The organism is Streptosporangium sp. NPDC001559, assembly GCF_042893955.1.
Classification (GTDB): Bacteria; Actinomycetota; Actinomycetes; order Streptosporangiales; family Streptosporangiaceae; genus Streptosporangium.
This window is the reverse complement of record NZ_JBIAVG010000007.1, coordinates 1-55530: the sequence shown is the minus strand read 5'-3', so window position 1 is coordinate 55530 and position 55530 is coordinate 1. Positions and strand designations below refer to the sequence as shown.

Genomic DNA, 55530 nt, shown 5'->3' with positions numbered 1-55530 from the left:
GGCGACCGAGGCCTCCGACCACGAGGCCCTGGCACGGCTGACCGACACGCCGGTGCCGGCCGAGCCGTCCCATCCGGTGCGGGTGCCACTGCGCACGTGGTACGCAGCAGACCTTCCCCGCCCGGTCGAGCAGCGCTGGCCCGCGTGGAAGGCCGAGTCCCAGGTCTGAACGGCCCGCCGTCGCTCAGAGGCCGTCGCCGGAGCCGGTGAAGGATCCGTGGAACGGATCCTCGTTCCACGGGGTCACGGGTGCCCGACGACGAGCTTGAGGGAGCCGAGGAACTCGGGCTGCTCACGCAGGTGGCCGAAGCGCTCGTCCCAGGCGCCGCTTTCGAGGTCGCTCCGCAGCCGATCGACGGCACGGCCCTGGACCGCGTCGTCGACGAAACCCCACGCCGACTGCGAAGCCCGGACCTCGGCGTCGAGGAAGCTCTCGGGGCGGGCGTAGTAGGCCTCGGCGAAGCCGTCGACGCAGTCGATCGGGACCGCGACCGGCAGCACCTCGGCACGGCTCCCGATGTGGGCGGCGATCAGGTCGATCGGCGGGAAACGCCGGTGTTCCACGGCGATGATCTCGGGGGAGTACTCGGCGAGCCAGTACAGGTCGAGAAGGTCGCGATCGAAGGTCAGGACGACGACCGGGCCCCGGCTGACCCGGCGCAGCTCGCGCAGGCCCTGCTCGAGATCGCTCCACTGGTGGACGGTGACGGTGGCCATGGCCGCGTCGAAGGCGCCGTCGTCGAAGGGCAGCCGCTCGGCCGCGGCGTTCACCGCGGGGGCCAGGTGACGGGGCCGCTGGGCACGCATCATGGCCGACGGCTCGACCGCCACGACGTGCCGGTCCAGCGGCTCGTAGGAGCCGGCGCCCGCGCCGACGTTGACGACGGTCCTGGCCTGCCCGAGCGCGGCGTGGACGTGGGCGGCGATGCGGGGGTCCGTACGGCGCTGCCCGGCGTAGCCGTGGCCGTGACGCTCGTAGTCGAAGTCCCCGGCGGGAATGACGGTCAAGAGGCCTCCTGTGAGGAGCGAGTGACGACGTCCCGAACAGAGCGCGGACCCTGACACGCCTCGGGAGGCGGCTCCGCCACATGACGACCGGTGCCAGGCGCTCTCTTCGAGGAGCATCGCATCCGCCGCCCCGCCGCCGCACGGCGGCCCCGGAGAATTCCTCATTCAACCAAATGATTGACTATCATGATCCACATGACCTCATCGAGGAAGCCCTCCCCGGACGAGCGCGCGCGGACGGCGGAGGAGACACGGGAACGCCTCCTCGCCGCGGCCGTCGCCGAGTTCGGCGCCAAGGGCTACGCCGGAGCCCGTACGGCGTGCATCGCCGCGCGGGCCGGGGTCAACCAGCAACTCATCTCCTACCACTTCGGCGGCAAGCAGGGGCTGCTCGACGAGCTCCGGCGCCGGAGGGAGGAGATCCAGGCGACGATCGTCCCGCCCGGGGCCTCGTTCGCCGGACGGATCCGCGCCTACCTCGACGCGACGTTCGACCGGCCCGACTGGGCCAGGTTCGTGGCCTGGCAGGCGCTGGGCGACTGCCCGTTCGCCGACGCCGAGGAGGAACGGCTGCGGGCGGAACAGCAGCGGGAGAAGACGGTCGCGGCGGTGGCCGAGGCCAGAAGACGGCAGGAGAACGGTGAGATCCGCACCGGGATCGACCCGGCGTTCGCGCTTCTGGCCGCCTACGCGATCACGCTCGCGCCCGTCACGATGCCGCAGCTCGTCGAGGACATCCTCGGTGGCGACCCGCTGTCACCGGAGACCCGGCGGATCCTGCGCACCCAGCTCGTCAGGCTGCTCACCGATGAGCGGACCGAGGAAGATGAATAGGAGAACCCACACGATGGTCACCGTTGTCTTCGGCGCCAGGGGAAGTGTCGGCCGCCACGTCGCCGCGGGTCTCGCCGCGCTGGACGTTCCGGTCCGGCTGACGAGCAGAACCCCGGACGACTCCCACGTGGCGGCGGATCTGGACGCGCCGCACACCCTGCCCGCCGCGCTGGAGGGCGCCTCGCAGGTCTTCCTCTACGCCAGGTCCGAGGGCGTCGACGGATTCGTGACGGCCGCGCGTTCTGCCGGGGTGCGGCACGTGGTGCTGCTCTCCTCCGCCGCGGTCGTGCACCCCGGCTCCGCCCACAACCCGATAGCGCGCGAGCACCGGGCCGTGGAGTCCGCCCTTGAGGAGTCCGGGATCTCGTGGACCTTCGTCCGCCCGGGGATGTTCGCGACCAACACCCGCTGGTGGTGGACGGAGCCGATCAAGAAGGGGGAGGCCGTGCGGCTGCCGTACCCGGACTCGCTGATCGCCCCGGTCGGCGAACGGGACATGGCGGCGGTCGCGGTGCTGGCGCTGACCGAGCGGGGCCACGGGCAGCAGGCCTACACGCTGTACGGCCCGCAGGCGCTCACCCTGCGCGAACAGGTCGGGCACATCGGCGCGGCCATCGGCAGGGAGATCCCGATCGAGGTGGTGACGCCCGAGGAGGCGCGGGCCGATCTGAGCAGGAAGATCCCCCAGATGGGGGTCGAGGCGATCATGCGTTCATGGGAGGCGGGCACCAGGGCCGTCCCGGAGACCTCGATCATCGTCGAGAGACTCACCGGGAAGCCCGCCCAGACGTTCGCCGAGTGGGCCCGGGAGCACGCCGACGACTTCCGTCCTTGACGGGGCCGGTGGAGTGGGGCGCCGGTCGCGGTGTGAACGTCCTCGGCGCCGGCGGCCATGGACCGGTTCTGTGAGCCGTTGTTCACTGAGCGCACCGGCCTCACGAGAGGAACAGCGATGCACTGGACGCGAATGGCGCCGATCGCCGCGTTGAGCGTGGCGGCAGCGATTCCGGCTACACCGGCGGGAGCCGTCCCCGGCCCGCCCCCGGCCGGGGCCTCCGGCGCCCTGGCCTACCCCACCGCCAACGTGTGGGTCAGCCCCACAAGCTGGAGCGGTGACTGTTCACACGGGCACACCTTCACCTTCACCGGCCAGATCTCGGTGCTGCTCACCCCGGAAACGGTCCGTTACCGCTGGATCCGCAGCGACAACGCCTCCGCCCCGATACAGGAGGTGTACTTCGGTCTCGGCCAGACGACCAGGTCGGTCAGCACGACCTGGCTGATCGGCGCGCCGGGTACCCACTCGGAGGCGATCGAGATCCTCTCCCCCACCCACTCCTATTCCAACTGGGCGTCCTTCAACCTGCAGTGCACGAGCACGCCCAGGTGACACCTCACTGAGAAGACGTCCCGGCTGGGATCGGCGGACGGCGGCCACTACGGTTGGAGCGCGAGACCCCCGTACGTCCGATCCCGCTGGAGGTCGCCATGGCTCGCACCGGACAGCAACGGCTGGCGCGGCGACTGGGACCGGCCGACGCGGTGGTCGTCGGCCTGGGGTCGATGATCGGCGCGGGTGTCTTCGCCGCCTTCGCCCCTGCGGCGCGGGCGGCCGGGGCCGGGCTGCTGCTCGGGCTCGCGATCGCCGCGGTGATCGCCTACTGCAACGCGATCTCCTCTGCCCGGCTGGCCGCCCGCTACCCCGCCTCCGGCGGCACCTACGTCTACGGCCGCCTGCGGCTGGGGGACTTCTGGGGGTACCTGGCCGGGTGGAGCTTCGTGGTGGGCAAGACGGCCTCGTGCGCGGCGATGGCGCTGACCGTCGGCCTCTACGTGTGGCCGGAGCAGGCACACGCGGTAGCGGTCGCGGCCGTGGTGGCGCTCACCACGGTCAACTACACGGGGATGCACAAGACCATGTGGCTGACCAGGGCGATCGTCGCCGTGGTCGTGGCCGTGCTCGCCGCGGTCGCGGTCGCCTGCCTCACCTCGGGCGCCGCGGACGCCGCGCGTCTGGACCTCGCCTCCGACGTCACCGTCACCGGGGTGCTGCAGGCGGCGGGCCTGCTGTTCTTCGCCTTCGCCGGATACGCCCGCATCGCCACGCTGGGCGAGGAGGTCCGGGACCCGGAGCGCACCATTCCCCGGGCGATCCCGGTCGCGCTCGGCCTCGCCCTGGTCGTGTACGCGGCCGTCGCCGTCGCCGTCCTGGCCGTGCTGGGGGGTGACCGGCTCGCGGGGGCGAGCGCTCCGCTGGCCGACGCCGTACGTGCCGCCGGGCTGCCCGCCCTGGCCGGGCCGGTACGCGTGGGCGCGGCGGTCGCCGCGCTCGGCTCGCTGCTGGCGCTGATCCTGGGCATCTCACGAACCGTCCTGGCCATGGCCCGCGACCGGCACCTTCCGCACGCCCTGGCCGCCGTCCACCCGCGTTTCGCGGTGCCGCACCGCGCCGAGCTGGTCGTCGGCGCGGCCGTGGCGGTTCTGGCCGGTACGGCGGACCTGCGTGGCGCGATCGGCTTCTCCTCCTTCGGGGTGCTGGTCTACTACGCCGTCGCCAACGTCAGTGCCTGGACCCTCAGCCCGGCGCAGGGACGTCCACCACGGCCGGTGCCCCTTGTCGGCCTGGCCGGATGCCTCGTCCTCGCCTTCTCCCTGCCGCTCTCCTCGGTCGTCGCCGGTTGCGCGGTGCTGGCCGCGGGGGCCGTCGTGTACGGCCTGCGCAGAACGCTCGCCCCTCGTTCCCCGTGACTCACCGGGCGTCCTGGGGCGCGCGCCGCAGGAACGCCTCGATCCGGTCGAGCGCGCCCGCCCACGCCTCCCTGGCGAAGAAGTCACGGGTCTCCTCGGCCGGGAAGCCGGACTGGACGACGGTCATCAGGGTCTGGCCGTCGGCCTGCTCGGCGAAGGTGACCTCGACGTGCGTCGTCATGGTCGCGCCGTCGGGCGAGCTGCCGGTCACCTCCGACACCAGCCGGTTCGGACGCTCGACCACCAGGAAGGTCTGCCGCTCGCGGAACAGGTTGTCCTCGTCCGGCCCCCACACGGCGGTCTGCACGCCGCCGACGCGCAGGTCCACCTCGATCTCGACGACGCCGGGGCGCTCGTCGAGGATGGAGAACCAGATCTTCTGTTTGTCCGCGTCGGTGTAGGCGTCGAAGACCTCCTCGGGGGTGGCGGGGAGCACCCGGGTGATCCGGAGCTGGGAGGCGTCGTTCATGGCTCGGTGCCTTTCCTCAGGGTGAAATAGACGTCCAGGCCGTCCATGCGGCGTTCCCAGAGCCGCTGGTAGCGGCCGATCCAGGCCGTCACGTCGGTGAGGCGCTCCGGTCCGAGGCGGCACCGCCGTACTCTGCCGACCTTCTCGGTGGCGACCAGGCCCGCCTCTTCGAGGACCTTGACGTGTTTGGCCAGCCCGGTGACCGTGATCCCCGCGCGTTCGGCCAGCTGGGAGACCGTGGCGGGCCCCTCGCCGAGCCGGACGAGGATGTCGCGGCGCGTCCCGTCGGAGAGCGCCGCGAACACCTGGTCGAGAACCTCTCGCTGAACCATATGGTTCACCATAGCATCAGTGAACCATATGGTTCAATGTCCGCGCGGAACCGCGCCTCGTCCACCCGGGCCGGTGGTTCGCCCTCCACGGCGCCGAGCGGCGCGAGAAGCTCGACGTCGGCCCGTTCCGCCGGTGCCGTGACCACTCCAGCGGGCCGGTCACCACGGCGTCGCCGTCGGTCGTGAGGTCGCTCCCGTTTCCCGGTACGGCACGCCGGCCGTACGGCTAGGGGTTCAGCAGGTGAGCGGTCAGGTCGTACAGGCGGCGGGCGGCGTCCGGGTCGAGCGAGGACAGCGCGGGATCGAGCGGCCGGCGGCGGTCGTAGGCCAGCAGGTCGCCTCCGCCCGGCGGGTCGTCCATCAGTTCGATGATCGGCGCGATGGCCTTCTCGACCGGCTGGGCGGCGATCCTGGCCAGCAGTTTGACGGCCGCCTTGGCGGGCTGCCCAAGGCTGTCGGTGCCGCTGTCGGTGAAGCCGGGGTGGTGCAGCAGGTAGCGGACGCGGCCGTCCGGGTGGTTGGCGGCATAGGCGACGCCCAGGAGGTCCGTGGCACGCCCGCCCTGCAGCAGGGCCCTGATTCCGCCGTAGCCCCGTTGGAGTGACAGGTCGTCCCAGTGGATCCGCCCCTTGGTGACACCGACCCCGCAGACGTTCACGATCATCGGGTTCTCACCGCGTTCGAGCAGGCCGGTCAGGCCGTAGGCGAGCAGGAAGCGGCTGACGTAGTAGAGGGCGAAGGTGGCCTCGTAGCCGTCGGCGGTCTCGGTCCTCCGCGAGAAGTGACGGATCGCGGAGGACACCAGGCCGTCCAGTGCGTCGTACCGCTCCCCGACCTCCCTGATCACCCGGGCGTTCTCCGCGACCGAGGTCAGGTCGGCTCGCAGGAAGGTCGCCCGTTCCCCCGCGCCCAGCCCGGCGGCCTCTTCGAGGAAACGCCGCCCCCTGGCCGGATCGCTTCCCACAACCACCACCTGGTCACCCCGGCGTAGGAAGTGCAGGGCCAGCCCTCTCCCCATCCCATTCGTTCCCCCCGCAACCACATATGTTCGCATATTTCCCCCTTAAGTCATCGAACGCTGACTTGAAGGAACGTAGCACGGGCTCCACGTAAAATGTCAACGGTCGATGACCCAGGGAGGGGCCCGCATGCGGAAGAGGGACAGGGAGGCCACCCGGGCACGTCTGCTGGAGGCCGCCAGACTGCGTTTCGCCCGCGACGGCTACGACGCCACCAGCGTCCGTGACATCGCCGGGGACTCCGGTGTCGACGCCACCCTGATCTTCCGCTACTTCGGCTCGAAGAAGCGTCTCTTCGAGGAGGCCACCGTCGCCGACCTGGCCGCCGACCTGCTCGACGGGCCGAGCGAGGAGCTGGTCGCCCGCATGGTGCGCACGGTCGTCGATCAGGACTGGACGGAGTACGGCGGCGAGCACCCCCTGGTCGCCCTGCTGCGCTCCTCCGCCCACGAGGACACCCGGCAGCACATCCGCGAGGAGGTCTGCCACACCTACGTCGACACCCTGCGGGACCTGGCCGAGGGCGACGACGCCGAGCTGCGGGCCGAGCTGCTCAGCGCCTGGCTGGTCGGCATCGGCATCCTGCGCTCGGTAGTGGCCACCCCCGCCCTGGCCAAGGCGCGGACCGCCGACCTGGCCCCGCACGTCGCGGCCGTCGCCACGGGCCTGCTGGGCCGTCCCATGTCCGGAGCCGTGGACCGGCCGGAGGCCTGACGCGGGCTCACCACCGGTCCCGGTGCAGGACCCCCTCGCGCGGGATACGGGGAGCGGGCCCGAAATCGGTGCCGACGGTGGAGGCCGGCCGACGCCCGCCGGCGGCCAGACCCACGCACTCCTCGATCGGCCCGCGGGGCGGGCGAGACCGGCGATCGCGGCTCGCCGCGCCCGGCGAAACGGCACCGTCCGGTCCAAGGTGGCACTCGCAGGAGGCCGTTGGCATGACACCACCCAGAAACATAAGAAATGTCCACTTTTATGACCGACACGCCGAAGAAGACTGTCATATAGCCAACTTAAGACTTCTAGCGTGTTTCGAGAAAGCTGACGCATACAGGAGAAACGTCCCGTTGAAAGAGCAGGTCACCCCGGGTGGGGATTTCAAAACCCGAGCTTGATCCAGGTTCGCGAGAAAAACTCATATTTACCGAACGGTAATAACCTCCAGAACATTCTCCCGCCTCAGTCACAATGCGTAACCACACCATCTACGCCCATCGCTCGAGTTGCATCACTCCCGCCATTAATGATTAGGTCTGCTGCATGAAGGGCGTGCCAACGTGTGCGGCGGACGGAATTCGGGCCGGATTGCTTTTACGCCGGCTACAGGACCTCACCAGGTCCTGAGAACCGGCGGAACCGCCGGACCGACCAGCACCGGTCGAACGGGGAAAACGGGAGAAGGCGAAAGTTTTTCGGGTTCTCCCATGCCGTCGATTGGGGTTCTCCCTCCGCGTTGGACCGTTCTACCCCCCGGGACGGACCTGCGAAGATACGAATGACGCCGCGCGCCACCCGGGCGCCGGAGTTCCTTTGCCGCTCGATGCACCACCGTAGAAAACGCATTTTCCGCGAGAACCTAACGCGTCCGAAGAAGAGTTCGAGCCGCCATTTTCGAATTCTCATCGAGATGTAAGAGTTCTCGACGCCGGATCATTTGGAGCATCATTCGTGACGAGTTCACTTTCCGATGTCCAGAGTTCATTTCCCGAGCCGACGACCGGTGAAGACCTCTGGCACTCCGCATCGGGCCTCACCGCGGCCTTCGACCCGGGGCGTTTCCGCGAAGGCGCTCTGGACATCGTCAACCGCCTGACGGCCTATCTGGACGACCGGTCGGTCCGAGGACTCGACCTCATCGACCCGGAGGTGCTGCTCAAGGCCGCACGGGGATTGATGACCCCCGAACGGCAGCGCGTCGCCGACTTCGACGCCGACCGGGTGAAGCAGATCGTCGACCTCTACACCGAGACCGGGATCCCGGTCCACTCCCCCGGCTACATGGGGCGGCAGTTCTCCGGCGTGGTGCCGCTGGCCGGTCTCATCGACCTGGTCGGCTCGGTGGTCAACCAGCCCTCCTCCTTCTACGAGGCCGGGCAGCTCCCCAACGTCGCCGAGCGGCTCATGGCCGAGGAGCTCAACCGGTTCATCGGCTGGGACCGCGACCGGTTCGCCATGGTGACGACGTCGGGAGGCTCCCTGGCCAACCTGACCGCGCTGCTGGCCGCCCGTAACCACGCCTTCCCGCAGATCTGGACGCGCGGCGCCGGTGGCGCGCCGGGCCTGCCCGCCATCGCGATCAGCGAGGAAGCCCACTACAGCGTGACCCGGGCGGCCGGGGTGCTGGGCATCGGTGAAGGACAGATCATCCGACTGCCGGTCGACCAGGCGGGACGAATCCGCCCCGACCTGGCGGGTTCGGTGCTGGACGAGGCAAAACGACGCGGCCTGCGGCCGTTCTGCCTGGTGGCCTCGGCCGGCACCACGTCGCTCGGCGCCTTCGACCCCCTGGAGGACCTCGCCGCCCTGGCGCGCCGCCACGGGCTCTGGCTCCACGTGGACGGGGCTCACGGGGCGAGCCTGCTGCTGTCGGAACAGCACCGGGACAAGCTGCGCGGCATCGAACTGGCCGACTCCCTGACCTGGGACGCCCACAAGATGCTGTTCATGCCGGCGCCGTGCACGCTGCTGTTCTACCGGGACGGTGTGGCGGCGCGCGGGGCCTTCCAGCAGCGCGCCAGCTACGTCTTCGACGAGGAACCGGACATATACAGCGCCTACGACAGCGCGGACAAGAACTTCGAGTGCACCAAGCGCCCGATGATCATGCCGCTCTGGACGGTCTGGTCGGTCTACGGCCCGGCGCTGTTCGAGCAGAAGATCGACCGGCTGTGCGAGGTGACCCGGCAGGCGCACCGGATGATCGCCGCCGAGCCGGACTTCGCCGTGGCGCACGAGCCGGAGTCCAACATCCTGTGCTTCCGGTATCTGCCGGACGGGATGGAACCGGCGGCCGCGCACCGGTTGCAGCTGGAGATCCGCAACCGGATACGGGGCGGCGGGCGCTTCTTCATCTCCAAGGTCGACATCCAGGGGGTGGCCGCGCTGCGGGTGGTGGTGATGAACCACCTGATCGACGCCGACCACCTGGCCATGCTCATCGCCGAGATCAGGGACATCGGGCAACGGGTGCTGCGTACGAGCGCCACGGCCCGGCACGACCAGCGGAACGGGAGTCAATCATGACAATTACGGATTTTGACATCGCCGCCTCGGCACGGCTGGCGGCACAGCTGATCCCCGAGGAGGAGCTACGGCCCCGCTCGGTCGACGACGTCACCCGGCTGACGTCGTTCGCGGAGAGGCTGGACGAGTGCGGGCGGCTCACCGGCGTCCCGTACTGCGAGTCCCCGCTCGACCTGCAGAACGCGCTGGTGTTCCGCCGCCTGCAGCAGCTCGTCGGCATCAGCCTGCTCAACCCGTTGTGGCGCGAGCGACTGCACTACTTCGGCATCCGCGACGTCCCCGCCGACATGACCGAGTGGGAGCGGATCCCCCTGTCGGACAAGATCGTGCAGCGGGACATGTTCATGGGCCCGCGGGCCGGGATGGTCGTGCCGCTCGACCGGGGCGGGTTCGAGGTCGTGGCCAGCGGCGGCACCGGCGACGGCACGCCCCTGGAGATCGTGTACTCCCTGCGGGAGCTGCGCGACACCTACCGCATCTCCGGGGCGTTCATGGGCGCCTACCAGCTCAACCGCTACCTGCGCGGTCCCGCGCCGCGCTGGCTGTTCACCACCCTGGCCGACTACCAGATGTGGAGCAGCGGGACCATGGTCGGCGGCGTCCTGGCGAGCGTGCCCGGGGTCAACTACATCGGCGCGGGACCGGTCAGCGCGCCGGTGCTGGAGCACATGTTCTCCTACCCCGGCCACAAGGCCCTGATGGGCATCACCGCCGGCATCGCGCTCCTGCCCGAGCTGGGCGCGGGCCTGTCCCCGCAGGCCAGGGCCGACTTCCGGGTCGCCATGTACGGCAGCGGCTCCCTGCCGCAGCGCAAGCGTGACGAGCTGCAGGCGTTCTTCCCCAACGTGTCGATCCTCAGCTACTTCGCCGCGACCCAGGCCGAGTGCATCGGACTCCAGCTCGACCACACCTCACCCGCGCTGTCCGCCGTACCCGGCCTGCACCTGGTGGAGATCGTGGACGAGCACGGCCGCGCCGTCGCCGAGGGCGAGGAGGGCGAGCTGGTCGTCACCCGGCTGCACGCCGACGAGGCGCCGCTGCTGCGTCTCAAGCTCGGCGACCGGATGATCCGCCGTCCCGCCCTGGACGGTCCCGGGCTGCGCACCGAGAGGTTCGAGTTCGCCGGACGCACCGCCGACGTGCTGCACCTCAACGACAGCCAGTACTCGGCGACGCTGGCCTACGCGGCCCTGCGCACGCGGCTGCGCTCGGCGACCGGCGTCGACCTGGACCTGATCGCGCACGAGCTCCAGTTCCACAACCACCGTGAGGACCGGACCCTCACCCTGCTCGCGGCGGTGGACGACCCCGACGGTACGACCGCGGCCGTCGAGCGGGCCCTGGGCGCGAGCGGGACGCGACGGCTGTTCCTCCAGGCGCTGCCCGCCTCCCTGTCGCTCTTCAACGACCGGGAGGCCAACGCGGCGGCCATCGAGCAGACCGGCTACGGCTTCCGCCTGGTGTTCGTGCCGCCCGCGTCGCCGCAGATCGAACGGACCACCGTCGGCAAGACGCCCCTGGTCAGAGACCGGGGCTGAGCGCCTGGCCGTCCAGGTGCCCGAATGACACCCGACACGGGAGGACAGATGAAAGAAAAGGTCAACATCGTCGTGATGGTCGACGCCGTCGGGGCGTTGTCCGACCGGACGCTGCACAACGGCAATCTCTCGCTGATCGACGACAGTACGGCGGGGAGCCAGCACCAGGGGACCCCCGACCTCGTCACGGCGGTGGTTCCGGGACAGGTCGTCCACTGGACGCCCATCCACGTGGACGTGCAGACCCCGGTCGAGATCCAGTCCATCGAGTTCCTGTCCGGCGCGGTCGCCCCGCTCCCGGACGAAACGACCGGTCAGGCCGCGCAGCCGTACCCGGTGGAGTCCCCCGTCGTGCCCGCCGCGGGCGTCGACGCCACGGCCTCCAACGGGCACGACAACCACGACCTGCTGGTGTGGGAGGGCGTCGTGCCCTACGACATGGTGCCCGGTGTGCCCTACCGGTACCGGCTCTCCCTCAAGCTCCACGAAGGACCCAACAGCGTGCTGTACGTCGACTCACCCGCGCTGCTGCGCGTGTGAACCCTGTTCCGCGAAAGGCGGTCTCATGGCCCAGCAACACGGGATCATCGTGCTCTTCGATGTCGAGAACGCGCTGAAGACGCGCTCGCTCGACGGGAACACGTACTGGTTCGACAACATGAAGTTCATCGGTTCCACCGGAGTGGGAACCGAACAGCTTGAAACGATCGTGCCCGGCACCTACTTCCTCGACGGGTCGCAGGCGACCGAGCAGGTGCTGAACTGGCTGCCCGCGGCGCTGGGGGCGATCCCCCCGACGGTGCCGCGCAACTATCTGGCCGAACAGGAGCGCGCCGACGACCGGCGCACGCTGGAGGAGCTCGCCGCGCTCAGCGGCGAGGGCGGCGTGAGCGAGGCCGACCTCAAGCGGCTGCAGCAGCGGGTCGGCAAGCGCGCAGGCCGGCAAAGCGGGCGCGGGCTCACCGCGGCCAAGCTGCTGGACGTCACCGGTAAGACCACCACCGGCGCCGACGCCTACAACTACCCGGCCCCGGTGATCACCGACATCACCGGCCCCGCCGTCACCGAGAAGATCATCTACCCGGCCCAGTACGGGTCGCCCGACATGGTCTACGACGGCTGGTACTGGGCCGCGACCGTGGACACGAGCAGGCCCGGCGTCTACTCGTACACCGTGCACGTCCAGCTGCACGAGCTGGTCGAGCGCAACGACGAGCTGGTCTGGGAGTCCGTCGACCTGACCTGCACGTCAAGCCTGAAGATCATCAGCGATCCGAAGCGCAACGGGTTCACCGGCGCCGGACTGGGCGTGCTTCCGCTGCCGCCCGTCCCGGCCGCCGGCTGACCCGGACCGAGCCGGAACGTCTTCGAAACGGAGGAGCCGCATGCCCCCGAGAACCAGACAGTCCCAGCGCCGGCCCGCCCGGCCCGTGACGATCACCGCGGTGGTCGACCCCGTGGCCGCGCTCGCGTCGGAGAACCTGGACGACAACCTCTACCTCTACGACACCAACAGGGCCGCCGGGTCGACCGGGTTCGGCACCCCCGGGCTGCGCAGCCTGGTGCACAAGGGTGACACCCTGTTGTGGAACGTGCTCCCGCTTGAGTGCGAGACCTACGTGTCCCTCACCGACATCGAGATCGACCCGCGGATCGCCGAGCCCGTGCGGAAGGTGTACCCCGGAACCGACATCGTGTTCTGGACCGCCGAGGTCAAGCAGGACATCACCGAGCCGGTCCCCTACCGGCTCTCCTTCCTGCTCGGCACCGTCAGCACGCCGTTCACTCCGACCGCCAGGCCCGTCCTGGCCGGTCCCGCCCCAGAGGGAAGGTAAGGCCGATGACCCAGGCGTACGCGGCCACGGACTTCGCCGACCGCGGCCAGCTCAACTCCGTCCAGCTGAACGTGGTGACCCTCGTCGACATGGAGAAGGCCGCCGCGACGAAGTCCCTGGACGGCTGCCTCTACATGATGGACAACAGCGTCGGCGGCGTCGGCCAGGGTGGTGACCACCTGGAGACCATCTGCAAGCAGGGCCAGGTGATCAACTGGATCATCCGCCCGATCGACATGCACCGCCGTCCCGACGGCACCTGGCCCCCGATGCCGAAGATCAACAACCTGGTCTTCCTCGACGTCGAGAAGGGTGACGAGGACGACGTCGCCGAACGCCGGATCATGACCGAGCTGAAGGTCTACGGCGGTCCCGACCGGATGCGCGACGAGTACACCGCCGTCTACTACTACTGGGCCGGGGCGGTGATGAGCGACGCCAAGCCGGGGCTCTACCGCTACCGGTTCGTCCTGGAGCTGGAGAAGGAACACGGCACCGACAAGCTGTACCTGAACTCGGTCAACTACCCCGCCCTGCGGGTCCTGCCCGTCTGACGGCCCTCCGGGACCGTGAGACCGTGCCGGCCTCGGCCGGCACGGAGCATCGGGGGCGCGCCCTCGGCGGGAGCGCGCCCTTCGAGCCCGGGCGGACTCATCCCCAGACCGCCCGGGCGGCTCCTCCACAACGGCGTGGCGGAGCCGGAGAACCCGTTCAGAACCGCACGAGCATCGACCGCATGTGGACGATCTCGGCGGTTCTGGCCGTGGCGATCGAGGAGCGCGACGACCGGACACGAGCGCCTCGCCACCGAAAGCCCCCGGCGGCGCCCACACCGACCGTTCCCGCCCGCCGCTGTGCGGCGCATATCCGCCGTGCTTCGTGCACGCGCGCGGCGAGGAGTTCCCTGGCGCCCTTCTCGATCGGGCCGAGCCCGACCGACCCTGCGCACCGTACTGGACGTGCTGCGCGCCGGCGCGGCCTGGCGCCTGCGGGAGCGCCGTCGCCAACCGTCTGCTGACTCGACGAGGCTTGCCGGCCAAGCACCGGTTCGACTCCAACGGCTCCGTAACCTGCCGGTGGCGAGCCGTAATAACCTCTTCGCGCGCCCTCGGATGAACACGTGCCTTTCGAGAGGGACGAAACGCCTCTCCGGGCCGCGCCGAACCTGATCACACATCATCACCTTCAACGCGCCGTCCGGCTCCGTTGCGGGTGCGCATCCGTTCTTCCTTGCGCCGGCTTCCGCGCTCCTACCGTTCGATCCCGCCTGGATCCTCCTCGACCCTCCGCATGGCAAGGGCGACCAGGCCCGCGTCGTCCCGCTCCCGGCACCGGGCCGTGAGGCCGTTCCGCGTCTCCATCCGCGACTACGAGCCTTTCACGCATCGTCTTCGCCATCCCGTCGACGGTCAGCACCTCGGCGAGTACGGCGGTGGCGCCCCGCGATCCGGCCATGCGCGGGCACGAACATGATCGGCTCATGGCGGTCTCCGGTCCGCGTCCCGGCCGGATCTGGAGGCTGGCGTGCGGTTCCTGTCCGGGACAGCTCTTCCACCGTCCCGGACAGGGGCGTGACCTTGTTTTGGAGGGCGCGCTGGTCAACGCTGTGAGGGCCCGAGCGGTCGGCGGCGGACGTGAAGGGCCCCTTGTCAGGACATGCCGGGACAGGGGCCTGCCGAACAGGCCGTGACCGCGGCTTGGCGACGCGGCGCGGGAGCCGACGACACGACACGGACCAGGGCTCTCCTCTCCGCAGAGAAGACCACCTCTGGCATGACAAGGACGGTGCAATGGATTTGGATCTGTACACCGACGCCCATCCGGTGGCCGACCTCTTCGAGGGATGGCGGAGTCCGGTCTTCCCCTTGGTGGGCATGACGCTCACCGCGGCGGCTCTCCTGCGCTTCGGCGTCCCGCTGCGAGGGCTGCAACCGGGCGGGATCGCCGTTGCCGGGGTGGGGGTCCCACCGATGGTCCAGCCGGTGCGATCGGCGACCGTGGTTCACCGGCCGGATTCCGAGGCGGTGCGCCTGGTCGTGATGCGGTGCGGCTGCGTTGTAACGGATCCGCGCGGCGACGCGGTTGTCGACCTCCGGGAACCGTCCCCCCACACGAACTGGAGGCCCTGGGTCGTGTGCGCGCTCTCCGACGGGCCGTACCTGGCCCGGGGGCGCTTGGCCGTCGTCTCCTACACGCAACTCCCGCTGGGCCACGACCTGCCGGAGAGGCCGACCGCCACGGCGTTTCCCGTCGCACGGGGAGTCGGTGCCACGCCGGCCGACGCCCACCTGCGGGTCCGGCTGGACCAGGTACAGGCGTTCGTCCGCGACCATCTCTGCGACCCGGACCTCACTCCTGCCACCGTCGCCGCCGCACACCACATGTCGCTACGCTCTCTGCAGCGGCTGTTCGCGGGACGACAGACGACCGTCGCGGGTTTGATCCGTCGTCTAAGGCTCGAACGGTGCCGTCGCGACCTCGCCGACCCACGCCTGTCGGGTCGGCCCGTCCACGCCATCGCCGCACGCTGGGGGTTCTCCATACCCTCGCATTTCACCCGAGCCTTTCGCACCGCGTACGGAACGACCCCCACCGGCTACCGCGCCGCATCGCTCGCGCGGTCCCGCAGCGGTGCGACAGCCGGGAACCTTCAGAGCGGCCCGGAGGAGCCGGACGGCTCGTCCGGCGGCCTGACCACTGGAGCAGGTGGGGTCAGGCCGCCTACGGTGCCCGGGTCCGCCCCTCGTCTGACCCGGGTTTCCGGACGGTGATGCTCAGTAGTAGAGCCAGAGCTGGAACCAGCCGCCTGCGTAAGGGCCACGGCATTGCGGGTAGATGTGCGGATTATCACGCTTGATCTGCTCTGCAGCGCTGTTACAGAAAGCGCGGTTTGGATAGGAATCGCGGAAATGCCAGCTCTTGGCCGACACCTGGGACGCGGCCGGCACGACGATGGACGCGTGAGCAGCGGGGACGGCCAGGATCCCCGTCACCGCGATGGCGACCGTCGCGGCGGCTCTCCCGAACGAGCCGGCCAGAGAATTCGGAGGGATCAATTTACCTCCCGGTTTCGGGCCCCCGGTAACAGCGACCGGAGGACGTTTTCTTGCGGTCGGCTCAATTATTCTCAGGCGCAGCGGACGTTTTCTTACCGAGAGACGACAATGGATTAACCGTCAGCGCCACGTTCAACCGGGTATCGCAGGGACCCGATCCGGGCGGTACGCCTCGTCCCGGCCTTCCGGCAAGGTCGAAGGCCTTGCCGGAAGACCGAGGACGGCGACGACGAAACACGGCCCGCCTCAGCGAACGCTCGCGGACGAAGCCGGTGGAGAACGTGTACTGAGATATGGCAACGCCCGCTCGAACAGGCACCGGACGCCGGCCTGCTCCGGGTCATGCGCATGGGATCAGCCTGCGGCGGCGGGGGCGAAACGAATGATCTGCCCCTTCATGGAGGCCGAACAAGGGCGTAGTGCCAGCCGGGCCCAGGAATGTGCGTGATCGGTTTCATGAACGCCGACACAGCCGGACCGTCCGGGCACCCGCAGCCGGAAACCGTCCGCCGTGACCGGCTCCAGGACAAGGTATCTGGTGAATCCGTCGTCGTCGCAGAAGGTGTTGACCAGCCCCTCGCCCTTGTCGATTCCCATGCACCCGGCGCCGAAGACCGGATGCATCGTGACGAACTCATAGACGCCCGGCCTGCCCGATCGGGGCCGCGGAGTCACCGGGAAACCGCCTGCGCACGGCGCCTGGTAGATCAGTCCGAGGTCGCTGCCGGGCTTTTCCGCCAGGCACAGCTGCGAGGGCAACAGTTGGATGAGCTGCCTGTCCGGTCGCGGTGCGGCGACACCGTATGAACGTGCGTCGTCGGTCGCGACCCCGACGTCTGGCGTGGCGCGTGCCGCGATCCGCTCCGTGATGGTGTCGGCGCAGGTCAGCGCCAGGATTCCGGCCGAGCAGGCGGCCATTTTGAGCAACGTCAGCCGCAGGCGTGCCCTGCGCCCGCCCGCCACGTCCCTTCGGGCTGGGAACTCATCGGGCCCGGCGTCGGCCGGCGTCCGGTCGGGCCGCGAAGCCTCGGCGGACTCTGGTTGCGGCTGTACTGTCCCCGTCGCGGCGGCGAGTCGCCGGCTCAGCGCCCCCCAGGCGGCCACGGTGTCCGGGTCGCAGCCGCACGCCCGGGTGAAGGCCTCCACCAACGCCGGTCGCGGCAACCGCTCCCGGTCGAGGGCGTTGGCCAGGGTACTGCGCGGCAACACGTCCCCGGCGGCTTCGGCGCGCTCTTCCAGCTGCCTGTACGTCAGGCCCGACCAGGCTTTCAACCGGCGTAGGGCTCTCATGAACTCGGCCGTGCTGCGCACGGTCTGTAAATCAGGCGGATCGTCTGGCACGTCGTTCTCCTCGTCGCCGTTGAGACCGAACCGTCCAACGCGGCGACGATCTGAGTCAAGGGATCTGACCCACCCGTGTTCACCGTCTCTGAGCCGCCGAAGCCTGGCGCTCTCGGTCCTGCCGCCAAGGGAACGTGACGGCTGGATCCTCATGCAAGCTCACCCGAGGGCGCTGCCGGACCGTCCGGGCATCGACGTGACGCGGCCCAAGGCCGTTCAGAACCGCACGAGCATCGACCGCATGTGGACGATCTCGGCGGTTCTGGCCGTGGTGATCGAGGAGGCCAGGGCCTTGGCCTTCGGCGACAGCCCGTCCCGCTGCTCGATCCCGGCCAGGGCGATCTCATCACTGTGGTGGCGGATCATCAGGTTCAGGAACATCCGGTCGAAGCCCGCCCCGGACGTCCTGCTCAGCGCCTCCAGGTCGGAGGGGTCCATCACGTACGGCCCCCGGTCCGCGCCGGGTCCGACGTCCTCGTCTCCGCGGCACCTCATATCGCCGTTGCCCGGGCTCATGCACGGATCGGGGGGCGGGATCTGGTCCCCCCAGCCCTTCAGCCAGGCGGTCAGCCGGTCGATCTCGGCCTTCTGGGCCCGTCCGATCCGTTCGGCCGTCGCCCTGACCTCGGGGTTCGTCGCGCGTGCCGCGGCCATCTCGGTCATGATCAGCGTCTGCCGGTGGTGCTGGATCATCCGCTGGGCGAAGAACGCGTCCTGGGCGTTGTGCTCCTCCAGGACATCGGCGAACACGAGAGCGGGCGCGCCCGGAGGCGGCCCCGCGTTGAGGACGAGACCGGGGGCGCAGGCCGTCAGGACGGTCCCGGCGCCCAGGGCCGCGGCCACGAGGGCCGCCCGGCGGGCGGAGGTTCTTCGTGTACCCATGGCATATCCCCCTGCGAGGGTTCTCACGTCCGGCGCGACGCCGCACGTGGGGCGGACTCGCGATCTTCGTCCCTTCCGGGTGCCCTTCCCGGGAAGGGGGTCACGACCACCGGGCAGGCGGCGTGGTGCAGCAGCGAGTGGCTCACCGAGCCGAGCAGCAGCCCCTTCAGGTCGCCGCGTCCGCGTGATCCGACCACCAGCAGGTCTGCCTCCAGCGAGGCCTCCCGCAGCGCCTCGACCGGATGGCCGTACTCCAGCCGCTCGACGACCTTGACGTCCGGGTGACGTTCGCCCTGGCCCGCCAGGGCCTCGGCCAGCGCGCGCCGTTCCCGCTGGGCCGCCTCCTCGGCGTCGGCGAGCGCGAACGGCCCGCAGCCCACGATGGGCCGGCTCCAGGCGTGCACCGCGTGCAACTCCGCGTCCCTGACCTCGGCCTCGGCGAAGGCGAAGGCCACGGCGTCCGCCCCCGCCGGGGAGCCGTCGACGCCGACGACCACCCGTCCGCGCGGCTGGACGGGCGCGCGCCGGACGACGGCCACGGGGCAGGGCGCGTGCCCGGCGACCCCCAGCGCGACCGAGCCCAGCAGCATGCCCTCGAATCCGCCGAGCCCGTGACTGCCGACGACCAGCAGCCCGGCGTCCGCCGCCGCCTCGATCAGCGCCCGTCTGGGGTCGCCGCCGGGCAGCAGCTCCGACGTCACCTCCACGTCGCCGCCCCCCTCGCGGATCCGGCCGAGCGCGCCCTCCAGCGTGGACTCGGCGCCCTCGCGCATCCACCGGCCGACCTCGGCGTGCGGGGTGTCCTCACCCGCCTCCAGGGGCCAGGAGGACATGACGTGCACGACCCGCAGGCCGGTACGGCGCAGCCTGGCCTCCCGTACGGCCCAGCTCACGGCTTCGAGCGCGGATCGTGACCCGTCGACTCCCACCAGGATCAATGGTCTCTCCTCACACGTGCGGCGGGACTTCGGAGTTCAGGAACGGACGACCGCGACCGGGCAGCGCGCGTGGTGCAGCACTCCCCTGCTGACCGATCCCAGCAGCGCGGCGGCGACGGCCCTCCTGCCGTGCGAGCCGACCACGACCAGGTCCGCCGTGGCCGAGGCGTCGACGAGGGCGTCGACGGGGTGGGCGCTCTGGACGTCCTCCAGCACGGTCACCTCGGGGAACTTCTCCTGCCAGGCGCCGACCCGGTCCTTGACGACCCGGAACTGCGCGCGGCGGATCTCGTCCATGTCGTAGACGATCTCCGGCGCGAACGCGTGCACCGGAAGCTGCCAGGCGTGTACGGCGCGCAGTGTGCCGCCGCGCAGCGCGGCCTGTTCGAAGGCGAAGGCCAGCGCGGGCTCGCAGTGCGGATCGTCGTCGACGCCGACGACGACCTCGCGACGTGCCCCACCGCCGGGGTGGACGACGACCACCGGGCCGTGGGCGTGTACGGCCACCCGGGTGCTCACCGAACCGAGCAGTGCCCCGGTGAAACCGCCGAGCCCCCTGCTGCCGAGCACGATCTCCACCGCGCCCGCGGCCTGTTCCGTCAGGGACCGGACGAGGTCACCCTCGATCAGCTCGGTACCCACCTCGACCGACGGCTGGCGCTCTCGCGCCTCCCGCTCGGCCTCCTCCAGGATCTTCCTGCCGCTCAGGACCAGGGGTCCCGGCCATTCGAGGGTGGAGAAGCGGGGGATGTCATAGGGGCCGCGTTCCACGACGTGCACGATCCGCAGCGGCACGTGCCTGCGGAAGGCGTCGTCCGCGGCCCATTCGACCGCGTCCTTCGCCCCCGCTGAGCCGTCGGCCGCGACGACGACGTCACGGGTGCCCCTGGCCGGGAAGTCTGTCATCTCGTCCTCCTCATGGGCGTGCGGATTCCTGCCTCAGGTCAAGTCTCGGCCGGGGGAACGGGATCCCCCAGAGGCGGCGGACCCGTCCGCCCCGGGACTTTGGACCCGGCCGGGCCTTCGGTCCCGGTGGGTACGCGAGGAGGCGACGGCCTCAGGGACGGACCACGGCGACCGGGCAGCGGGCGTGCTGGAGCACGTCCCGGCTGACGGATCCCAGCACCACCGAGCCGACCGCGCCGAGTCCCCGGGAGCCGACGACCAGCAGGGCCGCCTGGCCGGAGACGTCCGTCAGGGCCGAGACCGGATGGCCGTAGGTCACCTCCTCGACGACCTCGATCCCGGGATACATCTCCCGCCACGGGGCCAGCCGTTCCGAGACCACCCGCTGCTGTTCCCGCTGAATCCCGGTGACGTCGTGGGCGCTCTCCGGCATGACGGTGCGCAGCGGCACGTGCCAGGCGCACAGCGCCCGCAGGACGGCGCCGCGCAGCCGTGCCTGCTCGAAGGCGAAGCCCAGGGCCGCCGCGCCGTCGGTTGAGCCGTCGACGCCGACGACGACCTCCTCACCGGGGCCGTCCTGCCCGGCCCTGACGACCACGACGGCGCCCCTGACGTGCCCGGCCAGCCGCAGAACCGTCGAGCCGAGCAGCGCGCCGGCGAAGCCGCCCGTCCCCCGGCCGCCGATGACCAGCTCGGTCGCGGAGGCGGCCCGCTCACGCAGGACGTCGGCGGGCGTTCCCCCGGCCAGCTCGGTGGTCACGTCGATGCCCGGCCTGCGTTCCGTCGCGGCCTGCGCAGCCTCGGTGAGCACCCGGTCACCGGCCTCGGCCATCGCGTCCTGCCACCCCTGCGGGGGGAACGCCGAGATCCCGTACGGCCAGCGTTCGACGACGTGCACGATCAGCACGGGCAGCGCCCTGCGGGCCGCGTCGGCGGCGGCCCATCTCACGGCGGCCGTGGCCGACGGTGAGCCGTCGGTCGCGACGACGACGGGTGCGGCGGGTTCGGGCATGCTCTTCCCCCTTCGTGCGGGCCGGTCTGCCCCGGGTGCCTCTCAGAGGCGGGCCGAGGAGGCGCTCAGCACGTCGTCGCGGTCGTAGGCGATGTCGGCCTCGACGTCGACGACCCCCTCGATCCTCCGGCCCGCCTCCACGAGCGCGGCGATCTGCGAGCGCCTGGCCACACGCCCCTCGACGCGGACCACGGACCCCTCGATCGTGATCGTCAGCCCGCCGGTGTTCAGCCCCAGATCGGCGACGGCGTCGGCCATCTCCGTCAGGATGTCGGCGGCGGGCCTGATGAAGACCTTCAGCAGATCGGCCTGGTGCACGGTCCCGGCGATCTTCCCGCTGGCGGCGTCGATCACCGGCAGTTGCTTGATCCGGTTGGCGTGCATCAGCCGGGCCGCCTCCCGGACCGGGGTCTGGCGGGTGACGGTCAGCGCGGGCCTGCTCATGAGCTCCCCGGCGGTCCTGCCCGGCTTCTCGCGAGCGTTCTCCCCGCTCGGCGGCCCGCTCTGGGCGCCGATCTCCTTCAGCAGCAGATCGGCCTCGGACACCACCCCGACGGGGCGCCCCTCGGCGTCGATCACCGCGACGGCCCCCACCTTGAAGCGGCGCATCGTCGCGACCAACTCGGCGAACGTCGCCTCGGGGCGGACCGCGATGGCCACCAGCCCCATGACGTCCATCACCCGCACCGTCATGACCTGTCTCCCCTTCCTGCCGTGCTCCCCCGTACCCAGGGAACGGCCGGGCACGTGTGTTCCTTCCCCGGCCTCACCAGGGCCGGGACGACCGCGGCGGAGCTCACGCCGTGCCGCGGAACCTCCTCGTCCGTCCTGGAGAGGCCGGGGCCGACGACGGCATCGTGGTCGCCTCCCCCTTCATGGTCGGCACAGGGCAATGGGAAGCGGCAGGGCGGAAAGTCCCACCCCGCCGGGACCTTCCGCCTGCTTACCCCCGGCTCCCGGCTCGACCGCCCCCTCCCTGCTGGGCCACGCCCGAGGGCCCGTGGCCGTCGTCCCCGTCCGCTGACCTGACCGGCCGCCACGGCGCCACAGTCGGCTCACGCCGCCGCCGGACACGCCGGTGAGGTCGTGCCGAGCCGTACCTGACCGGTTTGGGACCTTCCCGATAATTGGCCATCTCATGACCCGGAACTCGGCTGGATGGGGTGGCCGTCCCACACACCTCACCTGTTACTCTCTGTCACGATCTGATTACCTTGCGGTGCAAAGGGAGTCCATGTGAAGGTCGCCTGCGTCGGTGGTGGACCCGCCAGCCTGTACTTCTCGATCCTGATGAAGCTGGTTGACCCGTCCCACGACATCACCATCTACGAACGCAACCCCGCCGGTTCGACACACGGCTGGGGCGTGACCTACCTGGACGAGCTGTTCGGCGACCTGTACAACGTGGACCCCGAGTCGGCGCGCGCCATCGGCGAGAACTCCGTCCGCTGGGACACCGAGGTCGCGTACTTCGACGGCCACACGACGGTGGCGTCGCAGCCCGGGACCAACGGCTACGGCATCGGCAGGCAGCGGATGCTCGACATCCTCACCGAACGCGCCTGCTCCCTCGGCGTCCACGTCGAGTTCGAACGGGAGATCGCCGCCGAGGAGGAGGTCGCCGACGCCGACCTGGTCGTGGCGGGCGACGGCGTCAACAGTGTGATGCGCGAACGCCACACCGACCACTTCGGCACCAAGGTCGAGACGGGACGCAACGTCTACATGTGGCTCGGCACGACCAAGGTCTTCGAGACCTTCGTCTTCGCCTTCGTGGAGACCGCGCACGGCTGGATCTGGTGCTACGGCTACCGGTTCGACCACGGCCACAGCACCTGCGTCGTGGAGTGCTCCCCCGAGACCTGGCGGGGGCTCGGCCTCGACCAGACGAACGAGGCCGACAGCCTCGCCGCGCTGGAGAAGCTGTTCGCCGACACGCTGGACGGGCACCCCCTGGTCGGCCGCTCCCAGCCCGGCGGCACCGCGCACTGGCTGAACTTCCGCACCCTGACCAACAGGAGGTGGCAGCGCGGCAACCTCGTCCTGGTCGGGGACGCCGCGCACACCACGCACTACTCCATCGGCGCGGGCACCGCCCTGGCGCTGGGGGACGCCGCCTTCCTGGTCAGGGCGCTGCACAGCGGGATGCCGCTGCAGCCCGCCCTGGTCCGTTACGAACGCGAGCGCAAGGCCGTGATCCTCCCGGCCCAGCGCACGGCCCGCCGCAGCGCCCGATGGTACGAGAACCTGCCGCGTTACATCGGCCTGCCCCCGGAGCAGGCGTTCACGCTGCTGTGCCAGCGGCAGTCCGCGCTGCTCCCGCACGTCCCGCCCCGGCTGTACTACCGGGTGGGCCACCTGGCCGAACTGGCCGGCCAGGCCCTCGCGCGGGTACGGCCTGAGCCTCCCGGGGAGTCCGGCCTTCCGCACAGCCCGGCGCGTGACCTGGCGCACGGCCCGGGGGACGACGCCGGGCATCCGCGCCCCTGAGGCACCTCCCGTACGCCCGAGGGCGCGTTAACCGTTCGCGTCCTCGGGGAAGCCCGGCTAACATGACCGGACGCGAGGTTTCGCGAATGCCGCGATAAAGACCGAAAGAGTGGACATGGCAGGGGACGACGACATCTCCGGGTGATACCCGGGATGGCAGGCCGCGAGCAGGAGCGCGTGATGCGCCGCCGTGGTCGTGCCGTCGTTTCTCTCGTTCCCCTTTCTCCGCCACAGGGCGGCACGGCACGCCCTGCGCACATCCGAGGTCTTTGTCATGTCCGACGCGTCGTTCATCGTCTGCTCCAACGTCTCCTTCTCCTGGCCCGACGACACCCCGCTCTTCGAGGACCTGTCCTTCACCGTCGGCGGCGGCCGTACGGGACTCGTCGCACCCAACGGCGCGGGTAAGAGCACGCTGCTCAAGCTCGTCGCGGGCGAGCACCGGCCGACCCGCGGCAGCGTGTCCGTCGAGGGCGTGCTCGGCTACCTCCCGCAGAACCTGCCCCTGACCGGCGGCCTGACCGTGGCCGAGGTTCTGGGCATCGCCCCGGTGATCAGGGCGCTGGACGCCATCGAGTCCGGCGACACGAGCGAGGAGCACTTCGCCACCGTCGGCAACGACTGGGACATCGAGGAACGCACCCGCGCCCAGCTCGACCGGCTCGGTCTCGGCGACATCCCCTTCACCCGGCGCCTGGGCACCCTCAGCGGCGGCCAGATCGTCTCCCTGGGCCTGGCGGCGCAGCTGCTCAGGCAGCCGGACGTCCTGCTGCTGGACGAGCCGACCAACAACCTCGACCTCGACACGCGCCACCGGCTCTACGGCGTGATCGAGAACTGGAACGGCTGCCTGCTGCTGGTCAGCCACGACCGGGCGCTGCTGGACCGCATGGACCGCATCGCCGAACTCGACCGGGGCGAGATCCGCTTCTACGGCGGTGACTTCACCGCCTACGAGGAGGCCGTACGGGCCGCCCAGCAGGTCGCGGAGAAGAACATCCGCACCGCCGAGCAGGAGGTCAAGCGGGAGAAGCGGGAGATGCAGCAGGCCAGGGAGCGTGCCGAACGCCGGGCGGGCAACGCCGCCCGCAACCTCAAGAGCGCCGGGCTGCCGAAGATCTTCGCCGGGACGATGAAGCGCAACGCCCAGGAGTCGGCGGCACGCTCCCAGGAGACGCACGCCGCGCGGGTCGGCGACGCCAAGGCCCGCCTGGACGAGGCGGGCCGTGCCCTGCGCGACGAGCAGCGGATCACACTGGAGCTGCCCGGGACCGACGTCCCGGCGGGCCGCACGGTCTTCCTCGGCGAGCGGATGCAGGTCCGTTACGGCGAGCGCCCCGTGTTCGCCGGCCACGGCCTGGACCTGACCGTCCGCGGCCCGGAGCGGATCGCCCTGACCGGCCCCAACGGCACCGGAAAGTCCACCCTGCTACGCGTGGTCAACGGCGATCTGGAGCCGGAGGGCGGCACGGTCAGGCGGGCCGAGGGCCGCATCGCCTACCTGTCCCAGCGACTCGACCTGCTGGACCCGGACCTGACCGTGGCCGAGAACCTGGCCGCGTCCGCGCCCGGCATGCCGCAGGCCGAGCGGATGAACCTGCTGGCCCGCTTCCTGTTCCGCGGCGCCCGCGCCCACCTGCCCGCCGGGGTGCTGTCCGGCGGTGAGCTGCTGCGCGCCACCCTGGCCTGCGTCCTGTACGCCGAACCGGCCCCCCAGTTGCTGCTGCTGGACGAGCCGACCAACAACCTCGACCTGGTCAGCGTCGGTCAGCTTGAGGCGGCGCTCAACGCCTACCGGGGGGCGTTCGTGGTGGTCAGCCACGACGAACGGTTCCTGGCCGAGGTCGGGGTCGGCCGCTGGCTGCGCCTGTCCGAGGGACGGCTGACCGAGACGGCCCCGCCGGTGGCGTGAACCACCGGTCAGGGCTCGCGTTCCTCCAGGTGCTCAAGCACCGGGGGAACCGGCCCGGGGTGCAGCACCGCCAGGCGTTCGGTGGCGCGGGTCAGCGCCACGTACAGGTCGTTGAGGCCGTGCGATGAGCCGTCGAGCACGGCCTGCGGGTCCGCCAGCACCACCGAGTCGAACTCAAGCCCCTTGGACTGGCGGGCCGTCAGCACCACGACGCGTCGTTCCAGGTCGGGCTCACGCCCCCAGGAGGCGTCGGGGACGGCGGAGCGGACGGCCTCGGCCAGCCGTGCCAGGTCCTCACGTGGTGTGATCACCGCGACGCTCCCCGTCCCGGCCGCCGCCTCCCGCGCCACCAGGGCGGCCAGCCTGGCGGGCAGGCCGGCCGCCTCGGCCCGGGCGCGCCACGGCCGGACGCCGCCCGCGCGTACGGCGCGCGCCGGTTCGAGATCGGGATGGATCGCCGTGAGCACCCGGTCCGAGGCGGACATGACCTCGGCCGAGGTCCGGTAGTTGACGGTGAGCCGCTCAAGGCGCCAGCGCGTCCCGAAGAACGGCTCCAGCGCCTGCGTCCAGGAGCGCGCACCCGCCGTCTGACCGCTCTGGGCCATGTCGCCGACCACCGTGAACGAACGGGTCGGGCAGCGCCGTACCAGCAGGCGCCAGGCCATGGGTGAGACCTCCTGGGCCTCGTCGACGATCACGTGGCCGAAGGCCCACGTCCGGTCGGCGGCGGCCCGTTCGGCGACCGTGCGCAGATCCTGCCCTTCCTGGCGGCCGGCGAACAGCTCGGCGTCCAGCAGGTCGGCGGCGCTGAGGAGTTCGGCCTCGTCGTCGTTCTCGTCCTCGCCGGAGCGGGAGCCGCGCGCGATGTCCAGGACGCCCTGGGCGTACTCGATGCGTCTGGCGCGCTCCCTGGCCTGCCTGGCCCGTTCGGCACGGCGGTCCTCGCCGAGCAGTTCGGCCGCCTCGTCGAGCAGCGGCACGTCGGCCGGGGTCCAGCCGTCGCCGGGTTCGCGCAGCAGCAGTTCCCGTTCCGCGGGCGTCAGCTGCGGCGCGGCCTCGGCCAGGCCCCTGGGGTCGGCGAACAGTTCCTCAAGCAGCCGCTGCGGGGTCAGCGCCGGCCACAGCCACTCCAGCAGCGCGCGCACCTGCGGGTCGTACGGCAGCGCCTTCAGCCAGGCCTGTTCCGCCTCCTCGAACTCGGTACGCTCCCGCTCGTGCCGGTCGACCGGCGGCGCGTCCTGCCCGAAGAGCCCGGCCAGGTCCTTGGCCACGGCCTGTTCCAGCGCGGCGGAGTCGATCTGGCCCGCCAGGTCGGCCTCGATCTGCTCCTCCATCCCGGCGACCACGCCCGCCATGCGGCGGGCCAGCTCCTCGATGACGATCCGGCAGAAGACGGGCCTGGCGAGGTTGTGCGGCAGCCCGTCGGCACGGGCCCGGTCAGCCGCGTCGATCAGCAGCTCCGGCTCCAGGCTCAGCGGCTCGCCCTCGACGATCACCTCGACGGGCCCGCCCACCTCCGCCTGGCGTGTCCGTACGGCGGCGGCCAGCACCTCGGCCATCACCAGCCGTCCCTTGACCTCGGCGACCGCGGCGTCCTCCCGTTCGACGGCCGTGACGCCGGGGAACAGCTCCCCCACCGTGGACAGCAGCACGCTGGTCTCCCCCAGGCCGGGCAGGACCTGGCTGATGTAGCTGAGGAACACCGGGTTCGGGCCGACCACCAGCACCCCGCGCTCGTCCAGCCGGGGGTGGCTGTAGAGCAGGTAGGCGGCTCGGTGCAGGGCGACGACGGTCTTGCCGGTGCCGGGCCCGCCCTGCACGACCATCACTCCGGCGTGCGGGGAGCGGATGATCCGGTCCTGCTCGGTCTGGAGGGTGGCCACGACGTCGCGCATGCGGCCGGTCCGCTCGGCCCGCAGCGCCGCCAGCAGCGCGGCCTCCCCGCACAGCTCCATGTCCGCCGGGGCGGGGGCGGTGCCGTCCAGCAGTTCGTCGTCGACCCGGACCACCCTGCGCTCCCGGGTGTGCAAGTGGCGGCGCAGCCGTACACCCTGGGGGGCGGCGGCGGTCGCGGTGTAGAAGGCCCGCGCGGCGGGCGCCCGCCAGTCGATCAGGAGCGGTTCCTCGTCTCCCTCCGCGCCGCGCACCCCGATGCGGCCCAGATAGCGGCGGCCGCCGTCGACCGAGTCGAGCCTGCCGAAGCACAGTCCGTTCTCGGCCGCGTCGAAGGCGGCCAGCCGCCGGTTCAGACGGCCGACCGCCGCGCCGCGTTCGGCCTGGGCCTGGGCCGTCTCCGCCGGTTCGCGCAACACCTCGGCCAACTCCCCCGCGAGTTTCTCTCGGTGGATGTCGACCTGGGAGTGCAGCATGGCCAGGTAGGCCTGCTCGCGTTCGATCTCTGACTGCTCTGACTGCACCGGCACGGAAGAAGACAAGACTGCTCCAAGGCCAGGGGACGGGGTTCGGCACCGGGGAATCCTCGGGGTGCGCCCCACAGGTTCGCACGCTTCAGCCATAAATGCGAGCCGCGCCGGAATCCAGACGTTCACACCGGGACGGCCGCCATCCTCATGATCCGGCACTGACCGGCGGCGAAAACGGACGACACCTGCCGGGGCGTTCCCCGCACCGGCTACAAGAGCCTTCTTCCCGATCCGTGAAACCAATCAGCATTATACCACATAATTAATGGAAATTATACGGATACTGTATTTGAGAAAGCGCGGAATGTGATGTTGTTTTCGCCGCCGCGGTAACGCGCGCCGAGCCGACGGCGAAGCGGGCCCTCGCACCTGCGGCGGCACCGGCCACCCGGTGGAGAGCGGACGCAGGCGCTCCTGCGCCCTGGTGACGTTCATGACGACCAGCGGGGCCGGCATGACGGCGACCGCGCGGCCATGCCGCGGATCGGCCGGACGAGCCGGGGTGGTGGCGGAGAAGGGAGAGGAACGGGGTGCACGTTCCCTCCTTCGTGTGATCGTCGAAAGAGATGGGGCGGTATTGTGAAACTTCCCCCCGGTGTCAGTAAAATACTAATTATCCTCGGTTATCGGACAATTCATATTCCGTTTCCCACTTCGCGGAGCGTTTTCCCGCGCGCTCTCCGATGGCTCCGGAGCCGCGAGCGTTCCGTCGTTCTCGGCCGTAGTTCGCCAAGGCCGGTCCCGCATCCCGCACCACGGATGCCCGGCCGTGAGGCCGCCCCGCCGACCTTCGCGACGGTCGAACGGTCCCCAGCGGTGCTGGGGACCGTTCGCCGCGTTCGAAGAACGGGAGGTCAGACGCCGAACGCCGCCGGGTAGCGGATGACGCCGCTCGGGACCGGCCGTTCGGGGTTGAAGGCGAGCGCCATCATGTACTTGTCCTCGACGTCGAAGGGCGGGCGGATTCCGTACCCGGAGGCCGAGGTGAAGCCGAAGCGGGGGTAGTACTCGGCGTGGCCGAGCACGAGCACCAGGTTCTCGCCCTGCTCACGGGCGGCCTGCAGAGCGGCGCGGATGGCGGCGGAACCGGAGCCCTGCCGCTGATGTTCGGGCTTGACGGCGCACGGGCCCAAGGCGAGGGCGGGCGAGTCGCCGACGTGGCAGCGGGTGAGCAGCGCGTATCCGGCGAGATCGCCGCCGGGAGCCTCGGCCAGCCAGGACAGGCCGGGCAGCCACGCCTGCGGGTCGGCCCGCAGCGCCTCGATGAGGTCGGCCTCGTGCGAGCTGGGGAAGGCAGCGAGGTTGATGTCGCGGATGGCGGCGACGTCGCCGGCGTTCTCGGGGCGGGTGATCCAGGAAGAGGTCATGGTCGGGTTCGTCTCCTTGTCCTTCTGCGGATGCAGGACATAGCCGGTGTACTGGTAGTCCGCAGCGTGCTCGCGGCGCATGGTGATCTCTTGCAGGGTGGCCGCGACCGCCTCGCGCGTCCCGGGTACGGCCAGGTCCGCCGCGTGGGCACGCTGTGACAGCGGCGCCGGCGGCCCGGCCAGGAACAGCAGGTGGCGGGTGGTCGCGTCGGAACCGGGGCCTTGACGTGCCAGGTCGTCGCGCGGGGCGAAGAACGCCGCCACTGTGGGGTCGCCGACCGGGTCGTGCGGACTTTCGGGCATGGTGCTGCGGGCTCCGGGTGGACGATGAGCGGTCATGGCTGCTGGTCCCGGAACCTGTAGGTGGCGCGCAGGTGACTGGTGATGGCCTTCTGCCGGTTGACGCGCTCGTCGCGCAACCGGGCATCGGTACGCGCGGCCGCCCAGGCGTTCTCCCGTTGCAGCTTGCGGTAGCTGCGCAGGCGACGTTCGGGCAGTTCACCCGCCTCTATGGCGGCCTGCACCGCGCATCCCGGCTCGGTGTCGTGGGAGCAGTCGCCGAAGCGGCAATACGTGGCGAGTTCTTCGATCTCGGCGAAGACCTGCTCCAGGCCGTCGGCGGCGTCATGCAGGCTGATCCCGCGCAGGCCGGGCGTGTCGATGAGGACCCCGCCGCCGGGCAGGGGAATCAGTTCGCGGCGGACCGTGGTGTGGCGGCCCTTGCCGTCCTGCGCGCGCACCGTGCCGGTGGCCAGTCGCTCCTCGCCGAGCAGCGTGTTGCCGAGGCTGGACTTGCCCGCGCCCGAGGGGCCGAGCAGCACGGTGGTACCGCGCGCCAGCGCGGCCAGCACGTCGATGTTGTGACCGGTGGCGGCGCTGGTGACCAGGACGTCCACGCCGGGTGCCAGTGCTTCGGCCTCGGCCTGGACGGCCTCGGGATCGTCGGCCAGGTCCGCCTTGGTCAAGACGATCACCGGCTGTGCTCCGCTCTCCCAGGCCAGGGCGAGCAGCCGCTCCAGTTTGGCCGCGTCCAGGGGCGTGGCCAGGGACAGGGCGATGACGACCGTGTCGACGTTGGCGGCGAGCACCTGTCCGTGGGAGGACCTGGACGCCGACGAGCGCACGATCGCGCCGCGCCTCGGCAGCAGCGCCGCCAGATGCGGTTCGGTGCCCGGGCGCAGCGCGGCCCAGTCGCCGGTGCAGGGCGTCAGGAGCGGGTCGGGCGGGTGCGGCGCGGCGAACGTGGCCCGCATCGGGCCCGACGTGGTGATCGCCGTGCACAGGCCGCGATCGACCCGGGAGATCCGGGCCGGCACGAGGCCCGCTTCGTAGTGTTCGGTGAAGGTTTGGTCGAGTGCGCCGGTCCACCCGTACCGGGACAGGCCGGATGGATCGGTGTACGTGTGTGGCAACGTGAGAGACCCTTGCGGAGAAGGGGCCCCGACGAGACGCGGACATCACCCCGCCTGGCGAGCCCGATGGCTCAAGGCTGGGGGAAGAAGTGGGTCAGACCGGGGCCCGGGACGTGAGGTTGGTCCGGGCGCTGCCCATGGCAGCGGTCTTCACCGCGGTCATCAAACCTCACCTCCCTCCCATACCGATCCAATACCGAACGAACGGCAGCCTAGCACGGTTGTACCGCCGCCGTTCCCGAGGAGGTCCAGGCCGTATCCCGGCGCTCTCCCGTGACGCTCACGTGTCAGGCGAGATCCTTAGACTCAAAATCGACTGAGTCATTACGAACGGGGAATCTCAGTGATCGATCGTCTTTCGCGTGTTTTATCGGGGTTTTTGGTGTTATCGGCCCTCGGGGCGTGCTCGACACCGGTTGCGGATCCGGTGCTGAAGGATCCTGCCCAGTGGCCGCTGGCCAAGATGGAGGGCCTGCCCGACGCGGGGGAACTGCCCGAAGGGGCGGATCGGGTACTGGCGCGGATCAAGGTCGGCTCCCACAAGCTGACCGCGTGGATCCACCCCTCAGGCCAGTGCGGGCTGGCCGGCTCCAGCAAGGACATGGAAGCCGACTGGAGCATGAGCAGCGACATGACCAGGTCCTCCAGGGATCTGATGCGGGAGGAGGGGTTCTCCGGTCCGCTTGAGCCTGCGACGACCGTCTCCACCGAGGGCACCTTCATCCTGGTCTGCACCCCCACCAGGATGCTGATCACCGTCAAGGGGCAGACGTCGAAACCCTCCGTCGAGGGCAACGCGTCCGCGCAGATCTTCGACGGCGGCCTCAACGCCGTCGTCGGCCCGCCGGAGGCCAGGAAGGAGTCGCTGCCCGGAGCGACCGTGACTCCCGGCGGGTAGACGTCAGCGGGCCGGGACCCGGGGAAGCACCGGCACCAGGCGGAACATGCCCGTCATGAGCTCCGGCGGCTCCTGGCGCTCGGGAAGGAGTCCCGCCACGGCCCGCAGCACGTCGGTGACGGTCACCATCCCCGCGAGCCTGGCCGAGTCGTTCAGGACCGGGATCGCGTTCACCCCGGCGCCGACCATGGCCGCGGCGGCGTCGGCCAGGCTCGCGCCGAGCGTGGTGCGCGGGCAGCGGCGCCCGGCCACCAGGGCGCGGACGTGGACGTGTGACTGCTCCATCGGGCCGCCGGACCAGTGGGCGGCCAGGTCCTCACGGGTCAGCACGCCGTACAGGCGGCCGGTGTCGTCGACGACCGGCAGGTGGTGGACGTCGGCGCGGCGCATGATCTCCCAGGCCAGCAGGGGCGACTCGTCCGGCGGGACGGCGACGAGCGTGCGGCTCATGATCTGCGCGACGGTCAGGACGGTGATGTCGTTCATGCCTCACCTCTGGGACGTACGACGGCGACGGGGCAGCGGGCGTGGTGCAGCACGCCGTGGCTGACCGAGCCCAGCGCGGCCGCGCCGATCCTGCCCAGCCCACGTGAGCCGACGACGAGCAGGTCGGCCGTCTGCGACGCCTCGCACAGGACGGCGACCGGGTGTCCGATGACCACCGTCCGCCTGACCTCGACCTGCGGGTAACGTTCCCGCCACGGTTCCAGCGTCTCGGCGGCCACGCGTTTCTCGGTGACGAAGGCGTCGTCGATCAGCGAGGTGTAGGCCTCGGCGTACGGTCCCAGGACGGGGGTCTGGACCGTGTGGACGACGTGCAGGACGGCCTTGCGCATCACGGCCTCCTCGAAGGCGTACCGGAAGACCTCCTCCGGAGCCGGGGGGCCGTCGAGGCCGACGACGATCTCGTCGTGGACGTGCCTTCGGGGTTTCCTGACGACGACGACCGGAGCGGCGACGTGACCGGCCAGGGCGAGCGAGACCGACCCGAGCAGCAGCCCGGTGAACCCGCCGAGTCCCCGGCTGCCCACCACGACCTCCTCGGCGTCCTCGGCCTCGCGCCGCAGGACCTCACCGGCCTTGCCCCGCTCGCGCACGGTCTCGATCTGCAGGCCGGGGGCGTGCGAGCGGGCCTGGGAGAGCGCCGTGTCGAGGATCTCCTGGCAGTACTCGGTCATCGAGTCGCGGAATCCGGGCGGGGTCTGCAGCGGGATGTCGTAGATCCAGGGCGCGCACACGTGAACGATCCGCAGCGGGCGTCCACGGCGCACGGCGTCGTCGGCGGCCCACTCGACCGCGGCCTGTGAGGCGGGTGAGCCGTCCACGCCCACCACTACATGTGCTGTCATGTCTCCTCCTCGGTTCCCTCCTCCATCCGACCGCTTCGGCCCCGGTGGGCGCAGCGGCCGAAAGACCCGACCGTGAGGGACTTCCGGCCCGCCGACGCCGTACGGCCCCGCGGCTCACCCGAAGCCGACGCGGTCCAGCCAGAAGTCGAGCAGCCGTTCGTCGCCGAGGATCTCGACGCCGCCGCCCCGGGCGGGACGGCGGCGGTAGACGACCAGCAGCAGGGCGGTCAGCGGGCCGTGCAGGGTGACGGCCGCCGCCTCACGCCCCCTGCGGCAGGTGACGGTGTCGCCGGTGAGGTCGACCAGCCACTCCGTCCCGGCCGACGGCCCGGTGTCGGTGGCGTGCAGGCCGATGGTGCGGCCGGGGCCGAGCAGTTCGCGCTGCCTGGGGTTGACGTCGAGCATCTGCGGCAGGGACGCCAGTTCCATCCACTCGTCGAGGGCGTCGACGGCGACCTCCCGACCGGCGGTGAAGTCCCGCCCGGCGGCCAGGGCGGCGTCGGCCCGGTGCACGAGGGTCTCGTGGGCGAAGCGGCGGGCCCAGAATCCCGAGGTCTCCGTCTCCACGGGTACCCATGTCCGCGCGTCGGGACCGGCCTCGCGCAGGGTGCCGGCCAGCAGCCGCGCGCCCTCGGCGAGCCAGGCGTCGATCTCCGCGGGGTCCTGTCCGGTGTCGGCGGGAAGGTCGCGCAGGTCCGTGTCCGGGGGTGGCGTGGTGGCCCTGGTGCGCACGATCGTCTCGGCCCAGCGGTGGCCGTACCCGACGTGCCGTAGCAGCTGGGCGAGGTTCCAGTCGGGGCAGGAGGGCACGACGGCCGCCAGGTCCGCCCCCGCCACGACCGCCCTGAGCTGGTCGGTCTGCGCGACGATCTCGGCGCAGTGGCGGTCGTGGCCCAGCGGGACCGGCTCGTGGACGGCGGTGCCGCCCAAGGGGGTCGGCTTGTTCATGGATGTCGCCTTCTGGTTGCTTGCGGTGGGCCGTCCGGACGCCCGTGCCGACATCTCCATCGGCACTCTGTGCGTCCGTTCGGTGACGCAAAGCTACCGACCGTGCCGCCGTGACGGCCCGCACCCGCGTCACGGCGGCGCGGCGCGACCGTCGCGACGGCGGTGCTCAGAAGGCGGGAAAGGCCGGGCCTCCGGGGTAGAACGGCTCCCCGGGGCCCCGGAAGGCCTCCGATGCGCGGGCCAGCGCGCCGGGCCGCAGTTCCTCGACGCGCCCGGCGTGGGCCAGTGTCCGCAGGGTCGTCCCGCCGAGGAAGGCCGCACCCAGCTCGGCGGAGGTGAGGCGCAGGTCGGGGGCGGCGGCCGTACGCTCGCAGCCCGCCGTCCCGGTCTCGGCCCACAGCCGCAGACGGCCGGTGTTCCACGGGCAGAAGTCGTCGCGCACGTCCAGCACCACCTCAAACGGCAGGGCGTAACGCCGTCCGGCCAGCGCCCGGGCGACGTCGACGAGTCGCACCCAGAGCCGGTCCACCTCGTACGCGCGCACGGCGCGAGGGTCGGTCAGCAGGTACGGCAGGGCCTCGTCGGCCGCCCCCTCGTACTCGATCCACGGCACCAGGTCGATCCCGGCCAGGAAACGCCACAGCGCGGCGTAGGCCCGGCGGGTGACCGCGACGAGTTCCACGACCTGTACGGCGCGCCCGCCGTCGCCGTGCCCGTCCTTGATCCGGTAGAGGGCGTATCCGTCGGCCCGGCCGCCGCTTTCGCGGTGCACGGCGTGACGCAGGGCGGTGGCGCCCTCCCGGTCCTGCGGGCCGTCCGCCAGCCGTATGTCCCAGCAGTTGCCGGGGCGGTCGGGCCAGCCGACGGCGCCGGGGCGGACGCGCTCGTAGATCTCCTCGACCAGGGGCCGCGCCTCGTGGCGTTCCAGCAGCCGGATCCGCCCGTCCCCGAAGTCGGTGCCCGGCAGGAAGCCCATGGAGCGTTTCTCGCAGCGCAGCAGGGCTCCGCGTGAGGCCGGGCCGTAGCCGTACCGGCCGTAGATCGGGGCCTCCGAGGGGCGCAGCGCGGCGATCGGCTCGCCGCCGCCCTCGTACAGGTCGGTGAGCTGCCTGCGCATCAGGGAGGTCAGGACGCCGCGCCTGCGGTGGGTGGGGGTCACGCCGACCCAGGTGACCCCGGCGGTCGGCAGCACGGCTCCGGGGACGGTCAGCACACGGGTGCAGGCCGCGGTGCCGCCGATGATCCGGCCTTCGTCGAACGCGGCGAGGGTGCGTTCCAGCTCGGTCGCGGACCGTTCGACGGCGAGGTCCTCCTCGGTCCGGTCCTCACCGTAGGTGTCGGAGACGACCCGGGCCCAGGTCTCGAACTCCTCGCCGGTGACGGGACGGATCGGATAGGTGTCGGGCACCGGGCCTGTCTAACGGATCGGGACGCCGCGGCGCTACCGCTTTTCCCGGGGTACGGCCTCAGGGCGTCCCGGGGGGACCGGCCAGGCCGTACAGCAGCAGGTCGGTGAGGGTGTCGACGACCGTGTCGTCGCCGACGGGCTCGGCGCGGGTGAGCATCGAGTATCCGAGCATGCCGAGCATGGCGCCCATCGCCGCCGCGACCAGCTCGGGGTCGCCGGGCAGCCGGTGGCCGCGTTCGCGCAGGTACTCCAGGTGGTGGCGGAAGACGGCCGTCTCGGAGGTCAGGTCGTCCCAGGCCCTGCCGTCGCCGGGACCCGCGCCGACGCGGGACTGGAACAGGGCCACCATGACGGCCCGGTGCTCGCGGAAGACGCTCCAGGCGATCCGCAGGTGCTCGCGCAGCTGGTCGCGGTCGGTCAGGTCGTGCTCACGCGGATGGCCGGCGCGCGCCACCTCCCGGTCGGCGCTGGCCTCCATCTCGGCCAGCAGTGCCCCGAGCAGCTCCTCCCGGTCGGCGAAGTGCTCGTAGAAGGAGCCGGCCGAGCGGCCCGCCGCCGCCGCGATGTCGGTGATCTTGGTGTTGAGGAAGCCGCGCTCGGCGAACAGTCTCCTGGCGGCCTCGAGCAGCGCCGCCTTCGTCTCGGCCGCCTTCGCCTTGCGCACACCCGCCACCGTCACGCCCCGCCGTCTTCTCCGCGCTGTTTCCCGCCCCCTCCCCTCCGGGCGGGGTTGACAGCGGTCATCCTACCGAACACACTTTCACCAAATTTAGATTCAGTGAATTCAAGTTCAGTGAATGAGTCTTCGGAGGTTGACGATGCGTGTCATCGTGATCGGAGCGGGCGTCGCGGGCTCCGCCGCAGCCCTGGCCCTGCGTCACCTCGGCGCCGAGGTGACCGTGTACGAGGCCTACGCCGACCCCGCGGGCGACGTCGGTTCCTTCATCAGCCTGGCCGCCAACGGGCTGCGCGGACTGGAGGCCCTCGGCTGCCTGCCCCGGGTCCAGCGCCTGGGCGTCGCCCTGCCCCGCCAGCGCATGTGGTCGGCCTCGGGCAGGCTCCTCGGCGACGTCCCCCGGGGCCGCCGCGCCGACGACCCGCTGCACAGCGTCACCCTGATGCGCGGCGCCCTGGTGGAGACCCTGCGCGCCGCGGCCGCCGAGGCGGGCGCGGAGATCGTCACCGGCGAGCGCCTGACCGGCGTCACCGAGACCCCTGGGGCCGTCACCGCCGGTTTCCCCGGCGGCCGCCGCGACAGCGCCGACCTGCTCGTGGCCGCCGACGGCATCTGGTCGCTCGTGCGCGGCGCCCTGGACCCGGCCGCGCCGCGCCCGCGCTACGCCGGCCTGTACTGCGTGTCCGGTGTCTCCGCCGACGCGCGGGGCCTGGGCGTCGAGCCCGGCGTCTTCAACATGACCTTCGCCCGCAACGGCGCCTTCATCCACCTGGCCGCGGATGACGGCACGGTGTGGTGGTCGGCCCAGATCGCCGACCCGCGGCAGCCCCGCCTCGACGACGCCGTCGGCGCCGGATGGCTGCGCGACACCGCCGCGCTGTACCGGCGCGAGCCGGTCCCCTCGGCGGTCCTGGCCGCCGCCGTCGGCACCCACCCCACCGTGCTCATGCACACCCTCGGCCCGGTTCCCACCTGGTACGGCGACCGCACCGTCCTCATCGGCGACGCCGCCCACCCGGTGGGCGCGGGCCAGGGGGCCTCCATGGCCGTCGAGGACGCCCTGGCCCTGGCCGCCGCACTGCGCGGCCAGGGCCCGTCAGGCGTTCCCGGGGCGCTGGCCCGCTACGACGCCGCCCGCAGGCCCCGCGTCACCAGGCTCCTGGGCGCGGCGAGGGACAACCGCGAGGCCAAGAAGGCCGGCCCCGTGGCCCGCCGGGCGCAGGCCGCCGCGATGCGCCTGTTCCTGCCGCTGTTCTACGACAGGAGCACCGCCTGGCTCCACGGCCACGACCCCGCCACCGCCGTCGTCGAGTGAACGCCGCGTCAGGACGGGGGAAGGACGGCGCCGAGGATCGTCTCACGGAGCCAGCGCTGCGCCGGGTCGGCGTCGAGCCGTACGTGCCAGAACAGCCGGACGTCGACCTCCGGCAGATCCGCGGGGACGGGGAACCAGCGGACGCCGAGGGCCTGGCCGTAGTGCTCGGCGAGACGCCGGGGGACGAGCCCGACGTGGCCGCCGGAGGCGACCAGGAGCACGGCGACGGCGAAGCCGGGGACCACGGCCGTGACCTGGCGCCGAAGGCCGGCGGCTTCGAGCGCGTCGTCGAGCGGCCCGCGGGCGCGTCCACGTCGGGAGACCGAGACGTGAGGATGGCGGCACAGCTGCTCGAGCGTCGGCCGGCGGTGACGGCCAAGCGGGCTGTCGGCGCGGACGACACCGACCATGCGCTCGCGGTACAGCACGGCCGTCCGGATGTCGGCGGCGGCGACGTCACCGGCGCCGACGTCCAGATCGACCGAACCGTCACGCAGGGCCTCGACGCTCTCACCTCCCTCCGTGACGAAACGCAGTCTCACGCCCGGAGCGGCGGCGGCCGCGGCCTCCACCGCCGCGGGCACCAGGGTCGCGGCCACACCGTCGTTGACGCGGATCGTGAAGGTGCGCCTGAGGTCGGCGATCCTGACCTCACGGTCGGCGCTGATCAGCGCCGAGGCCTCCTCCAGCAGCGACCGGACCCGGGGAGCGGTCCGGAGCGCGAACGGGGTGGGCGCCATCCCGCGGCCTGCGCGCACCAGGATCGGGTCTCCCATCGCCCGCCGCAACCGGCCGAGCGCCCTGCTGGTCGCGGGAACGGACAGGTGAAGCCGCTCGGCCGCCGCCGTGACGCCACCCTCCTGGAGCAGCGCGTCGAACACACGCAGCAGATTCAGATCGAGCCGGTCCGACACAGTTGCATCCTATGCAACCAACTCTTGCAGAAGTTGCGTGGCGCGAGAAAACCCGTGCTCCTACCGTGATGGTCACGGCACCCGGCGTCCCGGGCCGCGGCCACACCGCGCCCTCGCCGGACGTCATGGGCGCCCCGCCGTGCCCCTCCGCGTGGAGGGGCGCGCACCCCGCAGACCTCACACAAGGGAGTACTCACATGCGGATCTTCGTCACCGGAGCGACCGGGTGGATCGGGTCGGCCGTGGTCGACGAGCTGCTCGGCGCCGGGCACGAGGTGACCGGCCTGGCCCGCTCGGACACCTCCGCCGCGAAGCTGGAGCGAAAAGGCGCCCGGGTACGGCGCGGCGACCTCGACGACCTCGGCGCCGTCCGTGCGGGCACGGCGGAGGCCGAGGCCGTCGTCCACCTCGCCAACAAGCACGACTGGGCCGACCCCGCCGCGACCAACAGGGCCGAACGGGGCGCGGTCGCGACCATGCTCGAGGCCCTGACGGGCAGCGGCCGGCCGATCCTCGTCGCCAACGGCCTCTCCGGGCTGGTCCGGGGACGGCCGGCGACCGAGGCCGACCCCTCCCCCGAGGTCGGGCCCGAGTCCGACCGCGGAGGAAGCGAGAACCTGACCCTCGACCACGCCGAGCACGGTGTGCGGTCGATGGTCGTCCGGTTCGCCCCGTCGGTGCACGGGACCGGCGACTGGGGGTTCGTCAGTCTCCTGACGGCCGCGGCCAGGCGGCGGGGCGTCTCGGCCTACGTCGGTGAGGGCGCCAACGCCTGGTCCGCGGTGCACCGTTCCGACGCGGCGCGCCTGGTCCGGCTGGCTCTGGAGAGGGCCCCCGCCGGTTCCCGGTTGCACGCCGTCGCGGAGGAGGCCGTCTCCACCCGCCGGATCGCGGAGGCCGTCGGGAGCACGCTCGGCCTGCCGGTGGTGTCGATCGCGCCCGAGAGCGCCGAGGAGCACTTCGGGATCGTCGGCGGCTTCTTCGGGATGGACATGTCCGCCTCCGGCGCGCGCACCCGCGACCTGCTGTCCTGGACGCCGACCGGACCGGCCCTGCTCCAGGACATCCGCTCCGGCGCCTACGCCTGAGCCCCGGCGCGCAGGAGCAGGAGGACATCATGCCCGCCCAGGAGTTCGAAGCCGCCCTGACGGCGTTCATGCTGGTGAGGACCACCCCCGAATGGCTCGGCCTGTCGGTCGAGCAACGGGTGGAGGTCTTCAGGACCGAGATCGTCCCGGTGATCACGAGCAGGGTCAGGGACGTCCGCTCACGCTTCTACGACACCGAGTTCTACTCGGCACGCGTGACCGACGTGTGGGTGTGGGAGGCACGCGACCACCGGTCGTACCAGCTCCTCGTCGAGGCGCTGCGCGACACGCCCTTCTGGGACCGGTACTTCGAGGTCGTCGACCTCCTGGTCGGCGTGGAGAACGCCTACGCCAGGAACAACGGGCTGGACGACCTCGCCACCGTCGAGGTGTGATGCCCCGAGGCGGACGGCCCGGCCCTTCGGGTACCGCGCCGGTCAGCCGAGGCCGGCGTCGTGGACGAGGATGGCCGCCTGCACCCGGTTGGCCAGGCCCAGCTTGGCCAGCACCCGGCTGACGTGCGCCTTCACCGTCGCCTCCGTCAGCCGTAGTTCCCGCCCGATCTCGGCGTTCGACAGGCCGCGTGCCACCGCCCTGATCACGTCCTCCTCCCGGGCGGTCAGCGCCGCGAGCCGCCCGCGCGCGGACTCGGCCCGTGAGGGCGCCCTGTCGACGAACGAGCCGATCAGCCGTTTGGTGACCGTGGGGGACAGCATGGCCTGCCCCGCCGCGACCGTGCGGACGGCGGCCGCCAGATCACGTGGCGGGGTGTCCTTGAGCAGGAAGCCGACGGCGCCCAGCCGAAGCGCCTCGTGGACGTAGTCGTCGAGGTCGAACGTGGTGAGCATGATCACCTTGGGCGCCTCGGGGGCGGCGAGCACACGGGCGGCGGCGCCCAGCCCGTCGGTGCCCGGCATGCGCACGTCCATCAGGACGACGTGCGGCCTGAGCCGGGCCGCGGCGCCCACGGCCTCGTCGCCGTCGCAGGCCTCGCCGACGACCGCCATGTCGCCCGCCGCTTCGAGTATCATCCGCAGCCCGGCCCTGACCAGCGCCTCGTCGTCGGCGATCAGCACGCGGATCATACCGTGGGGATCCCGGCCAGCACCTGGAAGCCGCCCCCCGCCCGCGGCCCCGCCTCCAGCCTGCCGCCGACCAGTTCGACGCGTTCACGCAGCCCGACCAGTCCCCATCCGGAGCCGGGCAGGCCGCCGTCCGCCGTGGAGGGCCGGTTGCGGACGAGGACCTCCAGTTCGGCGGCCCGGTACCGGAGGTGAACCTCGGTCTCGGCGTCGCCCGCGTGTTTGTGCACGTTGGTCAGCGCCTCCTGGACCACCCGGTACGCGGTGCGCTCGGCGGTCGGCGGAAGCGGGCGGGCCTCGCCCTCGTCGTGGCGGTTGACCACGATGCCCAGGGCCCGCGACTGGTCGAGCAGCCGGTCCAGGTCGGCCAGCGTGGGCTGCGGGCCGCGTACCGGATCGGGTGAGCGCAGCACGCCGAGCACCTCTCTCAGGTTCGTCAGCGCCTCCCTGCCCACTCCGCCGATCAGCGCGGCGGCCTCCGCCGTACGGGCGTCCGGGGCGTTGACCTCCAGCGCGCCCGCGTGCAGGACCATCAGGGAGACCCGGTGGGCGACCACGTCGTGCATCTCCCGCGCGATGCGGGCCCGCTCCTGGTCGCGTGCCTGGCCGGCGCGGAGCACCTGCTCACGCAGCAGTTGTCCGGACTGCTCGCGCATCGCGTCGAACACCTGCCGTCTGGCGCGCACCCACAGCCCGGCGAACAGCGGCAGCCCCACCATGGCGCCGCCCAGGATCAGTACGTTGACGGCCGTGCCCGCGACCAGCGCCCGATACCCCTCGCTCCGGTACGACACGAACCCGCCCAGCGCCTGCAGCGCGACCGCGCCACCGGCGTAGAGCCACAGGTCACGGCGGCCGAGCCGCGTCCCCGCGTAGTACGAGGCGACGACGGCGGCGGGCCACATCACCAGCCACGCGTAGGACAGCGCGCCCGCCGCGGCGAGCGGCCACAGCCACCGCCTGGCGAAGGCCGCGGCCACGCCGCAGCACGCCGCCACGGCCGTGAGCACCGGTACGGGAAGCGCCGACCGCACCCCCATCGAACCGGCCGTCGCCGCCATGGACAGCAGGAACACCGCCACGCCGAGCGCCCAGGGCGCGACCCGGTCGACGATCCTCGATGCCCGGTCAATCATGGTGAGAGGCTACAAGCCCGACCGGACGGGACACCCCCTACGAAAGTCGCAGACGCCGTGTGACGTTCGCCGGGGACCGTACGGCGGGGCCGCGCGGCACGGTTGACCGCATGAAGAAGATGCTGGCCGCGAGCGTGCTCGCGTTCTCCGTGCCATCGGCGCCCCTGAGCGCGCCCCCGGCTGAGGCCCCCACGCCCGCGACGGCCCCGACCTCGACCGCCTCCCCCGTGACCGCTCTCCCCGCGCCGACCGGCGACTACCCGGTGGGCGAGACGAACCTGCACCTGATCGACTCCAGCCGCCCCGACCCCTGGGTCGTCGGCCGGGACGTACGCGAGCTGATGGTCTCCATCTGGTACCCGGCGCGCAAGGGCGGCGGCAGGCTCGCCCCCTACGTCACGCCGCGGGAGTCGGAACTGATCATCAGGGCGGTGCCGCAGCTCGACGGCGTACCGGCCGACACGCTCGCCAGGACCACCACGCACGCCCGCGCCGACGCCCCGGCGCTGAGGCGCAAGGGCGGATGGCCTCTGGTGGTCCTGTCACCCGGCATGTCGCTGCCCCGCGCGACGATGACGTCGCTGGCCGAGGAGTTCGCCAGCCGCGGCTACCTGGTGGCCGGGATCGAGCACACCTACGAGTCGGTGGCCACCACGTTCCCCGACGGGCGGACCGTCACCTTCGAGGCCGGGAAGGCCGGGCAGACCCGCGAGACCGGCGCCAAGGTGGCCCGGGTCAGGGCCGCCGACACCGAGTTCGTCCTGGACCGGCTGAGCAGGAGCAAACGCTGGAGCCGGCTGATCGACGAGAGGAACGTCGCGATGGTGGGGCACTCGGCCGGCGGCCAGAGCGCCGCCCACCTGCTCCCCGTCTCCAGGCGGATCAAGGCCGCGGTCAACCTCGACGGCACCTACAACCCCGGGACGCCGGCCCGGCCGCTGGACAAACCCTTCATGATGGTCGGCAATCCCAGGCACCAGCCGCGGACGGGCGGTCCGGACTCCTCGTGGGATGCGTTCTGGCCGCACGTGACCGGCGGCTGGAAGCGCTGGCTGACCGTGACCGGCGCCGAGCACATGAGCTTCGTCGACTACGCGGTGCTCCAGCCACAGCTGGGGCTGCCCGCGGCCGCCCTCGACGGCGAACGCGCCGTCACGATCACCCGGAAGTACGTCACCGCCTTCCTCGACCTGCACCTCAAGGGCCGGCGCCGGCCCTTGCTGGACAGGCCGTCGGGAGACTTTCCCGAGGTGAGGATCTGGTAGACGGCCCCGTGCTCCCGAAGCCACCGCCGGGGCGGTCCGAGCGCCGTACCGGCCGCGCGGGCTGACGCTCCTCGCCCGGCCGCCGTCGCAAGGCGGGTCGTGCGCACCGACGGGGCCGGGGAGGCGGTCACGCAGGCTTCACGGTGAAGACGCGGGCGAGCTGATGGTCGATCACCGCGACGGCCTCGTCGGCCGTCCGTTGCCCCAGCAGGACACCCGACTGCAGCCCCTCGGCGCCGGCCACCAGGAAAGCGGCCTCGGCCGCGGCGTCGACGCGCCGGGGCACCTGACCGGTGGCCTGGCCTTGCGCGATCAGGCCCGCGACCAGGTCCTCCAGCGCGCGTGGCGCGTCGCGGGCGACCCCGGCCAGATCGGGGTCGGTCAGGAAGCGGACGAAGTAGGCGGCGTACACCAGGTGCCGGGTGCGCCGTTCCTCGTCCACGGGGAGCAGTTCGAGCAGCACTCCCCGCACGATCGCGTGCATGCCGGGTGTCTCACCGAGCAGGGCGAGGCGTTCGCGGGCCCGGTGCTCGGCATCCTCGTTGAGGATCTTCAGTGCGCCGAGCAACAGGTCGGCTCGGGTGCCGAAGTAGTACTGCAACAGCCGGGCGGAGACCTGGGCCTCGGCGGCGACCTGTCTCAGGGTGACCTCTTCCAGACCGCCGCCGACGGCCAGGCGCCAGACGGCTTCGGCGATCTGGCGGCGGCGCCGATCATGGTCGACCTGTCTCGGCATGCCGGTCGCTCCCTGCGGCTCTTTTATGGTGCGATCGCACCACAAGGCTGTTATGGTTCGATCGAACCATAACAGGTGGGGGGCGTGCTCACGCCCTTCGAGAGCGATGGGAGACAGGCCACATGAAGCACGTCGCCGTACTGATCATCGGCATGCTGCTGCTGACCCTGGGAGTACAGGGCGCCATCCGGCTGCTGGCCGACCACGGCAACGCCGGACTGCTCGCCTGGCTGCCGGGCGGATTCGCGGTGTGGCTCACGCTCTACGCGACGGCCGCCGTCGCCGGAGCCCTCCTGGCCGGCCGGGGCGGCAGGCAGGCCAGGCGGAACGGACGCGGGCGATGACCGGCCGCGCGAGAGGGTTCGGCACCGGTGCCCGTGTTCCGCGTGGCGGCCCCGGGGCTTTCACCGCAGGTCGATAGCCGACAGTGGCCGATCGGATACAGACGGCGAACGGTCGTCTGCCGCAGGATCCCAGGCGACAACACCGGCCCCACCGGGAACATCCCAAGGAAAGCGGTTCACATGCGCATCAGCAGCAGGATCGTCACCTTCACGGCCACCGTCATGAGCGTCGGCGGCCTGGCCCTGGCTTCCTCTTCGATCGCCTCCCACGCCCAGGCCGCCGCCGGCGGGTACTGGGCACGCGGGTGCGACGCGGGACGAGCGTGCATCGAACTCTCGGGCGGACGCCAGGGCCCGGGCGGGCCGTGGTGGAACGTGGACGGCTGCGGCTATCACACGATCAACGACCACTACAGGCGGGGCAGCGCCCACGGAAACGGTTTCGACGTCATCTACGCGGACGGCAGATGGGACCGCGTACAGCCTTGGTCCACCCGGCCGCTGGATCCCGGCAACCTCGTCACGAGCGTCAACGTCCTCTGCTGAACCGGAAGCCGTCCGGGGTTCGGATCATGTGGCCGGGGTGAGGCCTCAGCCGCGTGATCGAACCTCGGAGCTGGAACCCGGCCGGTCGACGGCCCGGGCGTGAGGCCTGAGAGCTCCTCATCGTCCCAGGCCGACCGGGCTCGGGCCGGTCTGCCCCCCCTTTTAGAGCCCTGACGTGGGAGGAGTCCACCGAAACCCGACACCTCGCGGGTGCGCCAGGCACCGGACTGACGCGGGCGGCTAGGCGGCTTGGAGTTGTGGGTAGTCCGGGAGTCGCCAGTCTCCACCGCGGTCCTCCTTGGAGAAACGCGCCACAAGGTCGGGGATGTGTAGCGCGGTGGCCAGCCCGGTGACGGCGAGGAAGGCGTCGATCGCGCGCTGGGTCATGGGCATGCCCAACCGTAGGAGGCGCGGGTTGACCTGGCCTTGGATCTCCTCGGCGAAGGGTCTCAGCATCGTGTCGTAGTTCGCCAGCGCCGCCGGCAGGTCATCGGGGTGCTGGTTGATCTCTCCGGCCAGGACGTAGGCGCCCACCAGGCCGCCGGAGACGCCCATGCCGCTGAAGGGGGAGGCGCAGTGGGCGGCGTCACCGACCAGGACCACGCGGCCCTTGAACCAGGTGTCGATGCGGACCTGGGCGATCTCCTGGGAGTAGAAGAACGGACTGGTCTTCATGCCGTCGATGAAGCGCTCGGTCTGCCATCCGGCGCCGGCGAACCTGCCGGCCCAGAACTCCTGCTGGCGCTCGATGGGCTCGCGGTGAATCGCTGAGGCCTCCTCGGAGTCTTCCCTCATCACGAAGTAGACCTGCGTCTCGCGCGGATTGTGGCTGCGGCGCATGATCTGGCGCCCGCCCGGGACCATGTAGGTGTCGCGGATGTTGCCGTCGGAAGCGATGCGCGAGACGAACCAGTAGGCCATGTGGATGCCGACCCGCCAATACGGGTCGAATCCCTCAGAGAGGATCGCCCGCCGCAGTCGCGATCCCTGCCCGTCCGCGCCGACCAGGAGATCGCATTCCTCCGATGATCCGTCGGAAAAGTGTGCGACAACCTGACGTTCATCCTGATCGAAGCCGTCCACGCTCTTGCCGAAGACGTATTCCACGTTGTCCTTCGTCGCGTCGTTGAGAATGCGCACCAGGTCACCGCGCATGATCTCGTACTCCGACGTCAGGGTCTGGCGGCCCTGCCCGGAGGTGTTGGCCATGATCGTCGCCTTGACCTTGCCGCGGGCGTTCACGAACGCGACGCCCGCCTCGTCCACGAGCTTGTTCCGGACGGCGCCCATGAGCCCCATGCGCTCGATCGCCTCGATGCCCTCGCCGCGCAGGTCGACCTGGGCGCCTGTGGCCCGCAGCGCCGGGAAGCGCTCGATGACCTTCACCCGGTGACCACCGCGGGCAAGCCAGTAGGCCAGCGCCTGCCCGGCGATCCCGCCGCCGCAGATGAGGATCTTCAAGAGGCGGGTTCCCGATGCGAGAGCCATGTCATCGACCTCCTTATCTATCACTGATAGGTACACTCACCAGGGAACTCTATCGGTGATAGTTTGTCAAAGGTGGTGAAAGTGAATCGAGAGACCGTCATCGCCCAGGCGCTGGACCTCCTCGACGAGGTCGGCCTGGACGCCATCAGCACCAGGCAGTTGGCCAGACGCCTGGGCGTTGAGCAGCCGTCGCTCTACTGGCACTTCCGGAATAAGAAGGAACTCCTCAGCGCCATGGCCGAGGCCGCCATGGCGCCGCACGCCGCAGCACCGCTACCGGCCCCCGGCCAGGACTGGCGGGAATGGTTCCTGGACAACACGCGCAGCTTCCGGCGCACCCTGCTGATGCGCCGTGACGGCGCACGCCTGCACTCCGGATCCAGTCCCGGCCCGGCCGACCTTGACCGGATCGCCCACAAGATGGCCTTCCTGACCGCCTCCGGTCTGCCCGAGAAGGACGCCCAGATGGCGATGATGGCCGCCGGCCGCTTCACCGTCGGCAGTGTCCTGGAAGAACAAGCCGACACCGACCCCGGTACGGCCCGCGCGGCCAACGTCCCGACGATCGACCACCAAGCGGCTTTCGAGGCCGGACTGGCCCTCATCCTCGATGGCCTGGCCCATCGCGCCGCGCACGCTCAGGAACCGGCCAGGACCCTTCCCGATCCCGACCGGATCAACTGACAGACCCTGGCACACACTTTGGGGCTGGGGACACGTTCGGAAGCGGAGAGCCGATCTCGCCTTCGCCAAGGGGAGACGGGTGTGGAGATAGAGGATTCCGGGTGGCGCCATCTCTATGGACGCCACCATTCAAAATGGTGGCGTGCGAACCGATGACGACCACGTTCCTCAGGTGAGGCAGGTAGAAAAGCGTTATCAGACAGGGCATTCCTATGTGCGCCCCTAGAAAACCCAGATCACAGCCAAGCAGCCGGTGCACGCAGCTCCTGGGCGGCAGGCAAAGAATGAGCCTGAGGGGGAAGACGGTTGACGATCTGATGGCGGGCCTCACCGCCATCAGCCCCCAGGTGGGGAAAAGTGACTCCTGGCCGTGTTGGGGAGGGAGCCGGTCGTATGCCTCCCACAATTGAGCTTCGCGGGCGTTCCCCTCGGCGGCGTGGGCGTAGGCAAGTGCTTCGTAGGCAGGGAGCAGGCCGACGTTGGAATCACCGCGGGCTGGTTACCAGTGGGTCACTTCTGTCATTCAGCGGCATCCGGTGTGCCGTCTACAGGGCATCGGCCCGGGCCTTGTCACGAGCGTAGACAACCGCGGTCTTGCCACCGCCGGGCATGCGACGCTCCACCTGGAACGCGTCTGTGGCGGTGAACAGGTCGCTGAACTTGGGATAGCCGTAGTTGCGGGAGTCGAAGTCAGGGCGTTGCTTGGTGACGATGTGGCCGACGCTCGCAAGATTCGCCCAGCCCTCGTCGTCGGAGGCAGCCTCCACAGCACGGCGCAGCAGGCTGATCAGGTCGGCGTCATCGGACGGGCCTTTCGCCGAGGTCGACGAGACGGGCCTGGCCCTGACGCCGGGGCGCAGGTTCTCGATGTAGATGAACTTGTCACAGGCCGCGACGAACGGCTTGGAGGTCTTGCGTTCCCCGAACCCGTACACGGTCAGTCCGGATTCACGGATACGGGCCGCCAGGCGGGTGAAGTCGCTGTCGGAGGAGACGATGCAGAACCCGTCGAAGCGGCCCGTGTACAGCAGGTCCATCGCATCGATGACCATCGCGGCGTCGGTGGCGTTCTTGCCGGTGGTGTAGGCGAACTGCTGCATGGGCTGAATCGACTGGGCGAGCAGCCGATCCTTCCAGCCCTTGAGACGAGGATCCGTCCAATCGCCGTAGGCACGCTTGACGTGGGCGGTCCCATATCGGGCCACCTCGGCAAGCAACTCCTCAATCACCGTTGGCGTGGCGTTGTCCGCATCGATCAGAACCGCCAGCTTCGCGGTGGCCCCTCCGGGGTTTTCCATGGTCACAAGTACTTCTCCAGATCGAACAGGGGACGGAAAAACGACGCAGCGTCCTGGGCGGGCAACGTGCCTGATTCCCCGCTCAGGCGCAGCGCGAACAATGCGATGGAGCGTCGAGCGGCTCACCGGTACTCCTCGGCGAGCTCTGCCACAGACACCTCGTCGTCAACGAAGCGATGGTGGGCGGAGCACCGCGCCGACACCGGGAGTTTAGGCTGCCTGCCCTGCCCTCTGCCATTCCCCGGCCGACCAGGGCTTGATCGTCCAGGTGATCAGCATCGGCTGAAAAGTGCGGATTTCCCGGGCGTAAGCTGCCCCATGACCGTTCTTCGCTCGACGCGCCTGGAGGCCCTTCTGGGCTCGACTCCCCTCACCTCCGACGCCCTGAGATACCACCACCTGGAGCTGCTCGTCACCGGGCAGGTCTTCGAGGCTGAGGACCTGGACTATAAGAGAGAGCTGTACAAGAGGGACGACACCGCCAAGAGGAACCTGTGCGGCGACGTCGCCGCCCTGGCCAACACCCGTGGCGGCATCCTCATCCTGGGCGCCGACGAGGACGATCAGGGACGCGCCACCGCGCTCCCGGGCGTCGACCTGTCCGACGGCGAGGCGACCCGCATGCAGCAGATCCTCGCCGGCGGTCTCGCACCGCGCCCGCCGGTCGACATCATCCCGGTGGAGAACCCGGCCGCGCCCGGAACCGGCTGCTACGTCATCGCGGTCGCGGCAGGCCCGCGCTACCCGTACGGAGTGCTCATCAACAACGGTTATCGCTACCCCCGCCGGGTCGGCACCACCATCGGATACCTGACCGAACCGGAGATCGAGACCGCCTACCGGCGTCGTGACGCCGCCCGCCGCGACCAGGCGGAGCGGGCCGGGCGGATCGAGGCCACGGCCATCAGCCGACTCGACCCGGCGGAGCCGTGGCTGGTGATGTCCCTGGTGCCCGACCAGCCCGGCGAGTCGGAGATCAACACGACCACGTTCACCCACGTCAAGAACGCCTACCAGTGGCGCAGCCCCATGATCGCCCGGGATTCGAGCCGCTGGGTGCGAGTCCTGCTCGGCCAGCGCCGCTACATCTTGGACGCTACCCGCGAGCACACGTCGATCGCGCGGGAGATGGCCGCCGAGCTGTACCGGGACGGCGCCGGAGTGTTCGCCGTCCCCGCCACCGAGACGTTCTCTCAGCCCGACGGCTCGTCTGCGATCCGCGTGTCGGACGAGAAGCTGGTCATCACTCTGCTGTCCGGAGTGCGCTTCCTCGCTGAGCACGCCCGCGACCGGGCCGGAGCCTCCGGAACGGCGGCGCTGCGAGCGTCGTTCGCCCACCCGCCTGTCTTCCCCGTGCAGCTGCTCAACGGGCAAGGGCTCTGGGGCCTTAGCGTGATCGGTGACAAGGTCCCGCTGCCTGACATTCAGCCCGCGGAAGCCGCCGCTCCGTTGGACGACCTCGGCGACGGCCCCGGTCTCGTCAGCACGGCCGCGCTTTTGGCGGACGACCTTCTTCACGGCTTCGGCGTGCCGGAGTCCACTCACATCACCCGCAGCGGCCGGATCCTCGGTGTCCAGTGGTGGAGTCAGGAGTGGGGCAGATCGATCGTTGAGTGGGCCCTCCGCCACCACATCAAGGTCATCAACGACAGCTACGGCCGCTGAACGGCTCCTGCGGTGTTCCCCTAACAGCGTGTCCTACATGGTGAGTGAGTCGTTGAACTCAGCATGGACGGCGGGCAATGGGACTGGATTGCCCCGGCGGGGTTGTGGGAGATCATGCGGCCGTTGCTGCCGGCGCCGCGGGTGCGCCCGCAGGGCGGCGGGATCGTCGGTGTCGCTGATGAGGCGGTGTTCGCCGCGGTCGTCTACGTGCTGGTCAGTGGATGCGCCTGGCGGGCGCTGCCGCCGTGTTTCGCAGCCTCGAAGTCGACTGTGCACCGCCGGTTTTTGATCTGGTCGCGGGCTGGAGTGTGGGATCGGTTGCATCAGGCCGTCTTGAACCGGCTCGCCGACGACGGCCTGCTGGATGTGTCGCGCGTGGTGCTCGACTCGGCGCACGTGAGGGCCAAAAAGGGGGCGAACACACTGGCCCTTCACCCGTGGACCGGGGTAAACCCGGTTCCAAGCTGCACATCCTGTCGGATGTGGCCGGAGTGCCCCTGGTCGTCGGCCTGCCGGCGGCCAAGGTCCACGACAGCCGTCGGTTGAAGCCGATGGTGCTCGCCCTCCCATTGAGACACGACCCGGTTCGGGGCGGGTGTCGCAAGCCCGGCAAGCTTCACGCCGGCAAGGCCTATGACCATCCTGAGCTGCGGCGATGGCTGCGCGGCAGGCGTATCGGGGTGCGTATCGCCCGCAAGGGCGTCGAGTCCGGTCAGCGGTTGGGCCGCCATCGGTGGGTGATCGAGCGGACCATCTCCTGGCTGCTCGGCTACCGGCGCCTGTCACCCCGTTACGAGCGTTACCCCTACGTCTACCTGGCCTTTCTCACTCTCGCTGCGGCCCTCGTCTGTCATAAGCGACATCTCAAACTCACCATGTAGGACACGGTCTTAGGGCCGACAGACTCGATTGCTTAGGCAGCAGTTCCTTGGTGGCGGTGGGACTCGGTCTCGGTCGGCGGGTCAGTCGTGGGTGGACGGCCCTGGCCCGGGCGCGGCGTACCGGACGGCGATGGTGCGGACGGCCTCGTCCACTACCTGAGCGACGCGTTCGGCGCTCACCTCCCAGCCCGGCACGAGGAGTGTCGGCCAGAAGACGTAGTTGGAGATCATGCCCAGGAATTGGGTGGCTGCGAGCTCCACGTCCTCGACCCGCACCGTTCCCGCCTCGTGCTCGGCTAGGAGATAGCCGCGTACGGACTCGAAGTAGGGCATCTTCCCGTGCGAGAACTGCGCATTGGCGAGTTCGGGAAATCGCGGCAGCTCGGCGATGACGATTCGGAACAGGTCGGTCATCTGGGCACGGCCTAGCAGCTCGGCGTAGCGGCGACCGATGGTGCTGAGCCCGTCGACGATGTTGCCTGCCGGCGGAGGATCCTCTTCGTCAGCGGTTGCCCAGGACTCGGTCACGATGGCGTCGAACAGGGCGGCCTTGCTCGGAAACTGCTTGAACAAGGTGGCCCGCGAAACGCCCGAGCGCTCTGCGATCCGCGCCAGCGACGTCCGGTCGTAACCCAACTCGAGAAACAGTGCGGTCGCGGCCGTCATGATCAGCGCGCGCTTCTCCTGGGCGACGCGCTGGTGGTACGTCGTCACGACCTTGCTCATGGGCCGAGCATACAAGATGAGTGGCTTGACTCTCCATTGCCATCGATCTAATGTCAGGGCAGTGGTGAGTCGCTCAGCTCAGCTCACCATCGGCCGGCGTTCATCTCTGAAGCTCCCGGTCGGCCACCCCGTATCGAAGGAACATCTGATGCCCCGCTTCGACGACCAGACCGTGCTCGTGACCGGTGGGACCGGCGGCCAGGGCTCGAGCCATGTACGCGCCTTTCACGCGGAGGGAGCAAACGTGGTGATCGGTGACATCGACGCCGAACGCGGCACCGCTCTCGCCGACGAGCTCGGGACCCGCGCTCGCTTCACCCGCCTCGACGTCACCGACGAGAGCTCGTGGTCCGACGCTGTGCTAGCCGCCGAGAGCGCCTTCGGCGCCCTGAACGTACTCGTCAACAACGCGGGCGTGCAGAACCCGCCGGCAACGATCGAAGACACGGAGCAGGCCACGTGGTCGCGCATCCTCGACATCAACCTCACAGGGACCTTCCTCGGCATCAAGGTCGCCGCCCCCGCTCTGCGCCGCGCGGCAGGGGGAACCATCGTCAACATCGCCTCGACCATGGCCCTGGGCGGCACGGCACACTACGCACCGTACGTCGCCAGCAAGTGGGCCGTACGCGGCCTCACCCGAACGGCAGCACTCGAACTCGGCCGCGACCACATCCGGGTGAACACCATCCACCCCGGCGTGATCGCGACCTCCTTCATCCACGAACCAGCAGCCGGCGCCACCGCGGCGATCGCCGACTTCTACTCACCCGAGCCGTTCGCCGTCCCCCGGCTCGGAGAGCCGACCGACGTCACCCGGCTCCTCCTGTTCCTCACATCATCGGACGCGTCGTTCATCACAGGGTCGGAGTACGTCATCGACGGTGGACTCCTCCTCGGCCCCGCCCTTCAGACCGAGACCGCATGAGCACTCCAGACACAACCGGGTCGAACGACTCCGCACGGGACGCGTCTTTATCCCACCTGCCCGACCACGTCCGGCGAGCCATCGAGATCACCCCCGCCGCAGGCACCAGAGAACGGATCATCGACATCACGACGCTGGGGCGACGCACCGGTCGGCCGCACCGCATCGAGATCTTCTTCTACCGGGCTGCGGGCGCAACCTACCTGTGTAGCGGCGCGGGCGGGGCCGCGACCGACTGGCATGCGAACCTTCTCGCCAATCCCAACTTCACCTTCCACCTCAAAAACGGGACCCGTGCGGATCTGCCTGCACGAGCCACGCCGGTCACCGACCCAGCTGAACGTCAGACCGTGCTGACCGAGATCGTCGCGGATCTCAATCAACCCCACGACCCCGGCACCATCCGGCCGACACGACTCGAAGACTGGACCGACAGCCGACTGATGCGCATCAGCTTCCGCCAGCGGCCGTGATCGCGGATTCCTCGACACGTGACCTATTCCCAGGGACTGGGGTGTAGTCGCGGCTAGGACGTGTATTGGGTTGTGATCAGGGGGTGGGCCGGGTGAGGTCCTTGATCCAAACCATTGAGGCGCGCAGGCAAAGGCCCGCGAGGTAGCTGTCTGGGGTCTTGTCATACCGGGTGGCGATGCCCCGCCAGGCCTTCAGCTTGTTGATCAGCCGCTCGACGGTGTTGCGCCTTGTACAGGTCCGCGTCGTGGCTGACGGGCCGGCCACCTCTGGAGCCCTTCCTCCGGTTGACGGCCTGATCCCTCTTCTGCGGGATGACCGCCCTGATGCCGCGTTCGCGCAGGTGGGCGCGGTTACCACGAGAGGGGTAGGCCTTGTCGGCGGCGACCGCGCCCGGCCGGGGGCGAGGGCGGCCGACAGGCATGCGGACCCGTACCCGCCCCAGCACGGGGACGAACTGCGGACTGTCCGCGGCCTGGCCCGCGGTCAAGGTGAACGCCAACGGGCGGCACTTCCGGTCGGCGGCCACATGGACCTTACTGCTCAGCCCGCCCCTGGAGCGTCCGAGCAGGACGGCCTTCAACCGGAGTTTCCGTCGGCGCCGGATGCGCCGCCGCCACCTACCCCACCGTCCGCACGACCGGGCGGACGACGGCTATCGGGCAAGCCCAAACCGGTGTCGTCGTCGGCGAGCGTCGCCGTCTGGAGAAGGTGGCACCGCCAGCGCATTGGCCGAGGTACCGACAGGGCGCCTCATCCTCTCCTCTGCCGGGCCGATCGATCGCATGACCGTGAACACACGGAAAAAACCTGAAGGGACTCACCGCCCCGTCCGACAATCACCTGAATCCATTGACCGCTGTGACTTTCTCCATCGACCGGTTAAGGTGAGCCAGTCTGTTCAAAGCGCCATTTCAAACCCTGCGTGGCCGAGTTCGAAGCGATATAAAATCCGCTATGCGCCGTCTCAAATCACATCAACGGTCCGAGCATGCCGATCAACCTTGGCCCGTGACAGCAGAGTCGACTTGATGGAGCTTTCCTTGAAATCGGCGTAGGCAAAGGTTTCGGCGGATGCAGATCTGCGGCGACGTTCGTTCTTCCAGCCTATGCAGGGCATGACAGGAAATGGTCGACCCTTAGCGAGGAGAATCGATGCAATTCTCTCACGTCGGGTTCCGCTCTGGTCGGTGGGTCGCTTTGGCGGCGTTGATCACCGCTGCGGTCACACTCACGGCGGGCCTGCCCGCTCCCGTCGCGGATGCGGCGGTGTCCGTCTCTTCTCCGGCCAGGCACCTCGGAATCCGTGGGTCAGTCCTGTCCGTACGGCCGTTGACCGGCCCACAGGCCCTGCCCAGCGCGTCCCGTAACCTGCTGGTCACGTACGTCTCCAGAGGTGTCGCGGGCAAGGCCATCAGGGTCACGGGCACGGTGGCGTTGCCGAAGGGACGGCCTCCGGCCAACGGCTGGCCGGTGATCAGCTGGGCGCACGGGACGACCGGCACCGCGGACGCGTGCGCTCCGTCGAGGAACACCTCCGGTGGGCCCGCCGACGACTACATCTTCATCGCGAACACGACGCTCGACGGCTGGGTGGCCAACGGCTTCGCCGTAGCGCAGACCGACTATGAGGGCCTGGGCACGCCTGGTGAGCATCCGTACATGAACGGCGCCAGCGCCGCGGACACGGTGATCGACATGGTCCGGGCCGCTCGCAGAGTGGACCGGAGGGTCGGGCGTGACTGGTTCGCGGTCGGGCACAGCCAGGGCGGCCACGCCGCGCTCTTCACCGCCATGACACAGAACGCGGCCGGAGATGTGAGACTGCGTGGCGCTGTCTCGATCGCGCCCGGCGGGTGGGACATGAGCCAGGTGGCCCCATACATCCTCTCAGGTGCCCCCGGCGCCGATCAGGCGATCGCCTTCCTGCCGACGCTGCTCATCGGCGCGGCTGCCGCCGACGGGGCCGTCGACCCCGGCCGATTGCTGACGCCGGAGGCCGCACCACTGCTCACCACAGCACGGTCGGGCTGCATGGCGCAGATCCGCGAGACCGCCGCACGGATCCCGGCGGACAGGGTCTTCGCGCAGGGGGCGGATCTCGCCCCGCTCACTGCCTATCTGAGGTCACAGGAGCCGGTCGGCCTGGAGACCGAGGTTCCCACCCTCGTGGCCCAAGGCTCCGCCGACGCGCTCACGCCCAAAGCAAGCACCGACCGGATCGTCGCCGGTATGTGCGCGAAGGCGTCGAAGGTCACCTACAGGGTCTACGAGGGCGTCGACCATCGTGGCTCGATCGCGGCCTCGTTCAACGATGCGCTGGCGTTCGTCGAACTCATTCGCTCCGGGAGGACTCCGGTCACCACCTGCTGACCCCCGCTCTGGCACAGCCCCCACCTCCGATCGACCATGTCATCGGCGACCGGGGACACGGGTCCATGGCATTCCCGGACTGGCTCGCGGTGAGGTGACGCGTCGGAACGCCTCGCCGGCCGACCCGGTCCTCCATCAAGCACCCGGCACCGCGGCCTCCCGGCCTGTGAAAACGGCAACCCGCCCCAACCGACTGACTGGTAGGCAAAGCACATGAAGCGCCTGGTGCGTGGAGGCACGCGCCAGGTCCGGCGAGCCAGGGAAGCAGCGGTGAGCGGTCACAGCAACTCCCGGCCCGCCTCAAGCTCCGGTGGCATCACCGGTTCGATGGGTCAGTGACGGGGCGCCGGCCAGTCCGGCATGCCCGGCATGTTCGGCAGCAGAGCCGGCGGTGCGGGCCGGTCGGCCGCGCCGGGTGGCGCCACCGGTACGGCCGGGCACCGGGTTCCTCGCGCGGGCAGCCTCAGCGAGATCAGGTAGGCGTCGACGGCGGCCGTGACACAGTCGCCACGGCCATAGGCGCCGTGCCCCCACCCTTCGTAGGTG

55 protein-coding genes and 1 pseudogene (1 of these 56 only partly in view) are annotated in these 55530 nt (G+C 70.5%); 28 read left to right on the top strand and 28 right to left on the bottom strand.

Annotation, left to right across the window (positions count from 1 at the left end; all coding sequences use genetic code 11):
* On the top strand, window positions 1-169 hold the 3' end of the coding sequence (locus tag ACFYY8_RS17290) for a hypothetical protein (RefSeq protein ID WP_390041774.1). It extends 575 nt beyond the left edge of the window; only the last 169 of its 744 coding nucleotides appear in the window; the start codon falls outside the window, past its left edge; the stop codon is at window positions 167-169.
* A 74-nt stretch (window positions 170-243) separates the two neighbouring features.
* Here ACFYY8_RS17290 and ACFYY8_RS17285 read toward each other — a convergent pair whose 3' ends face one another.
* The gene (locus ACFYY8_RS17285; RefSeq protein WP_390041772.1) at window positions 244-1008 is read right to left on the bottom strand and encodes a class I SAM-dependent methyltransferase; all 765 of its coding nucleotides are present in this window, start codon (window positions 1006-1008) and stop codon (window positions 244-246) included.
* A 195-nt stretch (window positions 1009-1203) separates the two neighbouring features.
* On the opposite strand from ACFYY8_RS17285, the gene ACFYY8_RS17280 reads away from it, so the two are divergent.
* The 4 genes from ACFYY8_RS17280 to ACFYY8_RS17265 all read left to right on the top strand — a co-directional run bounded on the left by ACFYY8_RS17280 (window position 1204) and on the right by ACFYY8_RS17265 (window position 4590).
* Complete coding sequence (locus ACFYY8_RS17280; RefSeq protein ID WP_390041770.1) at window positions 1204-1842, top strand: TetR/AcrR family transcriptional regulator; 639 nt, start codon at window positions 1204-1206, stop codon at window positions 1840-1842.
* Window positions 1843-1855: 13 nt separating this feature from the next.
* Window positions 1856-2677, top strand: coding sequence for an NAD(P)H-binding protein (locus ACFYY8_RS17275; protein WP_390041768.1), 822 nt, complete (start codon window positions 1856-1858; stop codon window positions 2675-2677).
* 117 nt (window positions 2678-2794) lie between these two features.
* Window positions 2795-3232: a hypothetical protein gene (locus ACFYY8_RS17270; RefSeq protein WP_390041766.1), complete on the top strand. Its 438-nt coding sequence runs from the start codon at window positions 2795-2797 to the stop codon at window positions 3230-3232.
* A gap of 98 nt (window positions 3233-3330) precedes the next feature.
* Window positions 3331-4590, top strand: coding sequence for an APC family permease (locus ACFYY8_RS17265; RefSeq protein WP_390041764.1), 1260 nt, complete (start codon window positions 3331-3333; stop codon window positions 4588-4590).
* A gap of 1 nt (window position 4591) precedes the next feature.
* Here ACFYY8_RS17265 and ACFYY8_RS17260 read toward each other — a convergent pair whose 3' ends face one another.
* From ACFYY8_RS17260 to ACFYY8_RS17250, 3 genes are all read right to left on the bottom strand, one after another.
* The gene (locus ACFYY8_RS17260) at window positions 4592-5059 is read right to left on the bottom strand and encodes an SRPBCC domain-containing protein (RefSeq protein ID WP_390041762.1); all 468 of its coding nucleotides are present in this window, start codon (window positions 5057-5059) and stop codon (window positions 4592-4594) included.
* Window positions 5056-5391 carry an ArsR/SmtB family transcription factor gene (locus tag ACFYY8_RS17255; RefSeq protein WP_390041760.1) on the bottom strand — a complete coding sequence of 112 codons (336 nt, stop codon included), beginning with the start codon at window positions 5389-5391 and terminating at the stop codon, window positions 5056-5058. The genes ACFYY8_RS17260 and ACFYY8_RS17255 overlap by 4 nt, the downstream gene beginning before the upstream one ends.
* 226 nt (window positions 5392-5617) lie before the next feature.
* The gene (locus ACFYY8_RS17250) at window positions 5618-6445 is read right to left on the bottom strand and encodes an SDR family NAD(P)-dependent oxidoreductase (protein WP_390041758.1); all 828 of its coding nucleotides are present in this window, start codon (window positions 6443-6445) and stop codon (window positions 5618-5620) included.
* A 94-nt stretch (window positions 6446-6539) separates the two neighbouring features.
* Here ACFYY8_RS17250 and ACFYY8_RS17245 point away from each other — a divergent pair, with 94 nt between their 5' ends.
* From ACFYY8_RS17245 to ACFYY8_RS17210, 8 genes are all read left to right on the top strand, one after another.
* Window positions 6540-7124, top strand: coding sequence for a TetR family transcriptional regulator (locus ACFYY8_RS17245; protein WP_390041756.1), 585 nt, complete (start codon window positions 6540-6542; stop codon window positions 7122-7124).
* A gap of 954 nt (window positions 7125-8078) precedes the next feature.
* Window positions 8079-9653, top strand: coding sequence for a pyridoxal phosphate-dependent decarboxylase family protein (locus ACFYY8_RS17240; RefSeq protein ID WP_390041754.1), 1575 nt, complete (start codon window positions 8079-8081; stop codon window positions 9651-9653).
* Window positions 9650-11191 (top strand): hypothetical protein, encoded by a 1542-nt coding sequence (locus tag ACFYY8_RS17235; RefSeq protein ID WP_362911949.1) that lies wholly within the window; start codon window positions 9650-9652, stop codon window positions 11189-11191. Before ACFYY8_RS17240 ends, ACFYY8_RS17235 begins: the two co-directional genes overlap by 4 nt.
* 48 nt (window positions 11192-11239) lie before the next feature.
* Window positions 11240-11731, top strand: coding sequence for a hypothetical protein (locus ACFYY8_RS17230; RefSeq protein WP_390041751.1), 492 nt, complete (start codon window positions 11240-11242; stop codon window positions 11729-11731).
* Between the two features lie 25 nt (window positions 11732-11756).
* The gene (locus ACFYY8_RS17225; protein WP_390041749.1) at window positions 11757-12536 is read left to right on the top strand and encodes a hypothetical protein; all 780 of its coding nucleotides are present in this window, start codon (window positions 11757-11759) and stop codon (window positions 12534-12536) included.
* A 40-nt stretch (window positions 12537-12576) separates the two neighbouring features.
* Window positions 12577-13026, top strand: coding sequence for a hypothetical protein (locus tag ACFYY8_RS17220; RefSeq protein WP_352013406.1), 450 nt, complete (start codon window positions 12577-12579; stop codon window positions 13024-13026).
* Window positions 13027-13031: 5 nt separating this feature from the next.
* Window positions 13032-13580: a hypothetical protein gene (locus ACFYY8_RS17215; protein ID WP_390041746.1), complete on the top strand. Its 549-nt coding sequence runs from the start codon at window positions 13032-13034 to the stop codon at window positions 13578-13580.
* 1236 nt (window positions 13581-14816) lie between these two features.
* Window positions 14817-15797: a helix-turn-helix domain-containing protein gene (locus tag ACFYY8_RS17210; RefSeq protein ID WP_390041744.1), complete on the top strand. Its 981-nt coding sequence runs from the start codon at window positions 14817-14819 to the stop codon at window positions 15795-15797.
* 3 nt (window positions 15798-15800) lie between these two features.
* Here ACFYY8_RS17210 and ACFYY8_RS17205 read toward each other — a convergent pair whose 3' ends face one another.
* The 7 genes from ACFYY8_RS17205 to ACFYY8_RS17175 form a co-directional block, all read right to left on the bottom strand.
* Window positions 15801-16082, bottom strand: coding sequence for a hypothetical protein (locus ACFYY8_RS17205; protein WP_390041742.1), 282 nt, complete (start codon window positions 16080-16082; stop codon window positions 15801-15803).
* 354 nt (window positions 16083-16436) lie between these two features.
* Window positions 16437-17423 (bottom strand): helix-turn-helix domain-containing protein, encoded by a 987-nt coding sequence (locus ACFYY8_RS17200; RefSeq protein ID WP_390041740.1) that lies wholly within the window; start codon window positions 17421-17423, stop codon window positions 16437-16439.
* A 216-nt stretch (window positions 17424-17639) separates the two neighbouring features.
* On the bottom strand, window positions 17640-18305 hold the full coding sequence (locus ACFYY8_RS17195) for a DUF305 domain-containing protein (RefSeq protein WP_390041738.1): 666 nt from the start codon (window positions 18303-18305) through the stop codon (window positions 17640-17642).
* A gap of 23 nt (window positions 18306-18328) precedes the next feature.
* A complete protein-coding gene (locus ACFYY8_RS17190) occupies window positions 18329-19234 on the bottom strand; it encodes a universal stress protein (RefSeq protein ID WP_390042416.1) in 906 nt (301 codons plus the stop codon).
* Window positions 19235-19279: 45 nt separating this feature from the next.
* The gene (locus tag ACFYY8_RS17185) at window positions 19280-20149 is read right to left on the bottom strand and encodes a universal stress protein (RefSeq protein WP_390041736.1); all 870 of its coding nucleotides are present in this window, start codon (window positions 20147-20149) and stop codon (window positions 19280-19282) included.
* Window positions 20150-20300: 151 nt separating this feature from the next.
* Window positions 20301-21161 (bottom strand): universal stress protein, encoded by an 861-nt coding sequence (locus ACFYY8_RS17180; RefSeq protein ID WP_390041734.1) that lies wholly within the window; start codon window positions 21159-21161, stop codon window positions 20301-20303.
* Window positions 21162-21203: 42 nt separating this feature from the next.
* On the bottom strand, window positions 21204-21908 hold the full coding sequence (locus ACFYY8_RS17175) for a CBS domain-containing protein (protein ID WP_390041732.1): 705 nt from the start codon (window positions 21906-21908) through the stop codon (window positions 21204-21206).
* 489 nt (window positions 21909-22397) lie between these two features.
* On the opposite strand from ACFYY8_RS17175, the gene ACFYY8_RS17170 reads away from it, so the two are divergent.
* Window positions 22398-23651: an FAD-dependent monooxygenase gene (locus ACFYY8_RS17170; RefSeq protein WP_390041730.1), complete on the top strand. Its 1254-nt coding sequence runs from the start codon at window positions 22398-22400 to the stop codon at window positions 23649-23651.
* A gap of 274 nt (window positions 23652-23925) precedes the next feature.
* Window positions 23926-25563, top strand: coding sequence for an ABC-F family ATP-binding cassette domain-containing protein (locus tag ACFYY8_RS17165; protein ID WP_390041727.1), 1638 nt, complete (start codon window positions 23926-23928; stop codon window positions 25561-25563).
* 8 nt (window positions 25564-25571) lie between these two features.
* Here ACFYY8_RS17165 and ACFYY8_RS17160 read toward each other — a convergent pair whose 3' ends face one another.
* From ACFYY8_RS17160 to rsgA, 3 genes are all read right to left on the bottom strand, one after another.
* Complete coding sequence (locus ACFYY8_RS17160; protein ID WP_390041724.1) at window positions 25572-27986, bottom strand: HelD family protein; 2415 nt, start codon at window positions 27984-27986, stop codon at window positions 25572-25574.
* 854 nt (window positions 27987-28840) lie between these two features.
* Window positions 28841-29353 carry a GNAT family N-acetyltransferase gene (locus ACFYY8_RS17155; RefSeq protein WP_390042414.1) on the bottom strand — a complete coding sequence of 171 codons (513 nt, stop codon included), beginning with the start codon at window positions 29351-29353 and terminating at the stop codon, window positions 28841-28843.
* A gap of 335 nt (window positions 29354-29688) precedes the next feature.
* Window positions 29689-30765: a ribosome small subunit-dependent GTPase A gene (gene rsgA / locus ACFYY8_RS17150; RefSeq protein WP_390041722.1), complete on the bottom strand. Its 1077-nt coding sequence runs from the start codon at window positions 30763-30765 to the stop codon at window positions 29689-29691.
* A 427-nt stretch (window positions 30766-31192) separates the two neighbouring features.
* Here rsgA and ACFYY8_RS17145 point away from each other — a divergent pair, with 427 nt between their 5' ends.
* The gene (locus ACFYY8_RS17145) at window positions 31193-31663 is read left to right on the top strand and encodes a hypothetical protein (protein ID WP_390041720.1); all 471 of its coding nucleotides are present in this window, start codon (window positions 31193-31195) and stop codon (window positions 31661-31663) included.
* A 3-nt stretch (window positions 31664-31666) separates the two neighbouring features.
* Here the strand turns inward: ACFYY8_RS17145 and ACFYY8_RS17140 are convergent, their stop codons facing one another.
* From ACFYY8_RS17140 to ACFYY8_RS17120, 5 genes are all read right to left on the bottom strand, one after another.
* Window positions 31667-32149, bottom strand: coding sequence for an HPP family protein (locus tag ACFYY8_RS17140; RefSeq protein WP_390041718.1), 483 nt, complete (start codon window positions 32147-32149; stop codon window positions 31667-31669).
* Window positions 32146-33012: a universal stress protein gene (locus tag ACFYY8_RS17135; protein ID WP_390041716.1), complete on the bottom strand. Its 867-nt coding sequence runs from the start codon at window positions 33010-33012 to the stop codon at window positions 32146-32148. Before ACFYY8_RS17135 ends, ACFYY8_RS17140 begins: the two co-directional genes overlap by 4 nt.
* A 114-nt stretch (window positions 33013-33126) precedes the next feature.
* The gene (locus ACFYY8_RS17130) at window positions 33127-33960 is read right to left on the bottom strand and encodes a maleylpyruvate isomerase family mycothiol-dependent enzyme (protein ID WP_390041714.1); all 834 of its coding nucleotides are present in this window, start codon (window positions 33958-33960) and stop codon (window positions 33127-33129) included.
* A 166-nt stretch (window positions 33961-34126) separates the two neighbouring features.
* Window positions 34127-35368 carry a GNAT family N-acetyltransferase gene (locus ACFYY8_RS17125; protein ID WP_390041712.1) on the bottom strand — a complete coding sequence of 414 codons (1242 nt, stop codon included), beginning with the start codon at window positions 35366-35368 and terminating at the stop codon, window positions 34127-34129.
* 58 nt (window positions 35369-35426) lie between these two features.
* Window positions 35427-36032 (bottom strand): TetR/AcrR family transcriptional regulator, encoded by a 606-nt coding sequence (locus tag ACFYY8_RS17120; protein ID WP_390041710.1) that lies wholly within the window; start codon window positions 36030-36032, stop codon window positions 35427-35429.
* A 154-nt stretch (window positions 36033-36186) separates the two neighbouring features.
* Between ACFYY8_RS17120 and ACFYY8_RS17115 the strand changes: the two genes are divergently transcribed.
* Window positions 36187-37359: an FAD-dependent oxidoreductase gene (locus ACFYY8_RS17115; protein WP_390041708.1), complete on the top strand. Its 1173-nt coding sequence runs from the start codon at window positions 36187-36189 to the stop codon at window positions 37357-37359.
* An 8-nt stretch (window positions 37360-37367) separates the two neighbouring features.
* Here the strand turns inward: ACFYY8_RS17115 and ACFYY8_RS17110 are convergent, their stop codons facing one another.
* A complete protein-coding gene (locus ACFYY8_RS17110) occupies window positions 37368-38273 on the bottom strand; it encodes a LysR family transcriptional regulator (RefSeq protein WP_390041705.1) in 906 nt (301 codons plus the stop codon).
* A 197-nt stretch (window positions 38274-38470) separates the two neighbouring features.
* On the opposite strand from ACFYY8_RS17110, the gene ACFYY8_RS17105 reads away from it, so the two are divergent.
* Window positions 38471-39361 (top strand): SDR family oxidoreductase, encoded by an 891-nt coding sequence (locus ACFYY8_RS17105; protein ID WP_390041702.1) that lies wholly within the window; start codon window positions 38471-38473, stop codon window positions 39359-39361.
* A gap of 29 nt (window positions 39362-39390) precedes the next feature.
* Window positions 39391-39756 carry a darcynin family protein gene (locus ACFYY8_RS17100; RefSeq protein WP_390041700.1) on the top strand — a complete coding sequence of 122 codons (366 nt, stop codon included), beginning with the start codon at window positions 39391-39393 and terminating at the stop codon, window positions 39754-39756.
* Between the two features lie 42 nt (window positions 39757-39798).
* Here ACFYY8_RS17100 and ACFYY8_RS17095 read toward each other — a convergent pair whose 3' ends face one another.
* Window positions 39799-40446, bottom strand: coding sequence for a response regulator (locus tag ACFYY8_RS17095; RefSeq protein ID WP_390041698.1), 648 nt, complete (start codon window positions 40444-40446; stop codon window positions 39799-39801).
* On the bottom strand, window positions 40443-41579 hold the full coding sequence (locus ACFYY8_RS17090; protein ID WP_390041696.1) for a sensor histidine kinase: 1137 nt from the start codon (window positions 41577-41579) through the stop codon (window positions 40443-40445). Before ACFYY8_RS17090 ends, ACFYY8_RS17095 begins: the two co-directional genes overlap by 4 nt.
* A 110-nt stretch (window positions 41580-41689) precedes the next feature.
* Between ACFYY8_RS17090 and ACFYY8_RS17085 the strand changes: the two genes are divergently transcribed.
* The gene (locus ACFYY8_RS17085; RefSeq protein WP_390041694.1) at window positions 41690-42844 is read left to right on the top strand and encodes an alpha/beta hydrolase family protein; all 1155 of its coding nucleotides are present in this window, start codon (window positions 41690-41692) and stop codon (window positions 42842-42844) included.
* Window positions 42845-42971: 127 nt separating this feature from the next.
* Here ACFYY8_RS17085 and ACFYY8_RS17080 read toward each other — a convergent pair whose 3' ends face one another.
* Window positions 42972-43580, bottom strand: a complete 609-nt coding sequence (locus ACFYY8_RS17080; RefSeq protein WP_390041692.1) for a TetR/AcrR family transcriptional regulator — start codon at window positions 43578-43580, stop codon at window positions 42972-42974.
* Window positions 43581-43702: 122 nt separating this feature from the next.
* Between ACFYY8_RS17080 and ACFYY8_RS17075 the strand changes: the two genes are divergently transcribed.
* Window positions 43703-43924 carry a hypothetical protein gene (locus ACFYY8_RS17075; protein WP_390041690.1) on the top strand — a complete coding sequence of 74 codons (222 nt, stop codon included), beginning with the start codon at window positions 43703-43705 and terminating at the stop codon, window positions 43922-43924.
* A gap of 180 nt (window positions 43925-44104) precedes the next feature.
* Entirely contained in the window at window positions 44105-44470 is a 366-nt protein-coding gene (locus ACFYY8_RS17070) for a hypothetical protein (RefSeq protein ID WP_390041688.1), read from the top strand.
* Window positions 44471-44710: 240 nt separating this feature from the next.
* On the opposite strand, the gene ACFYY8_RS17065 is transcribed toward ACFYY8_RS17070, so the two are convergent.
* Complete coding sequence (locus ACFYY8_RS17065) at window positions 44711-45958, bottom strand: FAD-dependent monooxygenase (RefSeq protein WP_390041686.1); 1248 nt, start codon at window positions 45956-45958, stop codon at window positions 44711-44713.
* A gap of 81 nt (window positions 45959-46039) precedes the next feature.
* Here ACFYY8_RS17065 and ACFYY8_RS17060 point away from each other — a divergent pair, with 81 nt between their 5' ends.
* Window positions 46040-46642 (top strand): TetR/AcrR family transcriptional regulator C-terminal domain-containing protein, encoded by a 603-nt coding sequence (locus ACFYY8_RS17060; protein WP_390041684.1) that lies wholly within the window; start codon window positions 46040-46042, stop codon window positions 46640-46642.
* A gap of 545 nt (window positions 46643-47187) precedes the next feature.
* Here ACFYY8_RS17060 and ACFYY8_RS17055 read toward each other — a convergent pair.
* Window positions 47188-47940, bottom strand: coding sequence for an NYN domain-containing protein (locus tag ACFYY8_RS17055; protein ID WP_390042412.1), 753 nt, complete (start codon window positions 47938-47940; stop codon window positions 47188-47190).
* A 318-nt stretch (window positions 47941-48258) separates the two neighbouring features.
* Here ACFYY8_RS17055 and ACFYY8_RS17050 point away from each other — a divergent pair, with 318 nt between their 5' ends.
* Both ACFYY8_RS17050 and ACFYY8_RS17045 read left to right on the top strand, forming a co-directional pair.
* Window positions 48259-49605, top strand: coding sequence for a helix-turn-helix domain-containing protein (locus ACFYY8_RS17050; RefSeq protein WP_390041682.1), 1347 nt, complete (start codon window positions 48259-48261; stop codon window positions 49603-49605).
* A gap of 63 nt (window positions 49606-49668) precedes the next feature.
* A protein-coding gene (locus ACFYY8_RS17045) for an IS5 family transposase (protein ID WP_390041680.1) occupies window positions 49669-50486 on the top strand; the annotation gives its coding sequence in 2 pieces (ribosomal slippage) (window positions 49669-50011 and window positions 50011-50486; 819 coding nt in all).
* Window positions 50487-50567: 81 nt separating this feature from the next.
* On the opposite strand, the gene ACFYY8_RS17040 is transcribed toward ACFYY8_RS17045, so the two are convergent.
* Window positions 50568-51212, bottom strand: a complete 645-nt coding sequence (locus ACFYY8_RS17040) for a TetR/AcrR family transcriptional regulator (RefSeq protein ID WP_390041678.1) — start codon at window positions 51210-51212, stop codon at window positions 50568-50570.
* 148 nt (window positions 51213-51360) lie between these two features.
* Between ACFYY8_RS17040 and ACFYY8_RS17035 the strand changes: the two genes are divergently transcribed.
* Window positions 51361-52140: a glucose 1-dehydrogenase gene (locus ACFYY8_RS17035; RefSeq protein WP_390041676.1), complete on the top strand. Its 780-nt coding sequence runs from the start codon at window positions 51361-51363 to the stop codon at window positions 52138-52140.
* Window positions 52137-52613: a nitroreductase/quinone reductase family protein gene (locus ACFYY8_RS17030; RefSeq protein ID WP_390041674.1), complete on the top strand. Its 477-nt coding sequence runs from the start codon at window positions 52137-52139 to the stop codon at window positions 52611-52613. The genes ACFYY8_RS17035 and ACFYY8_RS17030 overlap by 4 nt, the downstream gene beginning before the upstream one ends.
* Window positions 52614-52689: 76 nt before the next feature.
* On the opposite strand, the pseudogene ACFYY8_RS17025 reads toward ACFYY8_RS17030, so the two are convergent.
* A pseudogene (locus ACFYY8_RS17025) lies at window positions 52690-53227 on the bottom strand (IS5 family transposase); the annotation flags it as partial.
* 539 nt (window positions 53228-53766) lie between these two features.
* On the opposite strand from ACFYY8_RS17025, the gene ACFYY8_RS17020 reads away from it, so the two are divergent.
* Window positions 53767-54984, top strand: coding sequence for an alpha/beta hydrolase family protein (locus tag ACFYY8_RS17020; protein WP_390041672.1), 1218 nt, complete (start codon window positions 53767-53769; stop codon window positions 54982-54984).
* Between the two features lie 332 nt (window positions 54985-55316).
* Here ACFYY8_RS17020 and ACFYY8_RS17015 read toward each other — a convergent pair.
* Window positions 55317-55530, bottom strand: a 214-nt coding sequence (locus tag ACFYY8_RS17015; protein WP_390041670.1) for an alpha/beta hydrolase, incomplete at its 5' end; no start/stop codon positions are given.

Bases quoted from the DNA above. Each gene is read 5' to 3' on its own strand.
- ACFYY8_RS17280 (WP_390041770.1), top strand. From the start codon at position 1,204: ATGACCTCATCGAGGAAGCCCTCCCCGGACGAGCGCGCGCGGACGGCG.
- ACFYY8_RS17275 (WP_390041768.1), top strand. From the start codon at position 1,856: ATGGTCACCGTTGTCTTCGGCGCCAGGGGAAGTGTCGGCCGCCACGTC.
- ACFYY8_RS17270 (WP_390041766.1), top strand. From the start codon at position 2,795: ATGCACTGGACGCGAATGGCGCCGATCGCCGCGTTGAGCGTGGCGGCA.
- ACFYY8_RS17265 (WP_390041764.1), top strand. From the start codon at position 3,331: ATGGCTCGCACCGGACAGCAACGGCTGGCGCGGCGACTGGGACCGGCC.
- ACFYY8_RS17260 (WP_390041762.1), bottom strand. From the start codon at position 5,059: ATGAACGACGCCTCCCAGCTCCGGATCACCCGGGTGCTCCCCGCCACC.
- ACFYY8_RS17255 (WP_390041760.1), bottom strand. From the start codon at position 5,391: ATGGTTCAGCGAGAGGTTCTCGACCAGGTGTTCGCGGCGCTCTCCGAC.
- ACFYY8_RS17250 (WP_390041758.1), bottom strand. From the start codon at position 6,445: ATGCGAACATATGTGGTTGCGGGGGGAACGAATGGGATGGGGAGAGGG.
- ACFYY8_RS17245 (WP_390041756.1), top strand. From the start codon at position 6,540: ATGCGGAAGAGGGACAGGGAGGCCACCCGGGCACGTCTGCTGGAGGCC.
- ACFYY8_RS17235 (WP_362911949.1), top strand. From the start codon at position 9,650: ATGACAATTACGGATTTTGACATCGCCGCCTCGGCACGGCTGGCGGCA.
- ACFYY8_RS17230 (WP_390041751.1), top strand. From the start codon at position 11,240: ATGAAAGAAAAGGTCAACATCGTCGTGATGGTCGACGCCGTCGGGGCG.
- ACFYY8_RS17225 (WP_390041749.1), top strand. From the start codon at position 11,757: ATGGCCCAGCAACACGGGATCATCGTGCTCTTCGATGTCGAGAACGCG.
- ACFYY8_RS17220 (WP_352013406.1), top strand. From the start codon at position 12,577: ATGCCCCCGAGAACCAGACAGTCCCAGCGCCGGCCCGCCCGGCCCGTG.
- ACFYY8_RS17215 (WP_390041746.1), top strand. From the start codon at position 13,032: ATGACCCAGGCGTACGCGGCCACGGACTTCGCCGACCGCGGCCAGCTC.
- ACFYY8_RS17210 (WP_390041744.1), top strand. From the start codon at position 14,817: ATGGATTTGGATCTGTACACCGACGCCCATCCGGTGGCCGACCTCTTC.
- ACFYY8_RS17195 (WP_390041738.1), bottom strand. From the start codon at position 18,305: ATGGGTACACGAAGAACCTCCGCCCGCCGGGCGGCCCTCGTGGCCGCG.
- ACFYY8_RS17185 (WP_390041736.1), bottom strand. From the start codon at position 20,149: ATGACAGACTTCCCGGCCAGGGGCACCCGTGACGTCGTCGTCGCGGCC.
- ACFYY8_RS17180 (WP_390041734.1), bottom strand. From the start codon at position 21,161: ATGCCCGAACCCGCCGCACCCGTCGTCGTCGCGACCGACGGCTCACCG.
- ACFYY8_RS17165 (WP_390041727.1), top strand. From the start codon at position 23,926: ATGTCCGACGCGTCGTTCATCGTCTGCTCCAACGTCTCCTTCTCCTGG.
- ACFYY8_RS17155 (WP_390042414.1), bottom strand. From the start codon at position 29,353: ATGACCTCTTCCTGGATCACCCGCCCCGAGAACGCCGGCGACGTCGCC.
- ACFYY8_RS17140 (WP_390041718.1), bottom strand. From the start codon at position 32,149: ATGAACGACATCACCGTCCTGACCGTCGCGCAGATCATGAGCCGCACG.
- ACFYY8_RS17135 (WP_390041716.1), bottom strand. From the start codon at position 33,012: ATGACAGCACATGTAGTGGTGGGCGTGGACGGCTCACCCGCCTCACAG.
- ACFYY8_RS17130 (WP_390041714.1), bottom strand. From the start codon at position 33,960: ATGAACAAGCCGACCCCCTTGGGCGGCACCGCCGTCCACGAGCCGGTC.
- ACFYY8_RS17115 (WP_390041708.1), top strand. From the start codon at position 36,187: ATGCGTGTCATCGTGATCGGAGCGGGCGTCGCGGGCTCCGCCGCAGCC.
- ACFYY8_RS17105 (WP_390041702.1), top strand. From the start codon at position 38,471: ATGCGGATCTTCGTCACCGGAGCGACCGGGTGGATCGGGTCGGCCGTG.
- ACFYY8_RS17100 (WP_390041700.1), top strand. From the start codon at position 39,391: ATGCCCGCCCAGGAGTTCGAAGCCGCCCTGACGGCGTTCATGCTGGTG.
- ACFYY8_RS17095 (WP_390041698.1), bottom strand. From the start codon at position 40,446: ATGATCCGCGTGCTGATCGCCGACGACGAGGCGCTGGTCAGGGCCGGG.
- ACFYY8_RS17090 (WP_390041696.1), bottom strand. From the start codon at position 41,579: ATGATTGACCGGGCATCGAGGATCGTCGACCGGGTCGCGCCCTGGGCG.
- ACFYY8_RS17085 (WP_390041694.1), top strand. From the start codon at position 41,690: ATGAAGAAGATGCTGGCCGCGAGCGTGCTCGCGTTCTCCGTGCCATCG.
- ACFYY8_RS17080 (WP_390041692.1), bottom strand. From the start codon at position 43,580: ATGCCGAGACAGGTCGACCATGATCGGCGCCGCCGCCAGATCGCCGAA.
- ACFYY8_RS17075 (WP_390041690.1), top strand. From the start codon at position 43,703: ATGAAGCACGTCGCCGTACTGATCATCGGCATGCTGCTGCTGACCCTG.
- ACFYY8_RS17070 (WP_390041688.1), top strand. From the start codon at position 44,105: ATGCGCATCAGCAGCAGGATCGTCACCTTCACGGCCACCGTCATGAGC.
- ACFYY8_RS17065 (WP_390041686.1), bottom strand. From the start codon at position 45,958: ATGGCTCTCGCATCGGGAACCCGCCTCTTGAAGATCCTCATCTGCGGC.
- ACFYY8_RS17055 (WP_390042412.1), bottom strand. From the start codon at position 47,940: ATGGAAAACCCCGGAGGGGCCACCGCGAAGCTGGCGGTTCTGATCGAT.
- ACFYY8_RS17050 (WP_390041682.1), top strand. From the start codon at position 48,259: ATGACCGTTCTTCGCTCGACGCGCCTGGAGGCCCTTCTGGGCTCGACT.
- ACFYY8_RS17040 (WP_390041678.1), bottom strand. From the start codon at position 51,212: ATGAGCAAGGTCGTGACGACGTACCACCAGCGCGTCGCCCAGGAGAAG.
- ACFYY8_RS17035 (WP_390041676.1), top strand. From the start codon at position 51,361: ATGCCCCGCTTCGACGACCAGACCGTGCTCGTGACCGGTGGGACCGGC.
- ACFYY8_RS17030 (WP_390041674.1), top strand. From the start codon at position 52,137: ATGAGCACTCCAGACACAACCGGGTCGAACGACTCCGCACGGGACGCG.
- ACFYY8_RS17020 (WP_390041672.1), top strand. From the start codon at position 53,767: ATGCAATTCTCTCACGTCGGGTTCCGCTCTGGTCGGTGGGTCGCTTTG.